We start from the raw sequence: 55686 nt of genomic DNA on the forward strand, positions 1-55686 counted from the left end.
GGCCCGCCCCACCCGAACCCTTGCGGGGCGCCGCGCCGTCCGGACCCCCGTCCCTGCCCTACCGACGTCACGCCTTGTCCGCGTACCCGGGGTGGTCACCAACGCCGAGGCCCGGGGCGGCCGGGACACCTCCACAACGGCACCACCGGACCGGAGCGCGGGAACGCAGCCGCCCGTGCCCCCACGGTGATACTGCGCGGACGCAGGCCCCACGAAGGCCAAGCGCCACCGTCCCGAACGGCGCCACGCTCACGCCCCGCGACCAGATCAACCGCGGCCCTTCCCTCACCCGCGCCGAGATCACCGCCGGCGGCGCCCTACGCCTGTACGAATCGTTCGACCAACCCACGTGGATCAGCCACGTTGGCGTCGTCTACCGCACAGGACGACAACTAGGGCTCCTTACAAGGGCCTTGGCGAGGAAACGCCTCACAGACCGCATACCAGGACACGTGCCCCACACCCAATGACCCACCTCTGTCCGCCTTGTGCACTCGCAGCCGCGGGCGAGTCCCTGCACGACCTCGCCGTACTCGGCTCCCGCGTCCGCGGTGAACTCCCGTGGCAGGGCGCCCGCGACATCATCGAGGGCACTCCGCATTGTGAATGTCCGATAGGTCAGTGACGAGTTGGCTGCCGATCGCTCAGCGCGGGTGGGTCGGTAGGCGCGTGCCGTCCCCCCGAATGGGTGAGAGAAGGTGCCTCAAGGTGTGGGGACGGGCTTCTTGGCGGGGTGGTCGGTCAAGCTTGTCGGAGTTCGCTGAACGTTCTTTGCACACGGGGACTTTGGAAGGTGGAACGATGTACTCCAAGACCATTGCCGCCACGCTGCTGGCCGGGACTGCCGTGCTGGGCACAGCAGGAGCGGCCGCTGCTGAGTCGCCGGGCGGCAGAGCCACGGAGCCGGTAACCGGCGCACTGGCGAACCTTCCTGTGGAATCCGTGATGAAAGCACTTCCGGCAGGTGGTCCCGAATCCCTGGCCGCGGGCCGGAACGCGCTGAGGTCCGGCCTGGCCACCGCGCCGGTGACGGTCGACACGACCCTCGGCGCGATGGCTGCCGGTGGCGAGGGCTAGCGGCTGTCCGGTGGTTCGCCAAGAGGACGAGGACTGATCCTCCGACTCACCGGACACGCGCTCTCCGTCGCGGTAACACGGCGGCGCCCCCGTCGGGATCTCTCCCGACGGGGGCGCCTTGTTGCGTCTCCCAGGCCACGAGGGTGTGTTCAGAGGAGAGGAAACCCGAGAAGTTCCTCCCCGAGAAGTTTCTCCCCTAAGCAGTTCCTCATCGACCACACGGGGAAGATCACCGGCCGCTTCCGGCCACGCACGGAACCGGAGGCCGACGAGCTGGTGGCAGCCATCGAGGCCGCGCTCCCGGCGGTCTGATCCGCGGGGCCGGGGCCGAGCCCGCGCGGGGCATCGTGCCGTACGCCCCCGCCCCGCCTCCGCGACGGTGGCTCTTTGCACGCACCCACGGCCCGCCCCTGACCTCGGACCACACCATCCAGCCTGCCCGGCCCGGAGAGCGGGTCGGACCACCGGGGCTCGGGTCATCGGGAGCTCCCGCACGGTGAGCAACCGCACGAATGTCACTCTTCCGGGCGAACTAGACTGTTCGAACGAGCCCGATGCGTCCGACCAGAAGCAGAACGAATGCCGCAGTCCGCAGAGCACCCCGAGCCCGCCGCCCGGCACGACGGATCCACGTCGGCTGCGGACCTCGCGGAGCGCACCGCACGGAGCCTGCGCGATCTGGCCGGCGGCCCGATCTCCCGGCTTCCGCAGCTGCTGGAGGCGATGGTCACCGTCGGCTCCGACCTGGACGTCCACCACGCGCTGGACCGGATCGCGGAGACCGCCGCCTCGCTCACCGGCGCCCGCTATGCCGCCGTGGGCGTCCTCAACGAGGAGGGCGACGGGCTGCGCGATCTCGTCACCCACGGCATCTCCCCGGAGGAGGCGCGGCGGATCGGACGCCTCCCGGACGGCCACAGCGGGATCATCGGCGCGCTGCTGCACGGCGCGGAGGCGGTCCGGATCGCCGACGTCCGGAACGATCCACGGACCTGCGGCACGCTCCCCGAGGGGCATCCGGCGATCCGCTCGTTCCTCGGCGTCCCCATACAGGTGCAGGGCGAGCTGTTCGGCAGTCTCTACCTGGCCGGGAAGCCGGACGACGGGGAGTTCAGCGAGGTCGACTTCCATCTGGTGCGGGTGCTGGCCACCGAGGCCGGTATCGCGATGGGCAACGCCCGGATGCACGCCGCCGCCCGGCAGCGCCGGCGCTGGATCGACGGCGCGGCGTCCGTCACCACGGCGCTGCTGGCCGGTCCCGAGGCCCACTCCACGACGGAGCACGCGCTCACCGTCGTCGCCGAGAAGGGCCGGGAGCTCGCCGAGGCGGCGACCGGGGCGGTCCTGCTGCCGCACCCCGGCGGCGGGATGGAGGTCGTGGCGATCTCCACGGTGCTGTCGGAAGCCGTCCGGGCCGAGGCGTTCGGCGGCACGATCCCGCCGGAGAGCCCGGTCCTGCACCGGATACACGCCGGGCTCGCGGTCTTCTCCGACGACTTCGCCGGCGACCCCCGCTCGATCTCGCCGCTGTCCCGCCACTACGGCCCGACGATGCTGCTGCCGCTGCGCAGCAACGGGCGGGTGCTGGGCGCGCTGGCGCTGTGCCGGATGCCCGACGGCCGGCGCTTCACGCACCCGGAGCGGACCCTGGGCACCCAGTTCGCGGCCCAGGCCGCGCTCGCCCTCGTGCTCGCCGACCGCCACCGCGACCGGCAGCGGCTCGCGGTCTACGAGGACCGCGACCGGATAGCCCGTGATCTGCACGACCTGGTCATCCAGCGGCTGTTCGCCACCGGCATGATGCTGGAGAGCGCCCAGCGCCGGGCCGTCGTCCCCGAGGTCCGGGAGAGCGTCGGCCAGGCCGTCGACGAGCTGGACGCGACGATCCAGGAGATCCGCACCGCGATCTTCGCGCTCCAGCAAGGGCCGCCGGAGGCACCGCCGGGGCTCCGCACCCGGGTGCTGCGGGAGGCCCGCGCGGCCACCGAGGCGCTGGGCGCCCGGCCGTCCGTGCAGTTCGTGGGACCGGTGGACGCCCGGATCGACGAGGAGACCGGGCGGGCCCTGGTGAAGGTGCTGCGCGAGACGCTGGCCGGGATGGCGGAGCGGGCCGCGAGACCCGGGGGAGCCGGGGCGGCGGCGCCGGCCCGGGTCGTGGTGGACGCCACCGCCGCGCCGGCCGACGGCCGCGCGGGCGTACGGCTGACGGTGACGCGCGGGGACGGCGCCGGCGAGCCGATGGTGTGGGAACAGCCGCTGTAGGCAGGGGCGTTCGGCCCGGGTGCCCCGTTGGCCGGGGTCCGGCCGTCGGGGCGCAGCGGGCCGGGGCGGCGCCCGGCGTCCCAGCCGGCGCGCCGCACGAACGGCAGGTCCCGGACCGCCACCGCCGCGCGCGGGCCCGCCGCCCGCAGCACGGTGTCCGGCGCCTCCTCCGGGTCCGCGGTGTAACGGCCGCTCACCCCAGGCGGCGTTGGCCTCGATGACCGCCCAACGGCCGTCCGTGCGGCCGATGTCGACGACGATCGCGGAGGGCAGGGCCGGGCCGCAGCGGGCGAGCAGGTCGGCGCCGAAGGCCGCCGCGTCCGGGCCGAGCGGTCCGGGGCGCAGGCGGGGGGCCTCGGCGTAGCGGCCGCCGGTGCGGACCTCGCCGTCGAGGACGTGGAGCCGGTATTCGACGATGGGTGGCGCGCCGCCTGTCGGGCACGGCGAAGGTGGGCAGTTGGACGGTGCGCGGGCCGCGCCGGCCGGCGGTGTCGCGGAGTTCGGTGGCGGTGGCGGAGGCGGAGGCGGAACGGCGCGGCAGCGGCGGCGTCGCGGCCCCGGCCGCCGCCGTCCCGCCGGCGTCCGTGGTGCCGCCGCGGTCGCCCCCGTGTCGCATGGCGGTCACCGCAGCGGCGGGCGTGGGGCGCCCTCAGGGGTGATCGGTCCGGAATTCCTTGACCTCAAGATTGGTTTAGGTTCTATGTTCTTTCTTGTCGCCGGTCACGCACGGCGATCCCGTGACGACCCCGGCAATCAGGAGGCCCGCGATGGACATGGAAGTCACCGCCTGGCATTCACTGCACAGCACGATGACCGCACAGCAGGGCAGGCGCCGCTTCTCCCGGGGAACGCTGCGCCGCATCACGGCCTTCGCCCGCCCGCACCGCCGCAAGCTCGGGTGGTTCCTGGTGCTCAGCACGGTCACCGCGATGCTCGCCGTGGCCACCCCGCTCCTCGCCGGGCGGGTGGTGGACGCCATCGTCGGGGGCCGCTCGGCCGGTCTGGTCCTGGGGCTCTCCGGGCTGATCGCGGCCATCGCGCTCGCCGAGGCGGGCCTGGGGCTGCTGACCCGCTGGCTGTCGGCGAGCATCGGCGAGGGGTTGATCCTCGACCTGCGGACCACGGTCTACGACCACGTCCAGCGGATGCCGATCGCCTTCTTCACCCGGACCCGCACCGGGGCGCTGGTCAGCCGGCTCAACAACGATGTGATCGGCGCCCAGCGGGCGTTCAGCGACACCCTCTCCGGCGTCGTCAGCAACATCGTGACGCTGCTGCTCACCCTCGCGGTGATGCTCAGCCTGTCCTGGCCGATCACGCTGATCGCACTGGTGCTGCTGCCGGTGTTCGTGCTGCCCGCCCGACGGGTCGGCCGGCGGCTGGCGGATCTGCGCCGGGAGGGCGCCGACCACAACGCCGCGATGGGCACCCAGATGACCGAGCGGTTCTCCGCGCCGGGCGCCACGCTGGTCAAGCTGATGGGCCGGCCGTCCCGTGAGTCCGCCGAATTCGCCGCGCGGGCCCGGCGGGTGCGCGACATCGGCGTCCGCTCGGCGATGGTGCAGACGTACTTCGTCACCGCGCTCACCCTGGTCTCCGCGCTGGCGCTGGCCGTGGTCTACGGCCTGGGCGGGTTCCTGGCGCTGCGCGGGCAGCTGGAGGCCGGCTCGATCGTCTCGCTGGCGCTGCTGCTCACCCGGCTCTACGCCCCGCTGACCGCGCTCTCCGGCGCGCACATCGAGGTGATGAGCGCGCTGGTCAGCTTCGAGCGGGTCTTCGAGGTGCTGGACCTCAAGCCGCTGATCACCGAGAAGCCGGACGCCCGCGACGTCCCCGAGGGCCCGGTGTCGGTGGAGTTCGACTCCGTCCGCTTCGGCTACCCCTCCGCGGACAAGGTCTCGCTGGCCTCCCTGGAGGAGGTCGCCACCCTCGACACCCGGGGCGGCGAAGAGGTCCTGCACGGCATCTCGTTCCGCGCCGAACCGGGCCAGATGGTCGCCCTGGTCGGCTCCTCGGGCGCCGGAAAGTCGACCATCGCCCAGCTGCTGCCGCGGCTGTACGACACCGACTCCGGCGCGGTCCGGCTGGGCGGCGAGGACGTCCGCGAGCTGACCGCCGCCTCCCTGCGCGACACCCTCGGCATGGTCACCCAGGACGGCCACCTCTTCCACGACTCCATCCGGGAGAACCTGCTGCTGGCCAAGCCGGAGGCGGCCGACGACGAGCTGTGGGACGCGCTGCGCCGCGCCCGCCTGGACGAGCTGATCGCCTCGCTGCCCGACGGCCTGGACACCGTCGTCGGCGAGCGCGGCTACCGGCTCTCCGGCGGCGAACGGCAGCGGCTGACCATCGCCCGGCTGCTGCTCGCCCACCCGCGGGTGGTGATCCTGGACGAGGCGACCGCCCACCTGGACAACACCTCCGAGGCGGCCGTCCAGGAGGCCCTGACCGAGGCACTCGACGGGCGGACCGCGCTGGTGATCGCCCACCGGCTGTCGACCGTACGGGCCGCCGACCTGATCCTGGTCGTCGAGGGCGGCCGGATCGTCGAGCGGGGCACCCACGAGACGCTGCTGGCGCAGGACGGGCGGTACGCGGAGCTGTACCGCACGCAGTTCGCCGCCGCGCAGGCCGGCACCGCGAGCCCGGCCGGCTCCCCGGAGATCGTCGGCTCCCCCGTCGACACCGTGCCGGAAGCCGGCCCGGACCTCGTCCCCGGGGCACCGCTGGTCAACTGACGGCGCACCGGATGGCCCCCGCCCCTTGGCGGGGGCCTTGGCATACCGAAAACTGAGGCGATGACGCAGCGCGCGGAACACTCGACCGTCATGGACCGTCTCGCGATCGACGACCTGATCACCGGATACGCCACCACCGTGGACGACGGCGACTGGCCGGGCTACCTGGCCCTGTTCAGCCGGGACGGCCGGGCCGACTACCGCTCGGCGGGCGGCATCGAAGGCACCGTGGAGGAGGTCGCGGTCTGGCTCGCCCAGGTATTGCACCTCTTCGCCGTACGGCAGCACCTGATCGTCAACCGCCGCATCACCTTCGCCTCGCAGGACGGTTCCCCGGCCGACACCGCCACCGTCCGGGCCGACTACCTCAACCCGATGCGGCTGGCCGACCCCGATCCGGACGCCGCGGGCCCGACCGCCCCCGACTACACCTGCGGGGGCCGCTATCACTTCACCGCGCGCCGCACTCCCGATGGCTGGCGGCTGACCGGCGTCGTGGTGCACGAGAAGTGGCGCGAGGTGCTGAGGCCTGACAACGCTTGACGAGGGCAACACTTCACGGCGAGAGGTTCACCGCAGCGGCAACCGGCGACAGGGAGCGCAGATGGACACACCGCCCGGCGGCACGGTCCCCCGGTCCCGATCCCTCTGGGCGCGGGGCCCGGCCGCCGCGCTCGCGGGGGCGCTGCCGTCCCTCGCCTTCCCCGAGGCGTCCTGGTGGTGGTTCGCGTATGTCGCCCTCGTGCCGTGGCTGCTGCTGGTGCGCTCGGCGGCGACGCCGCGGCGGGCGGCGCTCTACGGGTGGCTGGGCGGCGCCGGGTTCATGCTGGCGGTGCACCACTGGCTGCTGCCGAGCCTGCACATCTTCATCCTCGTACTGGCGCTGCTGCTCGGGGCGCTGTGGGCGCCCTGGGGGCTGCTGGTGCGGGCCCTGCTGGCCGGGACGCCCGGGGCGGGGCGCTGCGCCGCGGCCCTGGTCCTGGTGCCGTCCGGCTGGCTGATGGTCGAACTGGTCCGCTCCTGGGAGTACTTGGGCGGGCCCTGGGGACTGCTCGGCGCCAGCCAGTGGGAGGTGCCGCCCGCGCTCCGGCTGGCGTCGCTCGGCGGCGTATGGCTGCTGAGCCTGCTCATCGTGGCCGTGAACACCGCCCTGGCCGAGCTGATCGCCCTGCGGAGTGCCCGGCTGCCCGCGGTCGCCGGACTGCTGGGGTGCGCCCTGGCGGCCACCGCTGCCTGGTACGGGGCGCCGCTCCCCCGGCCCGCCGGCACGGTCCGCATCGCGGTCGTCCAACCGGGCCCCGGCGGCACTCCGACCGAGCGCCTGGCCCGCGGCGAAGCGCTCACCGGCGCGCTGGCCGGCCGCGGGGTGCGCCTGGTCGTCTGGGGTGAGAGCAGCCTCTACCAGGACCCCGCCGACCATCCCGTCCTGGCCGGCCACCTGGCAGCGCTCGCCCGCCGCACCGGCGCCGACCTCCTCGTCAACGCCGACGCCCCGGACGCCGACGGCGCCGGCATCTACAAGAGCGCGGTGCTCATCGGCCCGCAGGGACCGACCGGCAAGCGCTACTCCAAGATGCGGCTGGTCCCGTTCGGCGAGTACATACCCGCCCGCTCGCTCCTCGGCTGGGCCACCCACGTCGGCAAGGCCGCCGCCACCGACCGCAAACGCGGCACCCACCAGGTCGTGCTGCCGATCCCCACCGCGGGCGGACTGCGGATCGGCCCCCTGGTGTGCTTCGAGACGGCCTTCCCCGACATGAGCCGGCACCTGGCCCGGGACGGCGCACAGGTACTGGTCGCCCAGTCCTCGACCTCGACGTTCCAGGACAGCTGGGCCCCCGCCCAGCACGCGTCGCTCGCCGCGCTGCGCGCCGCGGAGACCTGGCGCCCCATGATCCACGCCACCCTCACCGGCGTCAGCGCGGTCCACGGCCCCCGGGGCGAGCAGATCGGCCCCCGCCTCGGCACCGACCGCAGCACGGCCGCCGTCTACGACCTCCCGCTGGCCACCGGCACCAGCCCCTACACCCGCTTCGGCGACTGGGCGCTGTACGCGGCGATCGCCGCGCTGCTGCTCTTCGGCGCCCACTCCGCCGTCCGGGCCCGCCTCAGGCGGCCTGCGCGACCGCTTCCCTGACCACCCGCTCGCACAGCTCATGGGTCCGCAGCGCGTCCTGGGCGGACACCCGCCGCCCGGCCCGTACGTCGTCCAGGAACGCCCGCACGATCTGCTCGATCCCCCGCTGGCGGGCCACCGGAACCCAGTCACCGCGGCGCCGGACGGTGGGCTGCCCCTTGTGGTCGACGACCTCCGCAAGGTTGACCACCTGGCGCCGGGTGTCCTGTCCGGAGACGTCGAGCAGTTCCTCCGTGGAGCCGCTGAGGCGGTTCATCGTGCCGATGGCCGTGAACCCGTCACCGGAGAGCTGGAGCACGACATGCTCCATCAGCCCGTGGCGCACCCGGGCCCGCACGTCGATGTGGTCGATGTCGCCCGGCACCAGGAACCGCAGCGTGTCGACGACATGGATGAAGTCGTCGAGCACCATCGTGCGCGGGTCCTCGGCCATCCCGACGCGGTTCTTCTGCATCAGGATCAGATCGCGCGGGTGCTCCCGGCACTGCGCGTACCCCGGTGCGAAGCGGCGGTTGAAGCCGACCGCGAGCCCCACCCCGCGGTCCTCGGCGAGCTGGACGATCCGCCGGGTGTCCGCGATGTCGTACGCGATCGGCTTGTCCACGTAGGTCGGCACGCCGGCCTCGACGAGCCGGGTCACGATCTCGGGGTGCGCCACCGTCGCGGCATGCACGAAGGCGGCGTCCAGACCGGCGGCGAGCAGCGAGTCCAGGTCCGTGTGCAGCTGCCGCCCGGTCAGCCGGTAGGAGTCGCCGACCCGTTGGAGGGTGGCCGGGGTCCGGGTCTGGAGATGCAGTTCGACCCCCGGCTGGGTGCCCAGTACGGGCAGATACGCCTTCTGCGCGATGTCGCCGAGCCCGATGCAGCCGACCTTCACTCGCTCTCCTCTGTTGCGTTCCGGGGTGGTGCCTGTCCGGCGTGTGGCGTGCCGGGGTTCGGTCCCACCGGCCAGGTGGCCGCTGCGTCCGCATCCCGGCCCACCGCACCGCACGCCGTGGCGAAAGCCTACGGGGCGGCCGGCGGACGCCGGTCGGCGATGCCGTGGAGGACGCGCGGCGCGAGGTCCGGTGCCGGCCGCGCGGTGGCCGTCGTCGCCGCGTCGCGCAGCGCGCACGCGGGCCGGGACCGCCAGGTCGAGAGCCGGCCGATCCGCTCGGCACGGCGTGCCACGTCCATGGTGCGCGGCAGCCCCTGCCGGGTGTACGCGGCGAGCACGGCGGCGAGATCCGCGTCCGGGGCGGCCTCGTGGGCGCGCTGTCCCTCGCACCGCACCGTAGCCACCCGCGCGGCGCCGCGCGCCTCGTGCTCGGAAGTGATCGACGCAATGCTACGGGGGCGAGGATCGCCTGAAGGGAAGGCGGACATGGCGCGGCCTTCCTTGGAGGCGGCCCTCTTCGGAGGCGGCCCTCTTCGGAGCTAGCGCGACGGGCCCGCGGCGCCGCCGATACGCAGCTCCAGCCGGTCGATCGCGTCCTTGAGGCGCTGGCGGTGTTCGCCGTCGGCGAGGGCGTTGACGGACGCCCTCGCCCGGAGGAGCTGGGCGCGGGCGTCGGCGGGGCGGTCGAGTCCGGCGTAGTCGGCCGCGAGGTTGAGATGCAGCGAGGGGAAGAACGCCCGGAGCGCGACGAGGGGGTGGCGGGGCCCCGGGCCGTCGGTGACGCCCGGTGCGCCGGCGGCGGTTCCGGTCTCCGTGGGGCGCTCCGTGACGAAGCCCTCCGCCGCCTCCAGGGCCCGCAGATCCCAGTCCAGTTCGTCTCTCGGGTCATCCTGGGTGTCGGCCATGTAGTGCGCGAGGGCGCAGCGGTGGAAGGCGTCTCCCTGGGGCCCGACTTCCTGCCAGAGGTCCCCGAGGCGGTTGCGCGCCTCCTCCCGGTCACCGGCCCGGTGCAGCATGATCGCCTGGCCGATCCGGGTCAGCACTCCGTCCTCGGGCGTCGCCGCCCGCCGATTCTCCGCCACCGCGCACTCCCCGCGTTCGCTCACCGCCACCACTGGGCTTGTCTCGACGCTAACCGGGCGTGGCGTGCCCGACGCGCCGGGGGAGGCCGATCGGGCCCAGGCCCAAGACGCCACCTCGGCGCGAGCGGGGCGCGGACGCCGCCGCCTGCGCCCGTCGCATACGGACGGCAGCCTTACGGGCGGAACGGAGGGGGCCGCTCAGCCCAGGTCGGGGATGCGCCAGTCGATCGGGGCGTGGCCCTGCGCGGCGATCGCCTCGTTGATCTGGGTGAAGGGGCGGGATCCGAAGAACTTCTTCGCGGAGAGCGGCGAGGGGTGCGCACCCTGCACCACGGCGTGCCGCTCCTCGTCGATCAGCGGCAGCTTCTTCTTGGCGTAGTTCCCCCAGAGCACGAAGACGGCCGGGTCCGGGCGGGCGGCGACCGCGCGGATCACCGCGTCGGTGACCTTCTCCCAGCCCTTGCCCTTGTGCGAGTTGGCCTCGCCCTCGCGGACCGTGAGAACGGCGTTGAGCAGCAGCACGCCCTGCTGGGCCCAGGGCATCAGATAGCCGTTGTCCGGAACCGGGTGGCCCAGTTCCTCCTTCATCTCCTTGTAGATGTTCCGCAGCGACGGCGGCGTCTTCACACCGGGCTGCACGGAGAAGCACAGGCCGTGGCCCTGCCCCCGGCCGTGGTACGGGTCCTGTCCGAGGATGAGCACCTTGACCCGGTCGTACGGCGTCGCCTCCAGCGCCGCGAAGACCTGCTCGCGGGGCGGGTAGACGGGACCGTTGGCCCGCTCCTGCTCCACGAAGTCGGTGAGCTCCTTGAAGTAGGGCTTCGCCAACTCCTCGCCCAGGACCTCGCGCCAGGACTCGGGCAGCATGTCGGTGACCACGTCAACAACCTCCGGTGTGCGTTCCGTTCTCACTGACAGAACCTACCGGCGACCACTGACAATCACGGTCCCGGGCCGGAATCCGACGGCTGCGGGCCCCGGGCTCGCCCCGCCCGGCCCGGACGAACCCGGCCGGCGTCCCCACGGTCTCCTCCAGGGGGACGCCGCCGTCCTCGATGTGCGCGCAGGAGCGAGCGACCCGGTCGGTGCCCAGCCGGCGGAGGCTGCCCTCGGCGGCGGTGCGCCGGGCGGCCGCACCCAGGTCCTCGGCGTCGGCGGGCCGGCGGAGGCCGCGGGCCGGGTCGGGCTCCCGCCTGGTGGCGACCATCGTGCGGTGACACACGGCATGCCTCCCCGGCGGGCCCGCCGACGCACGTGGTGCCGGCCCCCGAGGGACCGGCACCACGGACTCTGCCTGTTGGAGCGCACGCGAAGGCAAAGGGCACGCGAAGGCGAGGCGCACGGGAAGGCAAGCCGACCGGCCTGGGCCGGCCGCCGTCCTCACACCCCGGCGTTCAGGAACAGCCCGCCGTCGACGACCAGCGTCTGACCGGTGATCCAGCCGGCCGCGTCGGACAGCAGGAAGGCCGCGGCCCCGCCGATGTCCTCCGGGACGCCCAGCCGCCCCATGGGGTAGCCGGCTGCCGCCTCCTCCTCGCGGTTCTCGAAGAGCGCCGACGCGAACTTCGTCTTGATCACCGCGGGTGCGATGGAGTTGACCCGCACCACCGGCGCGAACTCGTGGGCCAGCTGGAGCGACAGGTTCACCATCGCGGCCTTGCTCATCCCGTAGGCGCCGAGGAACGGCGAGGCGCTGACCCCGGCGATCGACGCGATGTTGACGATCGCGCCGCCGTTGTCCTTCTGCCAGGCGTGCCAGGTGCGCTGCGCGAAGCCGAGCGCCGAGATCACGTTGGTCTCGTACACCTTGCGCGCCACGTTGAGGTCGAGGTCGGCTATCGGGCCGAACACCGGGTTCGTACCGGCGTTGTTGACGAGGTAGTCGACCCGGCCGAAGGTCTGCATCGCCCGCTCGACGGCGTCGGCCTGGTGTGCCTCGTCGTGCGCCTTGCCGGCGACGGCGAGCACCCGGTCCGCGCCCAGCCGCTCGGCGGCCTCCTTGAGGGCGTCCTCGTTGCGGCCGGTGATGACGACCCGGTCCCCGCGGGCGATCAGCGCCTCGGCGATGCCGTACCCGATGCCGCGGCTGGCGCCGGTGACCAGTGCCACCTTGCCGGAGAGTGCGGGGCGTTGGCAGCTCTGCTCGGTCATGTCGGTCATATGTGGTTCCCCTGCTCCTGTACTCCTGCGGTCGGTGCGGCGGTCAGCAGAGCGGCCCACCGGCGACGTACAGGACCTGGCCGGAGACGAATCCGGCGTCCTCGCCCGTGAAGAAGGCGATCGCGTTGGCGATGTCCTCGGGCCTGCCGACGCGCTGCACCGGGATCTGCGTGGCGGCGGCGGCCTGGAAGTCCTCGAAGCCCATGCCGACGCGCTCGGCGGTGGCGGCGGTCATGTCGGTGGCGATGAACCCGGGGGCGACGGCGTTCGCGGTGACGCCGAACTTGCCGAGCTCGATGGCGAGGGTCTTGGTGAAGCCCTGGAGGCCGGCCTTGGCCGCGGAGTAGTTGACCTGGCCGCGGTTGCCCAGCGCCGAGCTGGAGGAGAGGTTGACGATCCGGCCGAACTCGGCGTCCACCATGTGCTTCTGACAGGCGCGCGACATCAGGAACGCGCCCCGCAGATGCACGTTCATGACGGTGTCCCAGTCGGTGTCGCTCATCTTGAACAGCAGGTTGTCGCGGAGCACACCGGCGTTGTTCACGAGGACGGTCGGCGCGCCGAGCTCCGACGCGACCCGCTCGACGGCCGCCGCCACCTGTTCCGCGTCGGAGACGTCGCAGCCGACCGCGATGGCCTTGCCGCCGGCCGCGGTGATCTTGCCGACGGTGTCCTTGCAGGCCGCCTCGTCGAGGTCGAGCACGGCGACGGCGCGGCCCTCGGCGGCCAGGCGTACGGCGGTGGCCGCACCGATGCCGCGGGCCGCGCCCGTCACGATGGCGACACGCTGTTCGGTGGTGGACATGCGGGTTCTCCTCACCCTCGAATCCTCGGAACCTCGAACACCTCGACCTGCGGCCCGCCCCCCGGTACAGGTGAGCAACCGCTTAGTAGCCTCAGCAGGGCTGACGCTAGAAGCCCGGCCACCCGCTGTCAACGCCCCACCACCGACCGGCGGGACACATCGGCCCCGAGCGCCCCACCCCGTACGCGACGGGGCGGGCTCCCCACGGAAGGAAGCCCGCCCCACCTCGCCTCGTGTCACGTGTCACGTGTCATGTCGCCCCGCCTCACCGCACCAGCAGCTCCAGCAGGCGCTCCACCTCGGCCGCGGGATCGGCGGTCAGCCCGGTGTGCACCGGACCCGGCTGGACGATCGTGCTGCGCGGTGCGATCAGCCAGCGGAAGCGCCGCCCCGCGTCCTCCCCCGCCGCCTGCCCGGCCCGTGCGCCGCCCTCGCAGAGACTCTCCACGGCACCCAGCGCGGCCCGTACACCGGCGATGTCCACCGCCGGGTCCAATGCCAGCAGCCGGGCCTCGTCGAGATGGGTCCGGGCCTCGACGAACCGGCGGGCGCCGCAGTACACGACCACCCCCGCGTTGATCATTTCGCCACGCTCGACCCGCGGCACGACCCTCAGCAGCGCGTACTCGAAAACGTCGCGCCCGTTGTGCAGTCCGCTCACTTCACGGCCCTCCGCGGCAGCTTGCCCGCCAGCCACTCCGGCGCCTGCGAGGGCTTGTCCCTGGTCGGCTCCCCGATGGTGATGTGGTCGCCGATGGTCCGCGCGCGGGCCAGCAGGGTGCGCACATACGCCCGGCGCAGTTCGTCCGGCGAGTCGAAGCCGGGCTCGTCGACGAGCCATTCCTCCGGCACGTCGGCCGCGATCCCGGTCAGCAGCTCCTCGGTGATCTGCGGCCCGAACTCGGCGGCTGCCGCGGCGACATCAGGGCCGAAGGTGGCCAGCACATGGTCGGAGGCGTTGTACGGGCGGATCGAAGCCTGCTCCGCGGTCGGCCAGTTGTGGTGCCAGATCATCGCGGCACCATGGTCGATCAGCCACAACTCGCCGTGCCACACCAGCAGATTGGGATTGCGCCACGACCTGTCGACGTTGTTGATCAGCGCGTCGAACCACACCACCCGGCCCGCCTCACGGGCGCCGACCTCGAAGGCCAGCGGGTCGAACCCGAGTGACCCGGGCAGGTAGTCCATCCCCAGGTTCAGCCCGCCGCTGGCCTTCAGCAGCTCCTGTACTTCCTGATCGGGCTCGCTCAGCCCGATGACGGGATCGAGCTGCATCCGTACCAGGTCGGGCACCCGCAGCCCGAGCCGGCGCCCCAGCTCACCGCAGATCACCTCGGCGACGAGCGTCTTGCGGCCCTGGCCCGCGCCCGTGAACTTCATGATGTAGGTGCCGAGATCGTCCCCCTCGACGATCCCCGGCAGCGATCCGCCCTCACGCAACGGCGTGACGTAGCGGGTCGCGGCGACCTCTTTCAACACTTTCCCAGGCCATCCATCTCTTCAGCCTTGCAATGCAAGATCAACCTCGGAGGGGCGTAGCAACAGGAGTCGCCCGTCAACGGCCCTGGGGAGAATCTGGGGAGTTTCGACCGGCACGCAGATTTCCCTGTCTCCCCAGCAGTCCGTCAATGGCCGTCCGCCCCTTGCTTCCGGCCTCGGGCATGAAGTGAGCATAGTAACCGAGGGTGATCGCTGGCGAGGAGTGCCCGAGCCAGCGTGCCAAGGTCACGACGGACTCTCCGGCCTCCAGCATGATCGAGGCATAAGTGTGCCGCAGCACGTGGAAGCCGTCCTGCGGGGCCGCCGCCCACTCCCAGGGTTTCGCTCCCTCGGCGCGCGGCGGGATGATGCCGGCCTCTGCCAACGCGGGCTTCCAGGTGTAGGTGTTCCACGTGTTCACCGCGACGGCGTTGCCGAATCGTGTGGTGAGCAGCAGGGAGAACTTCCTCCTCTGCCCGTCCGGCTTCCCCCACGGAAGCTCCACCTCCCCTGGCGGGAACGCTTCGACGTGGCGCTTCAACTCCTCGGCCACCGAGGGGGGGCATGTCGACGATACGGGTCTTGGCTCCCTTCGGCAGGGCGAAGTACAACCTTCCCCTGATCGCCTGGATTTGGCGGCGGACGTGGAGGACGCCTCGCGCGCAGTCGATGTCCTCCGGACTCAACCCGAACACCTCGCCCTGACGGAGTCCGCAGCCCAGGCCGACTACGACGGCTACCCGGTTTCGCGGGCTGATCACGTCGCGGACTCACAGTGCCCTCTCCAACGGCCACGCCTCGCGTCGCTCCTGCGGCGCCTTGGGCCACCGCACGGATTTCGCGTGCATCGGATTCCTGGCAAGCCGCTTGTCGTCGACGGCAGCCTCCAGAATGGAGGACAGCTCGGACAGGATGCCGCGCCGGTAGTCGACCGAGGAGACAGTGACCTCCAACTTCGCTATGTACGCACGCAGATCCGCCGCCGTGATGTTTCTGAGCGGGAGTTCGCCCAGGTGCGGAACGATATGGAGGCGCGCTCTCCGCTCCTGGTTGTCCTGAGTCTTCGGAACACCCCCTTTGCCCGGCGCCCAGTGCGTCGTTATGTAGTCGGCCAGCGTGATGGATCCGTCGCGCGGATCCACGAACTCGCCCCGTTCCTCGTCCGTGGCTGACCGACGAAGCCACGCCTTGGCGTCCTCCAGGGTATCGAAGGAACGGTCGCGGACCCCGGGTATGCCGGCGACCTTGTACCGCTTCCCCTTGCCGTAGCGAGCCGTCCTTTCCCTTTTCCCGGTTATGGGGTCCTTCTTCTTGATCCAGCGATCTTCTATGTAGCCCGCCAAGTGCGTCTCCTTGTCGAAGGGGGTGGAAACGGCGCTCTACGACACGTGGCGCCTCAGATACCGACTGTGCGACCGGACCATGCCGCGGAGCTCAGCTCAGCGGGCTCAGGGCCGTGTTGGACCGGGAGTCGGCCTGTTCTTGTTCACGAATCCAGGCATCCAAAGCTTCCCGCCGGTACATGACGCGTCCGCGCGGCCCCATACGGAAGCTTGGTGGCCCCTGCCGCCGGTGCCGCCAGACGTAGAGCGTGTGGGGCGAGAGGCCGAGGTACTCAGCGGCGTCTTTGACGGTCAGGAAAGCTGTGCATGCTGCAAGAGCAGGAGGAAGAGAAGCGGAAGGTGCAAGCAAAGGCTGCGCAGACATAGAGGGCTTCCGTGAGATGCGTCTTTCAACAGAAAGGCGCTGCGGCTTTCAGAGGCAGCAGCAGACAAGAGCCGCGCACTGCCTCCTGGCACCTTTGCGGCACGGTCAACTGCGTCCGCCACGGCTCCACCGCCAAGAACAGCCGAATGCGAACGCCTCAATCGTCTGCACGATCGTGCTTTTGGCCAACCGCCGACCACGGTCTATATTCCGATCGCGTCCCCCTGGGATCCCGTCTCGGTTACCGGTCACGACGCCAACCGGAACGCCCTCAGGTAGCCCGTTGCCCTCCGATCCGCGGCCGATAGCTGCGCCTCGCAGAGATGCCGGAGTCTTACGGCAACGACATGATCTGGTCTGCCAACCGACGCTGCGATTAAGCGGGTTACCGATCCGATGTTCCTAGCCAGACAGGCGAGAATCAGGTGATCAAGGCGACTCCCACGCTTCACCGGGTCCTCCGCAAAGAGGCCAGCGGTGCAGACCCACAAGCAGGTGGTTGAGGAGAGCCCCCGTAGTCGGATTGAGTGCGAGCGGTCCACACGTTGAGTGCCCCCGAAGCGAAGAGGACGGGGCAGTGACGCGGGCAGATCGGATTGCAGGATTCGACAGATGGGCCTCCTTGGGGCGGGGCCTCGACTAGATGAATGAGTCCGATGTTCTCAGTGGTCGAAGGCGGTCAGGGATCGTTTGATCTTGGCGCCGGTGGTCCAGTTGTGCCAGACACCTGCTGCGAGTGCGAGGAGTCGTTGGCCGGTGCGGGCGAACACTCCAGGCAGGGTTCTGCCTCCGTGTTGTTCCAGGCTGAGCTGGCCTTTGAGTGTGGCGAACACGGCCTCGATCCATTGGCGGACACGGGCGAGACGGCCGTGTCGCACGGGCTCGTCCTTCCGGTCCGGACGCACCAGATGGACGCCCAGGCTCTCGGTCAGGAACGCCTCGAACTCCCTTCCGGCGAAGCCCTTGTCCGCGAGGATCACTTGGCCGGAGCGTACGAGGTGGTGGTCGCGTTCCAGCAGTGCGGTCATCACCTCCCGTTCGCCGATCTTGGGATGGGCCAGGCACCAGGAGATGGGCATGCCTTCCGCGGTGGTCAGCAGGTAGAGCCGAAAGCCCCAGAAGAAGCGGGAATGGCTGGGGCAGTATCCGTATCCGGCGTGCCCTGCCAGTTCGGAGCGTTTGACTGTCTGGCGGGAGGCGGCGCACGGCAGTGGGGTGGAGTCGACCAGGCGCAGGTTGTCGTGCCAGGTGGGCACCTGCTGGGCCAGTGCCTGGAGCACGGCCGAGATCAGTGGGCCGGCGGCGTTCAGGCGCTTGTTGTAGGCGGATTGCTGGGGCAGGTAGCGGAAGAGGTGTCGTAGGCGGGCGTGCGCGAAGCGGATCCAGTGACGGGTAGAGGGAAAGCCGAGCAGGACCTGGGCGACGGCCAGGCACAGCAGTTCGGCGTCTGTCAGTTTCGGGGGTCGCCCGATCCGGCGACGAGGGGCCACATGGTCGTCGATGAACACGTAGAGTGCCGCCAGAAGGGCGTCTAGGTTTGTCGTCACACACGAGCCAACGGGCGCCCTTCGCCATGGTCGCGGCCAGCACAAACATCGGACTCATTCATCTAGGAGACCGAGTAGGGCGGGCCGTGGACTGCCGTGGCGGCCGACCCGTCTGCCGATCGGCCAACAAGCCCGCGCCCTCTCGCTGACCTGGTGTTTTCCGGGACGTTGTACGTTGACATGGTCCCGAAGGAGGTTGCAGTCCTTGGGGCCTCATTCGCGTCTGCTGTGGGCGAATGCTGTCCTTTGTCATCCAATCGAGTCGTTTGACATCGAACCCAGCCGTTTCGACCTCTCTGACAGTGAATCTAGTCGTGAGGGGTGAGCAGGCTGGGGGTGTCGTATGCCGGTATCGACTGGGGCCAACGGGGTCGTGCCGTACGTCGAGGTGTCGTGCGTGGAGGGCAGGCGCGAGCGTCGACGACGTCCGCTGTTGGACTGTGTGTCGGTCAGGTTCGAGGTCGCTCGTCCGGTACGGCCGTTTCGGTGGCCGCCGGGTGGGCGCCATTTCCCGGGCTGGTCCTGGGCGGCGACGACCGGGCAGCACGTCGGCTTCGAGTCGTGGCTGGAGCGGGACCGTCTCGGACGAACTCGCCGAGATGAACCACAAGTTGCTCGCGATTCTGGGCCGACTGCTCGCCAACCAGCCAGAGCCGGGCCGCGCACCGTACCTCCTCAGCCGGATCTTCTTCCCATCTGAGCAGGCACCTCTGACGAGGACCGGCCCGGCTGACAAAGACTCACACAACAGCCTCTGAGAGGGGTACCAACTAGCCCGGGTCTGCCTGCCAGCCACTGGGCGGCGGCGTGTCCTCATCCCCCCTGGAGGGGTACCAACGACACGCTGCCCTCCTCAGATCCGGGTCCGGTGGCGGCCCTCATCGACCCTGGAGGGGTACCAACGTGTTGGAAGAGTCGAGCAGGTACCAGGCTTCCGCGTGCCCTCATCGCCCCTGGGAGGGGCCGGATCGCCACCGGCCGCGCCCGCATCGCCCCTGGGAGGGGGTACCAACAAGCGCGGACCGGGACGGGGAGCCTGCAGCGCTGGTCAGCCGTGTGGCTTCAACCGCTCGATAGCGTTGACAAACTCCGACCATGCAGTGGGCTCGATGGCGAGCGTGGGACTGAATGCATCTTTTGAGTCCCGCACGCAGACCGTGGGTGCGGGGCTGGCGGCCAGTGCGACTTCGATGCAGTCGAGCCCTGCTGAGTCGCAGTAGCTGGACCTGGTCCAACGCAAGGGGCTCATCATTCCTCCATTGGCAGCACGACTTGGGACACTTGCAGTTCGAAGTTGATCACGTAGCGCCGTAGTCATCGGGTCGGTGGATCGGTAGCGAGGAGGTGCCGAGATCTCTTCGCATGGTCTGCCTAACCTCGTACAAGCCCTCCGAAGCGCGTTCCAGTCTGTCTTTAATGTCTTCCAGCGATTCCTCAGTTGCGATGCCCTGCTCGTGTTGGCTGAGTAGGGCGTGGATGCGATGAAGTTGATGGACGAGGTTGCCCGCGACAGCAAGTACGTCGTCGCTGATCACCATCTGTGCCTCGGCATATACGTTGCGCAACATGCGACGTGATTCTTCGCGTTCGTCGCCCTGTTGAGGACTCGTCTGCCCAGATGCGAGGGAGAGGTAGTTTCTCGACAGAACTGAATGGAACTGCCGTAAGCGCTGGTTGAACGCTGCGTACGAGTCTCTCCGCGCACTGAGAGACTCGCGGCGTTCAATCGACAGTTGCTCTTCCCGCCTCTGCCTCTCTGCGTGGTCGAGTTCTACCGCCTTGGCCTGAAGTGCGCTTCGGTGTGCCAGTAGCCCGGACGTGAGTGTGCCGATCACCCCGACCACAGCAACGATCAGGGCGCTCGTGGAAGGGTCCATGGTCCAGAATTTAGCCCAATGACATGCCCGGGTCCCGGGGTTACGGCGCTCTTGTGCGCTGTAGAGGGTCCGCATCGCCCCTCAGAGGGGTACCAACCAGCTGAAGCCGGTCGCTTCGGCGGCGTCGAGCTGGCCCTCATCGACCCTGGGTGGGGTATCAACTGACAGCTCGTCAGCATAACGATCCTCATGCCGCGGACCCCTCGTCATCGACCACGACGGCGCGATCCTGCTTCAGCGACGCCGCGACACCGACCAGTGGGCCCTGCCCGGCGGCGCCCAGGACATCGGGGAGACCGCGGCACAATGCGCGGTGCGCGAATGCCAGGAGGAGACCGGCATCGTCGCCGAGATCACCGGCTTCCTCGGCGTCTACACCAACCCCCACCACATCGTCGCCTACACCGACGGCGAGATCCGCCAACAGTACGAAAACACCTACATCGGCCGCCCGGTCAGCGGCGAGCCCACCATCAACGACGAGGCCGACGGCGTCCGCTACGTGCAGCCGGACGACCTCGACCAGTACGACATCCACCCCAGCATGCGCCAACAGATCGGCGACTACCTCGCCGGCACCTACCCCTACCTCGGCTGAAATGCCAACGCCGCATCCACCCGCTCCACAGCGGCGAAAATCTCCGGCGACGCCCGACGGATGAACCGACCAACGACACTCTCCGCACCATAACGGCCCACAATCTCCGCCACCCGCCCCTGGGCAGTCGTCGGTTCCCCGAAGGGGGTTGTCGTCATGTCGCAGTAGACCAGCGCATCCACCAAGAGTGGCTGCCGTCGCCGCCCTGGACCCCGTCCAGGGCGGCGACGGCAGTACTCCGGACCCGGGTGTACGGATGCCGGCGTGAACGAAATATGGAGAGAGTGTGAACCCTCGTACCGGAGACCGACACTCGGTCTTGTGCGCGAGTGAAACGGGTGGGAATCTCCGGCCAAGCACGTCGGCATGGACGCAACTCCCCCAGTTATTGCCGGGGGCCGATCTGTCTGTACTCCAGTACTTCACCCCACACTCTCGGGCCCGTGCGCCCCCGGCCCACGGCCCCCCACGGAAGGCCCTGAGTTGAAGCACAGACGCATACCCAACCGCCGCGCGATGCTGGCCGCAGCGGGCGCGCTCGCGCTCGCCGCCACCGCGACCGTCACCCTCGCCAACGCCCACGCCGCCCCCACCCCCGCGCCGGCCAAGCTCTCCCTGGCAGCCGCTTCCGCCCTTGCGGCCCACTTCAAGTCCGGTACGGCCGGCTCGTTCTACGACGCCAAAGCGCACAAGCTGGTCGTCAACGTCGTCGACGAAGCGTCCGCCACAGCCGTGCGAGCCAAGGGCGCGGAAGCCAGAATCGTCAAGTACTCGATGGCCCAGCTCGACGCGGCCCGGCACACGCTCAAGGCCAAGGCGACCATCCCCGGCACCGCCTGGGCCGTCGACCCGAGAACCGACAAGGTCGTGGTGACCGCCGACCGCACCGTCAAGGGCGCCAAGCTGGACCGGCTCACCAAGGTCACCAAGAGCCTCAGCGACAAGGTCGAACTCCACCACAACAAGGGGCAGTTCAAGCTCTTCATCGCCGGCGGCGACGCGATCTGGGGCGACAGCGCCCGCTGCTCGCTCGGCTTCAACGTGGTCAAGGACGGCCAGCCGTACTTCCTGACCGCGGGCCACTGCGGCAACGCCGTCCAGAGCTGGTCCGACCAGCAGGGCGGCCAAGAAATCGCGACCACCGAACAGTCCACGTTCCCCGGCAACGACTACTCGATCGTCAAGTACACCGGCGACACCGACCACCCCAGCGCGGTGGACCTCTACAACGGCAGCACCCAGCAGATCACCAAGGCCGCGGACGCCACCGTCGGCGAGAAGGTGCAGCGCAGTGGCAGCACCACCCAGGTGCACGACGGCACCGTCAAGGCGCTCAACGCCAGCGTCAACTACGAGGAGGGCACGGTCGACGGGCTGATCCAGACCGACGTCTGCGCCGAGCCCGGTGACAGCGGCGGCGCCCTCTTCGACGGCGAGAGCGCGCTCGGCCTCACCTCCGGCGGCAGCGGCGACTGCACCAACGGCGGCGAGACCTTCTTCCAGCCGGTCCCGGCCGCCCTCCAGGCGTACGGCGCGCAGATCGGCTGACCATCGGCAGCCGTCCGCCGGCCCGCGGCGCGCACCGGCCCCCGGACGCTCTCCTCGTCCGGGGCCGGTGCCGTCGGCGGCTCCCGCCGCCCGACATAAGAAGGCCGCGGCTGCCCTCCACGCCCGGTGGTCGTCGCGGGTCAGTTCCTCAACGACGCCCCTTTTCTCCTCCGCCATCGCCTGTCCGACACGACGAAAGGCAGCACGGCAACGCCAACCCACAACTGCACATCCCGACCACACGAGACCGCGCCAGCCGCTGACCTGCTACGCCGCGGCGTAGCTGAGGCGGAACAGGTCCTGGGCGCGCTCCAGGTCCCGCTCCGTACGCAGCTGCACCTCCAGGTCGCCCGTGCCGTGGTGACCGAGCCCCGTCACGTCCCGGGGGAAGCCGGGCACGAGGTCGACCCCCTTCGGGTCGGCCTTGAGATAGACGAGGAGCTTGGTCTGCTGCGGCGGGCAGACGCAGGCGAAGTTTCGCAGCCGCTGGTAAGCCGTGTACTGCTTGCGCTGCACCCTGGTGACGCCGTCCCCGAGACCGAGCAGCGCTTCATCGGCAGCCTCAGCCAGGTCCGCCAGGGCACCGCCCTGCTTGCGGACAGGCCGCAGCACGGCCGCACGCCGGCGCGCCCGCTTGCCAGCGACCGACTGCCCCGTGACCGAGGCCACGGTCTCAAGGCCGATGTGGTCGTTGCCGAAGTACCGATAGCGGACCAGGTCGATCGAGCGCCAGTGCTCGCGCACGGCGTGCGCGTCGTAGCGGGTGAAGTCGCCGGCGACGCAGATCAGCCGGGGTGCGCTCCACAGGATCTGGGACGCGGCCGTGGCCCCGAGCCGGTCGCGGACCAGGTTCCGGAAGGCGTCCTTGTGGTCCATCAGCCAGGCTATGTAGTAGAGGCCCTGATGGATGACGCTGGCATCGGTGCCGCGCTTGTACTCGATGGCCGTCGGCGCGTTGTTCTCGTCGAGCCCCAGCGAGTCAATCCGTCCGCCGGCGGCACAGTCGATGACGTACTCGCTCGCCAGGAACCTCACCCCCAGCATCGTCTCCATGTGCGCCTCGATGAGGTCCTGCACATCCGCCTCGACCTCGGCAAGACGCGGCGCGGCCTCGGTCACGCCGCCATTTGTGCTGAACAGTCTCAGGCCCGACACCTTCCCCTCCTCGACTCGAAAAGCAGGAACGTCGGGCGGTTGCCGGATTGTTTCCGCGAGGGGCCGCAGATTCGTGAAGATTATGTGAGCCCATGCGTACGGCCCGTTGGGGCGCTCGCAATGCGGCCCAGACCGCGTGCCTGGCCACGATGTCGTGCTCTACCGGTCCCAAGCCAGAGGCAGATTGCTAAGACCGCGCACGGTAGTGGTCGATGTCCAGTCCAGGACGTCGTCTTCGACAGCAGGCCGCAGGCCCGGTAAGTGGGTCAACAGTGTGGTCAGGGCGATGCGTAGTTCGGCGCGCATGAGTGCGGCCCCCAGGCAGTGGTGCGGGCCGAGCCCGAAGGAGAGGTGGCGTGGCCCGGTGCGGGTGGGGTCGAACCGGTTGGGTGCCTGAAACACCACGGGGTCGCGGTTGGCCAGACCGAACGCCACCGCCGCGCTGACACCGGCAGCGTCGACGCGGGTCATACCGACGGTGATGGCAGGGCTGAACCGCAGTGTCTCCTCGACCGTCGGGTCCACTAGGGCGCGTATCGAGTCGTGATCAATCGGTGGTCCTCGTGAGGAACCTTGAGCCAGATCATCGCGGCGCGCAGCTGGGGGCCGGTGAGGTAGCTACCCGGGGTCTTGTCATAGCGGGCGGCGATGCCCCGTCAAGCCTTGAGTTTTTTGATCAGGCGCTTGATGGTGTTCGTCTCCTTGTAGAGGGCGACGTCGTGGCTGACAGGCCGACCACCCAGGCCCCCCTTTCTTCCTCCGGTTGGCGGCCTGGCAGTTGCCTCCAGAGGGTCTTGATCGGGGTCAGTGCTGCGGGTCGCCGCCGCCGAACATGGCGACGGCCTCGCGGCCCTTGGCCTGGTTCTCGGCGACGTAGGGGCGCAGCTCGGCTTCGTAGGCGGCGAAGGCCGCGCGGTGGTCGCCGTCGGCGGCGGTCAGGTGCCGGGCGAGGGAGCGGGCGCCGATCAGGGCCTGGGAGGTGCCCATGCCCGCGGTCGGGGCGGCGCAGTAGCCGGCGTCGCCGAGCACGGCGACGCGTCCGGTCGACCAGCGCTCCAGCTGGACCTGGCAGGTGGAGGCGAAGTAGAAGTCCTCCGCGTCCTCCATGGCCGCAAGGAGGCGGGGGACCTCCCAGCCGCGGCCGGCGAAGGCTGCGCGCACGGCCTGCTGCTGCTCGTCGCGGCTGCGCCGGTCGAGGGCGGGCGAGTCGGTGGCGAAGGAGAGGCTGACGGTGAGCCGTTTTGGGTCGCCGGCGCTGAAGAGGTAGACGGCGGCGTTGCCGGCGACCTGCAGCATGCCCTGGTGGTCGAGGCCGAGGAAGTTGTCGGTGGTGAAGCCGGCGCCGGAGAGGCCCAGGTGGTGCAGGGCCTGCTCATGGGGGACAAGGGCAAGGCGCCGCACCCGGGAGTAGACGCCGTCGGCGCCGAGGACGAGGTCGAAGTCACGGGTGGCGGCCTTCTCGAATTCGACGGTGACGCCGTTCTCGTGCTCGGTGAGGGCGGTGATGGTGTCGTCGAAGAGGTACTCGGTGTCGTCGGCGGTGATGCGGTGCAGAATCCGCGTCAGATCGGCCTTCGGGACCTCCAGTTCGCCGGCGAATGCCTCGGCGGGCAGCTCGCCCGTCTTCTCGCCGGCCTCGTCCACCAGGCTCGTGCCGCGCATACGGGGGTCATGCCCGCGCACCTCGGCGAGGATGCCGAGCTCGTCGAGGACATCAATGGCCTCGCCGCGGAAGTCGACGGCGTAGCCGCCGCCCCGGACGGAGGGGGCGCGCTCGACGACGGTGACGCAGCAGCCGGCGCGGTTGAGGAGGTGGGCCAGGGCGGGTCCGGCGACGCTCGCACCCGAGATCAGAACCTTGGTGTCGTTCATGGCGAGGACACTAGCCGCGATTTGACCATTTGGTCAATCCATTTGGATGAACCAAATGGGCAACTGTTCTGCTAGGCTCCGCCACATGGGAAACCGCGAGGATCTGCTGGCGGGCGCGAAGCAGTGCCTGATCGAACGAGGCTGGGGCCGCACCACGGTGCGGGACATCGCCGCGGCGGCCGGCGTCAGCCATGCCGCGATCGGCTACCACTTCGGCTCCCGGGACGCCCTCCTCACCCAGGCTCTGGTGGAAGCGGTGGACGAGCTGGACCAGCTTCCGTCCGCCACAGCGGACGGGGCCGGGCCGGAGGAGCGCTGGCAGGCGCTGATCGACAGCTTCACCACACATCGCGCACTGTGGGTGGCCCAGCTGGAGGCCGCCGTCCAGGCCCAGCACTCTCCCGAGGTGCGCGACCGGCTCGCCGAGGGTCAGCGGCAGGGCCGCGAGGGGCTGGGCGGGTCGGTGCCGCTGGCGCTACTGGGCGGGCTGATGCTGCAGTGGCTGGTCGACCCGGAGCAGGCGCCGTCCGGCGCCGAGGTGGTCGCCGAACTCCGCACGCTTGCCAAGAGGCTGTGACATCGCGCGCTCTGCAAATCTTCAGGAGCTCACGACTGCCGTAGTCCTGATCCCGGACCAAAGCGACGATGGCGCGAGACCGAACACCTGAGCGTTCCAGTCAGACCACGTATCGAGTCATGATCGATATTCGGAGCCGCCCCCATAGCGGGCCTGGGGAACGGTAGACCTTCGTGCGTGACGTGCACGCAAATGACGGACCAGGAGTGGCAGTTCATCGAGCCGTACCTGCCGATCGGCGAGTACGGCCCCTACCCCGAGCGGCTGCGGCAGCAGTTCGAGGGAGTGCTCTGGCGATTCAAGCCCGGCGGACAGTGGCGGGAGATGCCGACCGAGTTCGGAGTCTGGTCGACCGTGCACAACCGCTTCCGGCAGTGGCGCGATGCGGGCGCGTTCGAGGCCCTGTTCGATGGGCTGATCGCGGAGGCCGGGAAGCGGGGTGAGGCGGACCTGTCCCTCGTCAGCATCGACTCCACCACCGCCCGTGCGCACCATGACGCAGCCGGGATGCAGCTGGACCAGAGCGTGCTCACCACCTTGGAGAAGGCCGCGATCGAGGAGGAGAAGGCCAGGTCAAAGGGCGCGGCTCTGAGGAGCCACGATCCGGCCAAGCGGGTGCTGGGCCGCAAACGTGGACTGGCCGTGGACGTCCTCGGTCTGGTCATCGCCGTCGTCGTTCTCGCCGCGAACACCCATGACAACGCCGCGGGCATCATGCTGCTGGACCAGGTCGCCGAGCACGCCGGCGGAACCGTGCGCAAAGCCCTGGTCGACCAGGGCTTCAAGAACCAGGTCGTCGTGCACGGCGTCAGCCTGGGAATTGACGTCGAGATCGTCGCACGCAACCCGCAGGACGAGGGGTTCGTGCCGCAGCCGAAGCGGTGGAGGGACGAGCAGACCTACGGGATCCTGATACTGCACCGGCGCCTGGTCCGTGACTACGAGCACCGCCCCTCCTCCTCCGCCTCCCGCGTCTACTGGGCGATGACCCACGTCATGACCCGACGCCTCACCGGCGCGAACGCCCCCACCTGGCGCGCGGCGCAGGCGGTGGCCGCGTGAACATCCGGCCCCTGCTCGATGCCCTGGACCTCCAGGAAGACGCCGCCCGGGCCCTGGCCGACGACCTCCGCGCACAGATCGACGACCTGCAGACTCGGTTGCGGGAGGCCGAGGTGCACCTGGAGCACCTCACGATCACCCGCAAGACCGTCACCGGCCTCGCCGACCGGCTCCCGACCGTCGCGCCGGACCTGCCCGAGCACCCGGACTACCCCCGCATCCTCGCCGCCTTCAACCACGCGACCGGGCCGCTACGGGCCAAGGACGTCTGCGAAGCCCTCGGCCACGAACTGCTGCCGAAGAACGTCGAAGGCACCCGCGCCAAGCTGAAGCGCCTGGTCAAACTCGGGATCCTCACCGAGGCCGACACCGGCAACTTCGCCAGGAAGCAATAGCCGACAGAACCTCCACCAGCGTCCTTGCTGCCACCTCAACCAGAAACGGACATCGCCTTACGAACCGCCCACTGAGAACCCGCCCGGACCGCCATGGCCCGGTGCTCGGCACGTGCAACAGCGCACGTGCCGAGCGCTACTGGCGTACGGGATCAGTGGTCGTCCCAGTGCCCGTCGTGCAGGGCGTGGCGGTGCCCGTCGTGGACGTAGTCCATGTGGTCACCGTGCGGTATGGCGACGTGCCCGCATCCGGGCTGGTGCCGGTGGTCGTGATCCTGGTGGACCGTGTGGCCCGCCGGCTCGCACTCGTCGGCGTGGTCGTCGTGGATCCGGTGAAGGTGCCCGTCGTGCACGTAGTCGACATGGTCGCCGTGCGGTACGGCGACGTGCCCGCAGCCCGCCCCGTGCTGGTGCGTGTGGTTCGTGTGGGTGGCATGAGTGCTGGTCAGCATGGCAGAACCTTCTCTCTCCCTCGCATGATCGAACCTCTTCCGACGGGAAAGCCTGCACCCTCAGTGTTAACCACGCCTGGCGTTCACAAAAGTCACCGCGAGTTGACTGGAATCGATCCGCCGGCCGTCCCGGGCCTGCCTGATGCCTCGCCATCGGTTCGAGGTTTCTACCGGGTCTGGTGCCGTTCGGGCCGGGGTCAGGCCGAGAGGGGGCTCATATGCGAGGGCGAGAGGAGCCGCCGGTTTGGGCCGGCGGGCGGTCTTGATCGAAAATCGAAGGCACTCGCGCCAAGCTGAAACGCCTGGTCAAACTCGGCGTCCTCACCGAGATCGACACCGGCTGCTTCGCCAGGAAGCTGTAAAAGACCAAGGCCCGCGACCAGTAGCCCTGCCCCAACCTCACCTGGAAACGGGCATCAACTCACGAACCGCCCTCTCAGAGATCGTGCGCAGTGGGCTCCCATCTAGTCAGACACGTGTCTTTCCACCTGGACCGGCGATATCCGGTCCGCCGCTCGCGCAGCAGCCGTTCATCGCGCCCTTGCCAGATCCCAAACGGGCCTGGGCGGCGCCAGCCGACGGAGGAGACGAAGGTAGAGGCGTCCCAGTCGATGCCAAGGCCGCCTGGAACGGTCCCGGGCATCGCACGAGGCCGCCTGCGCTGTCACCCCGGGCGGTCGCACCATGTGCTGCTCCCGGCCGGGTCGGGGGGCGTTGCTTGCGTGCGGTCTCGCAGAGATCGGCAATACGTCCATTGCGCTCGACGATCAGCTGTGTGGCACGCAGCAGCATGTCGGTCAACGCGCCGGGGAACCGAGCCCGTCCAGGTAAAAGGGCAAGCGGCTCGTCGTGGAGGACCTCGAGGTCCGAAGCGTAGGGCGAGACCTCCCGGTGCGACTGGGCGCGGCGCCTTCGTTCACGCTTTGTTCGGGTTGGTCGGCGAGGTCTTCCACATCCCTGCCACCTCTTTGAACGCGTCTTTGTGGCTCATGTCCGGGTGCTTCGCCTGGAACTTGGGAAGTTCGTCTTTCATGAACTGGTTGTAGGCGCTGATCTTCTTCCCTCCCCCACTGCCCCCGGACCTCGACGCCGTCTTCGTGGCCTGACCGGAATCTGGCTTCACCTTCGGCGGCATGCTCGCACTCTCCATCTGCTCGCGGTGATCTTCGTTTCAGAGTGCATCATCGGACGGCTTCTGGCGGCGCGTGGTGACGCCACACCGTCCGGGTGGGTACGCCACACGATCACGCAACGGCAGCCCTACAGCACCGCTCCAAGGGCATTCCGGTTTGCCCCCTCATGCGCCCGCCCGGCCAATCGCCGGTCCGCTGCCGTTTGGCTAGGGACTCGCTGCTTCCGCCCGGTCGGCCGGAAGCAGACCGGGAGCCGGGCGGCGGGCTGTCACACTCTCCGCCCGGCGCCCGTCCGGCCCATTCCCGGCGAGCACGGTGCAGCGCGCCGAGGCGAGTGGCCTCGGACTCCTGGCGGCGCTGGGCACGGGCCCCGGCGGGCTCGGGGTGACGGCCAGCGTCATTCGGCCAAGCGTCGTTTTTCGAGCGGCCGTGGAACCGCGTCCGCTCCCACATGGGAGATGATCCGTATTCCAGGCAGGTAGCCATGCTGGGGTGGTCGCCCACTCCGTGCGGTCAGACATTGTGCGGTCCGGACGAAGTACAGGCTCAGGTCGGCTCAGAACGGACGGTCGCCCAGGTGGACGTATACGGGTCATGAGCAGTGATCGTTTCGAAGTGACGAAATGTAGCGCAGGATCGCCGGTTACCCAAACCGGTGATCCTGCGGATTATTGATGGTCCACCGCCACTACCTGACCGTACGTCGAAAGGCATCGCCGAGATGACCATCAATTCAATTTGTCTTGCAATGGATGAACAGGCTCACGAGATACAGGACGCCTGGTATAGCCCTACGAACATCCGCGCCACATGGAACGGGACAGCAAGCGTGGAGGATGCTTCCAGCGCGCTCGGGGTTTCTCGGGCGAAAGGCTACGACCTGGTTCGCCGTGGAGAGTTCCCGTGTCGAGTGCTGCGCATCGGCCGCAGCACCCGTGTCGTCACCGCTTCGCTGCTGCGTGTTCTCGAAAGTGGCGAGCCCGAGTACAGCGGCACCCAGGCCGAACTCTGCACGCTGTCGTAGCCCACCACGACAGAAGCCCGCCGGAGGCCCTCCTGCGGGCTTCTCATCTCGCAAAACCCCCGCCGGAGCCACCTGCCGGGCAGGGGTTCCTCACCTGCCACTGAAGCCCCTGGTGCAGCGGTGAGGACGCTTCATGCCGTCCGGCTCTTACCGTTGGGGCGGGGGCGTCACGCGTAGTTGCGCAGTTCGGGCCACATCTCGCCCCAGGGGCGGCGGGGGCCTGTGCAGACGTAGACATGGCCGCCCCATTCGACGTTGTGCACGCCGTAGGGGTTGGAGAGGGTGGCGGCCACGCGGACGTGCCGGAAGTACTGGCGCAGATGGGCGGCGTACTCGGGGGCGTGGTCGGGACCGGGGGCGACGGCCACCACGGTCGTGGCGTCAGGGTTGCCGGGCCCCCACCACCAGTCGGTGTTGTGGGCGCTCACTGCGGTGGGTAACCCGGTACCGCGGCCGAGTTCGTTGATGGCGCCAGCCTCGCCGTAGTCGGCCGCGAAGATTACCGCGTTCGCGCGCTGCTCGGGCGGGAGCCCGGTCCATACCTGCCGCACGGTGCCCACCAGCTGGGGCCAGCCCAGGGATTCCCCCCGAATTCGAGTTGATGCCGTACGTCCAGGCCGCGTCGGAGGGCGGCAGTACCGGCAGTACGATCACGGCGAGCAGCGCAGCCGAGACGGCGGTTCCGACCATCAAGCCGCGCATCCGGTCCGGTCGGGAGTGCAGCCACCCGTCGAGTCCCACGGCCCCGGCCGCCAGCAGGCACACATACAGGCCGCCCAGGTAGTACACCTGCGCTCCGGTCGTCACGGCGAACAGCACGAACAGCACGGCGTACGCGGTCACAAGGCACCGCCACAGCGGCCGGCCGGACCGCCACAGGAACCGCAGGCCCGCTACCCACAGCACCGTCATCGCCAGACAGGCCATGCCGAACTGCCCCACGATCCAGGTGAGGATGTTCCCCGGGCCTCCGTTCTTCCCGTTCAGCGCCCGCGTCATCTCGAACATCGCCCAGCCGTGCCGCGACTGCCACCACAGGTCGGGCAGCACGAGCAGCACGGCTATCGCGGCGCCCGCGAGCAGTCGGCGGTCAACCGCGGTCCGGCGGGCCGGCCCCAGCAGCACGGCGGCCAGCAGGACGACCCCGAAAATAGCCGCGAGGTGGTTGAATTCCGCGCCGATGCCGACCAGCGCTCCCGCAGCGAGCCACCACCGGGTGTCGCCGGTGCGGCCGATCCGTACGACCACGAGCGCGATCGCCGCCCACGCCAGCACTTCGTACGACGTGGTGTTGGCGACGTGCGCGCCGCCCAGCAGCACGGGCATGGTGGCGGTCGCGACCGCCGCGAGCAACTGGGCCCGCCGCGCGCCGCCGAACTCCCGCGCGGTCATCCCGCCCACGACCACCGTGCCCGCGGCGGCCAGCGCGGGCCACAGCCGCAGGCCCACCTCCGAGACCCCGAACAGCGACAGCGAGATCCGGGCCAGCAGAGGCGCCAGCGCCGGCTGGTCCACATAGCTCGCCTGGAGGTGCCGAGCGCAGTCCAGGATGTACAGCTCGTCGATGTGGAAGCCGTAGCGCGGCGACAGCGCCATCAGCACGGCTAAGACCACCACGGCGACGGCGAACACCCGCCGGTCCAGCGGTGCGATCCCCCCGCCGACCTCCCCGTCCGCACGCCGCCCCACGTCCGTCGCGTTCGTCATCCCCGCTACCCCGGTCCTCGGCCCCTCGGTCGGCGTCGTCCGCGCGGCCGGGCGCGGCCCGGCGCGCACGCTCCCGGGCCGCTCGTACTCTACGCACCCGGTCCACGCCTGGTGAAGCGCCCCCGAAACCCCCATCAGCCGGGGCCCGCGACACCTTTCAGCCAGACTTGCGGCCTGTCAGTACGCCGTCTGCGGCCAGTCGCACCGCACCCCGCGCCCTCATCAGGGCGCGCTAAAGGGCTGTTCACGAGCGGCCCGGGCCCTGACGCTGCCCCTGGACGACGCGGTAGACCTCCCGAGCCACATACCGCTTCAGGCAGCGGTTGATCTCACGCCGGGTCTTCCCTTCCGTAACCCGTCTCTCGTAATACGCCTGGGTACGCGGGTCCAGCGCAGTCGAGTCAGCACAATGCAGTGAAGGGCAGCATTAGCCTGCCGGTTTCCGCCACGGTTGAGACGACGATGGCATCGACTGCCCGAGGAGTATTCAACCGGGCTTGCCCCGCACAAAGCGGCGAACGATGCTTCACCGCGCAAGCGGCCCGCGTTGTCCCCCATAGCGACCAACAAAACAGCGGCGCTCCGCGGTCCGACCCCCACAGCAGCGAACAGTTGGGGGTAATGCCCCTCGATCAACTCAGACAGACGCTGTTGCAGTTCTCGGGCCTGCACGTTGAGCTGCTCGATTCGCTCAGCCAGCGTGCGCAACGTGAACCTCGTAGCCCGCAGTACAGGATCCGTCCCCCTGCATCTTCGTCGAGCAGCACGCAGGCACGAATGAGAGCTCGGCGCTTCATGCCGGCCAGCTCTTCCCGCAGCGCTGGATCGGCAGTGACCAGGACCGCTTTGAGCTGGTTAGTGGCCTGCGTGCAGGCTTTGACAGCGGAGTCCCTGGCCACGCTGTACATACGCGCGATCTCTATCGGACCGTTCCCTGACTTCGCTCGGGAGCACGCACGGCCACTGAGCACGGCACGGGCGGCAGCTTCTGCATCGCCCTGGTCGGATTTGCTCCGTCGGCGACGAGCCGCACGCCCCGGCCCAGGGGCCTCGATGACGTCGATGCCTTGCGACAGCAGATACCGGGACAGGGTCGCCCCATAGTTGCCAGATCCCTCTACTCCGGCACGCCGAACGACACCTAACTGGGATGACCATTGCGCGAGTTGACGATATCCGGTCGCGGTGGCCGAGAAGCTCTCAATGGCCAGAGTCTTCCCCGTCATCGAAATCACGGCAGCCACGTGAACATCTTGGTGCGTGTCAACCCCAAGAATCACCTCGTCTGCATCCGGAGGAGGATCCATGGAGTGAACAGGGCTTGTTGATTGGATCGTTCATCCACTCCCGTCGGTGGTTGCACATCAGCGTCACCACTGGCCCGGAGGAGCGGTCGTCAGTGAGACGGTGCAGATTCCTCACGCACGGCAGTCCTCCAGACACACTCACCCGAACCAGCGTCTGTGCACACTGCCTCACACCGCGAACGACGTAGGATCGTCAGGACACTTTGGGTCAGAAATCTCATGAGCCAGATCGCGGCACGACGGCAGTATCGCTGTCATCCTTTCCATCTGCAGATCGCCAGTACACCGCTGCCCCTCTTCGAGGGGGTACCCGTTGAAGCCCAGCAGCGTCCACGTGCCCCGGGATCTTCGTCGCTACGGAACAGCGCGCCCGCGCGCATCGCAAGCCCCAGCCGCCGAAATGCGCCCTCGATGCGCCGTCTCGGCCGCCGCCGCGCCCCTTCCGTTGCGTCGAGAACGGTGAGCCGAAGCACAGCAAGATCGCGCCGGACACCGCGAATCAGACAGTCCCCGAAGGCAGGAACCCCCGCTAGCGCCTGCCCGGCGGAGGTTCCTCACCTGTCACAGAAGCCCCTATGACGGGGGCCTGGCTGGGCGGGCCCGACCAGGTGGAAGACCTCCCGGACCGCGTAGCGTTTGAGGCGTCGGACGATCTCGCGTCGGGTCTTGCCCTCCTTGCCCTCCTTGATGTGGCGTTCGGGGCAGCCCTGGTGGGCGGGACGGACGGTTCGGTGCGGCGCGGTTGTCACGGTGCTTTCGTGGCCTGGCAGTGCTTCTTGATGAGGTCGTAGGAGCGCACTCGGGCGTCGAGGTCGTAGACAGGTGTGGTCAGCATGAGTTCGTCTGCTCCGGTCTCGGCGGCCAGTTGCGCGAGCCGGCGTACGACGGCCTCGGGCGTCCCGCACGCCTGCTGTGCGCGGAAACTGGCAAGCGCCTGCCGTTCCTCCGCCGTGAAGGGATGGGTGGCAGCATCCGCGGGCGTGGGGAAGGGAATCTCGCTCAGACCTTTGAGCAGCCCGGCCTTGACGACGTCCATGGGCCCGGCTCGCCACGCCGCTTCCTGCTCCGTCTCAGCGCATATCGCCTCCACGCACACCACAACCCGGGGCTGCTCGCACCAGCGGGACGGGATGAACGCCGCACGGTAGCGCTCCAGCGCCGTGAAGGTGTTGTCGGGCCGGATGTGGTGGGCGACGGCGATCGGCAGGCCGAGTCGCGCGGCGAGGGCGGCACCTGCGGTACTGGAGCACAGCAACCATGGCTCCGGCAGCGGGCCGAGTGCCACTTCGTCGACCAGAAAGGACAGGATCGCAGCGACGTCGTCGTGGTACTGCACGTCCGTCGCCGGTCCGGCTCCGCGGCGCAGTTCCCGCGCGGTGGCCTCGTCGAAGGTGCCGGGGCCGCGGCCGATACCCAGGTCGATGCGGTCCGGGTGCAACGCGGCCAGTGTTCCGAACTGCTCCGCCAGCGTGATGGGCGCGTGGTTGGGCGCCAGCACTCCTCCCGACCCGAGCCGAATGGCCGAGGTCGAGGCCGCCGCATGAGCGATCAGCACCACGGGTGGGAACGCGCCGATCGCGGGCGAATGGTGGTGCTCGGCATACCAGATCCGGTGATACCCCAGTAGTTCGAGCTTGCGAGCGAAGGTGGCGGTGTCACGCAGCGTCTCCACGCCACGGGTCCCTGATTCGACCACCGCGACTTCCAGCGCTGAAATCGGCACATCGATCATGCCGTCAGCATAGGGATCGGTGTTCACCTCAGGTGCGGTGGTCCCCGCCGCCACGGTGCTCGGGCCGGTGGGTGAGGTCTGCGCGCCAGCTGCTTCCGGTCCGCGATCGCCACGCTGGTCGAGCGCGTCAGCGCCGCTACGCCCGCCTGATCTCACTGCCCGACAGGCACGGCGCCGAAGCCGTCCGTGGACCACCTGTGATCACCGAAGCCACCAGCCAGGCAGAGGCGGCGCGGGGCGTGCCGAGAACGGAGGCGACACAGCGAGAGACCCCCGCCTCGCTCCGACAGGCTAGGGTGCGTCCCCGTACGCAGAAACCCCCGCCGAAGCCAGCCGACGGGGGTTCCTCACCGCTCACTTGCTATCACAACAAGCCCCTATGAGCGGGGTGCTGGACGTAGCTGTCTGACCAGGTGGAAGACCTCCCGGGCCGCATAGCGTTTGAGGCAACGGACGATTTCGCGCCGGGTCTTACCCTCCTTGATCCGGCGCTCGTAGTAGCCCTGAGTGCGCGGGTCGACCCGCAGGCGGGTGAACACGATGCGGTGGAGCGCGGCGTTGGCCTGCGGGTCGCCGCCGCAGTTGAGGCGACGGAACTGCCGGCGTCCCGACGAGCGCTCGACAGGGCTGACCCCGCACAGCGCGGCGAAGGACGCCTCACCTTCCAGCCGATCTGGGTTGTCCCCCACCGTGATCAGCAACGTGATCGCCGTGTCCGGACCGATCCCCACCACGCGAGAAGCTGCGGGGCATGCCGTTCCACAAACCGGGTCAGACGAGCCTCCACGTCCCGGATCTCCTCGGAGAGCTGGCCGATCCGGTGAGCCAGCAGGCCCAGTGTGATCGGGGTGGCCTGCACTACCGACTCCGCGCCGACCTCCTCGCGACCACGCGCATCGGTGAACTGTGCGCAGGTGCGGAAGAGTTCGGCATTGCCCAGTCCGGCCAGTTCCTCCCGCAAGACGGGGTCCGCAGTGACGAGTACAGCCTTGAGCTGGTTGATGGCTTGGGTGCGGGCTTTGACGGCCGACGCTTCGTGAGCTTGTACATCCTGCCGATCTGTACCGGCCCGTCGCCCGCTTTGGCCCGAGCACAGACCCGCCCGCTCAACACGGATCGCGCCGCATTCTGGGCATCGAGCGGATCCGACTTGCCGCGCCGCCGGCGATCCGCCCGGTCCATCCAATTGACGTCAAACACGTCCACGCCCTGGGCCAGCAGATAGCGGGACAGGGACGCCCCATAGGAGCCGGTCCCCTCCACCCCGGCTCGCCTCACGGTTCCCGACTTCCTGGCCCACTTCAGCAGAGCTCGGTATCCCGCAGCGGTGGCCGGGAACTCGTCGGTGGCAAGGACTGCCCCTGTCACGGAGAGCATCGAGGCTACGTGGGCATCCCGGTGCGTATCCACTCCCAGAACGACCTCCCCCGCCGGGCAACGACGGCGGGTCTTGGGAACAGGCATCGTACTGGGCACGGTCGAACTGGACATGCCCGTTCCTCTCCTTCCGGTCCGATGACATGTCGCGCTGCCGGTACCGGGCCGCGACGACGCCCACAAGCCTCGCTCGGCCGGCTGTCCCCGTCGAATACGAAACCGTCATGACCATATCGGCCCTCCAGGCCAAGTGATCGAACCTGTCACCCAAACGTGCAGCAGACCCCCCGAACCTGCATCAGACCCATAGCCTGTCGGTATGTCAGAGCATGTCGTCCTGGGTCGCACGGGTGGCCTCATCTCTCTGGGCGCTGCGGAGGCTCTGTGGGCTGGCTTGACGGCTGACAGTGCTGTGCCGGCGGCTTCTGGGGTGTTTACCTGCTCTCCTGCCGATGCTCGGGTGGGGTACGTCCTGCTCGGCAGCCGTGTGGTGGCGATGGTGAAGGCAAGCGGCGGCCAGTGGAATGTTCCGGAGAGTGAGGTGCGCCGGGCGGCAGCGGGACTGAGCGCGGTGGAGATGGACTGCCAGGACCTGGTCCGCATCGGTCCGTTCCGTGGCGCGCCGCAGCAGCAGCGCAACGATGGGACGCTGCTGCGCTGGCGCCAGCGCAGCACCCGGGAACTGCAGGAGTCGGGCGATCGCGAGCGGGCAGCACGAGGTGAAGATGGCCGGCCATGCCATCTGGCGGGGATCGACTGGCGACGGATACTCGTGGAGCAGACCCGCGAGGGGACGGTGCGGACATGGTGGCTGCCGCGTGCCGTGGTCAGGCTGCTTGACGCGGCCGAGCACGCCGAAACGCAGTGGCTGCACGCCGCGCGGACCCGCCAGGCAAGCGCAGTCGTCACCGAGCGGCCCTCTCACCACCGGCAGAGCCGGGCTGCCGACAGCCGGCAGACGGCGAGCCCCGACTGCCCAACTGCCCCGCTGCGCCCATACAACGGGGAATTGGAAGGCCAGCTGTACTCGGCACTCAGCAGGAAACCCGGCATCTCCCGCAAGGTGGCTGAGTGGACGTGCGCCGTCTGCCGCACCGCACCCGCCACCGTGCTCGACCACTGCCACGAACACGGCTACGCCCGTGCCCCCGTCTGCCACTCCTGCAACACACAAGAACGGCCCGACCACCTGTACAGCAACGACATCCGGGTGGCCGGCCACTACCGGCATCTCTTCCACACCCACACCGCCGACTGGCTCCGCCACTGGCACCGCTGCCCCGGCTGCCGCGCCCGCACCACCCTGCCCCTGCCACACCTCGCCGCATGGACCGCCTACATAGCCTGCCGATCGCTGCGCCCGACCCACCGCGCCTCCCGAGGGCGCGAACCCTGCGGTGTGCTGCGCGTGTCCTGGACCGGCAGCCAGAACACGCCGCGCTCCTGCCTGCTCACTGTCACCGTCGACTTCTGCCCCTCCGGCGAGCACCGCGTCCTGGCGCAAGTCCCCTACCGCGAAGCCGCCGGGCAGTTCCGCACCTGGCTGGCCGAGACCGCCCCCGCCGTGGCCTCCGCGGCTGGCCCCGACCGCCTGGACGACCTTCCCGCCCAGCCCCGGCCAGTCATCGCAGACACCAGCGGTGAGGGCCTGGCGCTGTTCTGACCGGACACCGGGAGACCGGACACCAACGTCAACCCGCAGCCCACCCAGGGAGTTTGCCCGCAGAACAGTCCCGTCCGTGGGTACGGCAGTTGATCACTGCGGATCGTGGAGGTCGCTCAGAGCTTCCTCGAGCAGGTGATAGCGCACGCGTTCCTGTTCCAGTCTCACGTTGTGGCCGAACTCGCCTTCCACGAGGTTTTCATGGAGATCGGCTTCTTCCTGTTCAGTGACGTCGAAGTCTGCGGATTGAAGCTTCACTTTGCGGGGGATCTTGCGGACTGAAGAGTTACCTTGCGGTGAGGGGCGGGGTTAGCCGGACGTGGTGCATGCGTTAGAGGTCCTGCCGGGCGGTTCCGCCGGGCCGCCGGCGGATGGGTTCGAGGTCGCGTAGGTCGCCCCGGACGGGTCGGAGTTACGGCGCCCGCTGGCGGATGCGTGGGCGGTGCCGTTCGAGCACGCCGCTCCCGTACGAGCCTTCGCGTCGTACCGGGCGGCACCGCAACCTGCCGGGTCTGTGGTGGTCGGCGACGACGGGCGGGCACGTCGGGTACGAGTCAGTTGCGGTCAGCCAGGACGCGCAGGGGCAGCAGCGGGGAGGCCACCCGTCGTTGCAGGGCAGCGAACGCGGCCAGCAGAATCATCCCTGCGCCGACGGGAGCCAGCGTGCCGGCGGAGGTCCAGCCGCCGGAGGAGGCGTGGGAGAGCCCGTAGACGAAGCCGATCAGGCCGCTGGAGGCGAGCAGGACGCCGGGAATGTCGAGGCGGGGGCGAGCTCGGTCCGGGGCCGGCATGGTGCGCAAGGTCCCTGCGGCGGCGATGGCGCCGAAGAAGAGGTTGATCAGCAGGGTCCAGCTTGTGGTCCCTGCGACGAGCCGCGTCCGGGTGCCGGGCCAGCATCCGTCGCACTACGCGCCGCGGGCACGGGTCGTCCTCGTCGAGCCCGAGAAGGTCGTCGCCCAAGCGGAATTCTCACAGGAGCTGGGGCACAAGCTGGGCGTCTTTCTTCCCCCCACCTTCGCCGACACTCCGGTCAAGGCGCACGCCGTGGCGGCGGTCCCCGATTCGATGACCGTCTCCGCACGCGGGCTGTACGGGTGCCTGCTCGAACTCGACCAGCAGTGGTGCGACCTCATCGTCGCGTCCCTGCCGGCGGAGGAGGGGCTGGGACTGGCGATCGCCAACCGGCTCCGCCGCGCCGCAGGGCCCCGGCCCTCTTAAGCGACCACCCGCCGACGCCGTTCCTGCCGGAGCGTTTCGCCGGATGCGCATCAGCGCCGTTCTCGAAGAGGATGTGGAGCCAACAGGGGAAGGGGGCGGGCCGCCGCAGGCGTCTGGCAAGGTGGATTACCAGGGTGCATGCGGGGCCGAGCGAACTGGAGTTCGTTCAGGGACTGCGTGCGGCCACCGAGCGGCAGCGTGGCGACGACGGCGCAACGTTCGGCCGTCGTCGAGATGTCGCGACTGTCCGGTCGATGGCCGGGGGGAGGTTGTGGCCGGCAAGAGTTCGAGCTACAGCGCGGCGCGAGCGTCACGAGCAGGATTGCGGGGCTGGTGCGGCGGTCAGCAGGCGGCCAACACCGCGCGCACTGTCTTGCCGCCCCTGTGGTCTACGGTGACAACGAATCGGCTTGCTAGCAACCGCACCATTGCCAGGCCACGCCCGCTCTCTCCGGCAGTGGACAAGGGGATCAGCCTGGGCAGACGGGGACTGTCGTCATGGACCTCGACGGTCAGTCGCCCTCGCTTGAGTTGCAGTCGCATTCGGCAGGAACTATGGGCGTGCCGGATGGCGTTGGTGACCAACTCAGATACGATCAGCCGGGCTTCATCCACCTGGTTCTGTGCCACCGTGGGAGTGCGCGGAGTGGTGAGGAACGTCGTGATCAGCCGTCGCGCCCAGCGGGCCGACTCCTCGTCTTCCGGCAGGGCATACTCAACACGGGCAGAGCGCCGACGGGCGCGCAAATGAGCACGTATAGCGCATCAGTCCCCTCCAGCAGGCACGGATCTGTGGGCCGCGTTGTGCGGGTGACCGGTCCTGCCCAGTGGTGATGCCCGGTGTGTCTGATCGCCAACCTGGCTGCCGCCCGTCACATGGGCGGCGCTGGTGCGCGAGGCGTGGGCGTCAGGCGCCCGACGACGGTGCGCTCACCGATGTGCGCGCCGAGTGTGTGGTGCGACGCGACTGCGGATGCGGTACCGCTGTGCCCCCAGCGCGTGGGTGGTTCGCAGTATCACTGTTACCGGGCCGGCGAAGCTGTAGGACCGCTCGGCGGCGTAGCGACGCAGTTGGAGGTTCAGGTGTGCTGCTAACTGCAGTTGGTGGCAGTCCAGTTGTTGATGGCTTTGCGGCGGCAGCTCGATGGTGAAGGCGTTGGGGACCACAGTGCGTCCCCGAGCAATGATCATGGCGTGGTCGTCGCACACCCGGCGCAGCTTCGCCACCAATTCCATGTCTTTCGACGGTGGGCGGAACACTGCGGCCCAGCATCGGGAGGTCCAACGTTCCATTGCGTGCTCGAAGTCGGTCAGTGGTCCCATCCAGCTCGCTTGCCCATCCTTCTCCCGGCGATGGTCCCCCGTTGGGGTGGCACGCTGGCCTTGTAATTGCCCGCCGCATGCAACCGGCAACGTCATCGGTGATGGTGTCAACCACGTGGTGTCAGGGCCCGTGAACGGCGAGGTCCTCAGTGCAGCTCAGCGGCTTCGTGGGTCGCCGGGTCAAGCTGAGCGAGGCCCTGAGGGCCTCGGTGCCGCGGGCGGTCTGGGCCATGGTGGAGGCCCGGCTGCCGGGTGGGAGAACCGCCTGCCGTCGCGGGTGATCAGGTCGCGCCGGAGCGGCGATCGGCTCGGGCAGGTCGGTCTCGGACGCCGCTACGAGGTGGTGCCGTGGGAGCGCAGTTCCTCGTTGATGCGCCGGGCTTCTTCGAGTTGGTCTTCGAGGATGACGATGCGGCAGGCGGCCTCTATGGGGGTGCCCTGATCGACGAGTTCGCGGGCGCGGGCGGCGATGCGGAGCTGGTAGCGGGAGTAGCGGCGGTGGCCGCCTTCGGAGCGCAGGGGGGTGATCAGGCGGTGCTCGCCCAGGGCGCGGAGGAAGGCGGGGGTGGTGCCGAGCATCTCGGCGGCCCGGCCCATGGTGTAGGCGGGGTAGTCGTCATCGTCGAATTTGTCGACGGGGCGGGTACTGCGAGGGGGCATAGACCTCTTCTTTCGGCACGCATCGGGGGGCCCGGGTGCCGTACTGGCACCCGGGCCCCGAGCTTTCAACACCATCTACCGGCTGACTGCGCCGGCCTTCTTTTTTCCGCTGGTCCGCTTGGGAGGGCGGAGGTGCGGGGATCGCGGTTGCGTGACCGGGGACCACCTTCCAATCCGGGGTCTTGCGGTACCCGGGCGGACTGCTTCCTCGCCCGGGCGATCCTGATGGCGTCTGCTCCTTACCTCATCTGCTATTCGGTTGTACTGCTGGATACCGCGGGTACTGCTCGCGGCCCCTGGGGCCGCTCGGCCCGGCAGCCAGTGGCGGGACCCAACGGTTTCCGGCCCCACCACTCCATTGCCGTTCCGCTTGCTGCTTGACCTGCTTGCACGGCAGTTCTTCTCTGCCGTGCCCTCTTCGACTCCGTGGGTACGGGAAAAACAGTAACCCCGCAACGAGCCAATGTCTACTGTCATCGCTATAGATTTCCATCAGTGCTGGCACCCGGACTTCTGTCGCGACTGCACTCGGAAGAGTGCCTTCCAGGGTTGAGGTCCGGCCCGGCGGGCACAAGCTGACCCCGGCTACACAAACCGATGCAAGGTGGGGTGGCAGCGCATGAGCGACATTCAGGCGACCCGCACGGTGGCCCCCAGGGTTCCTGTGGTTCTTGAGGGCGACAGTTTTGCCGGGATCGCCCGGGCGCGTGAAGTCGCCCGCGCGTTCGTCGATGGTCTGGAGCCGGCTGCGGCCCCCGAGGCGGCACAAACGCTCGCTCTCGTGGTATCCGAACTCGCCACCAACGCCCTGCGTCACGGCGGCGGCCACTACACCCTCGAACTCGGCGCCACCGCCGACACGGTGGGCGTCGCTGTCAGCGACCTCAACCCCGCACCCCCGCGCGAACGTGCCCCCGACCTCAACGACGGCTCCGGCGGGTTCGGATGGCACATGGTCCGCCACCTCACCAGCCAGGTGACCATCACTCCCGGCCCCGGGCGGGGCAAGACCATCCATGTCCGCCTCCCACGATGACTTACCCATGTGGGCCCATGCGCCGCCTCCCCGCGTGTCAGGCCGCCTGGGTGAGCTCGGCGCGGCGCTTCGCCCGCGGCGTCCGCGGCCACGCTGAGCACAGCACCCACGTCCCACGCCGCGGTCTGCTGTGTGGCGCCCTCGATCCATGCCGCGGTGGCCCGTACGAACCGCTCGGGGGGAAGCGGCTCGTGCGCCTGGAGCGGATTGAGCAGGATGAGTGCCAATTCCTCCGGCAGACGGGCGGCCAGTTCCGCCCGTACCTCGCCTACCAGGTGCGCGCCCAGCAGCGCCAGCACCGTGCGGGCCGCCCGCTCGGCTTCCTCGGTCGTCTTGTACTCGCCGCGTTCCTTGACCTGGTCCAGGAACGCCTCCCATCGCATGGCCGTCGCTGCTCCCTTGAGTGCGTGGCAATGAAGGGTACGCTCCTGCAACGAGCCCACGACTCCAACGACGAACACGTCATCAAGCTGACCGAAGCCACCCTGCGTGAACACGCCCGCACCGGCGGCGCCACCCTGCTGCGCCGCCACCGTCTTCGCCGACCGGATGCACATCCTCCTCACCGGCTGAACGACACCAGCCCAGACCGCACCACAGCACCACTACGGCCGGGCCGATGCCATTGCCCGCCGAAAACGCTAGGTAGAACTTCACAACCTCGGCTCACACTCTGAAGACACACTCTTCGCCGTGCTGGTAACCCCCACCCGGCGGCGCAGCCTCCGGTTGCACCGGACACTTCCAGTGTGAGCGTGCCGAGCTGCTGGTGGGTGGGGGAATCTTCCTTCACCCACTGGTTGCGGTGCGCCATCAGAACGTTCCCGTTCATCAGGATGGACTGGGTGTGGGGGAATGCTCGACGGGCGGGACGCGCGACTGCCCGTACAGGCGTCGGGGACAACGAGGACCAACTACACCTCGCCGGCGGCGAACAGCTCGAGGTGCCCGCACTTGGAGCAGCGGAACGCCTCTATCTGCCGCCGGGGCCGGCCTAGCCGCTTGGCACACCCGAAAATCCCCCGCTCCAACGCGCCCTCGATCCATCGCGCGTACCCGCGCGAGTGATCGCCAGCGTCCTCGATGAAACCTTCCACCAGACCGACGGTGCCGCAATGGGTGCACGTGTAGTTGTTCATCCCGTGAGTGTAGAAAACGGTGCGGTCAGGACAGACCCGTAGCCGTCAGGTCTGCCCGGTTGGGACGGCGGTCGCCCAGGCCCACGGTGGGCACGCCTGCGCAGCCCTCAAGCAACAACGGGCTCCGAACAAGTCGGCGAACCCGATCTGCTGAGATCGGGACCGGATTGGACCAGATCACACGAGACGCGGTCCACATCAGCCGAGACGGGACAGTTGTGGTCGGCGTTCCGTGCCGTCAAACATTGAGCGCTGTCAGCGAAGTTTGGCGACCAGTAGGTCGTGCCACCAACACTTGAGTGAACTTGGACTGCCTGGCTGTGGGGGGCCGTGTCGGACGCGGTCTACGGTCTGCTGGGGGCACTGGGCGGCGCGATCGTCGCAGGCACCGCTGCCTTCTAACCCGGTAGCCGGCCGCACATGATTTGCCCACCGGCCGGGCGCTCATCAACTCTGTCTATCGGCCTGGCTGCTGGGGGCCGCCGCTCGGGAACATAGGGAGTCCGAAGCGGAGATTGGAGCCCGCATCTAGGCAACGATTGCGGTGGGCAGGCCCCTGAGCCCCTGGCGACTTCACGCTCCGCTGCCCCGCGCTACGGGGCCGTGTCACACCCTTCCCTTATTCTCGCGCCCACGGGTGTACGCGACCGAAGAAGCGACGCGCGTAATGCCGCCGACTGCGCTCAGCCACGTGAAGGGACCGCCGAGTCCACCACTGGCGAGTTCATAGAAGCCACCGATGGTGACCACGAGGAACAGCACATTTCCAGTCATCGCGGATGCACGCAGATTGATCAGCTGACGTCGTTCATCCTCCTCATGTCCGCTGAGTTGTGCAGCGACATCGCTGCCTTTCGCGGACAACGTCACTGACAGCCCGTACCCGACGACGATGACCGGCGACGCGACGGCCAACGCGACCTCCCCGCGCATCGCAAAGATCACCGACATCACTGCGCCCGCGACCAAGGCCACCGCGAGAACGCCCCATCGAGTCGCCGCACGCCCGGCGCTACGCGTCATCGACATGGAAGATCTCCTCAACAGTCAGCCCGAAATGCCGGGCGATACATATGGCCAAAGCCAGCGAGGGGTCGTAGCGATCCTGCTCGATGGCATTCACTGTCTGTCGGGAAACCCCCAGCGCAAGGCCCAGTGCCTGCTGGGACAGCCCCTGGAGGCCGCGGAGCTTGCGAACCTCATTCCGCACGGATGGAAAGTACGCTTTACATCGAGAGAGTGTCAATCGCTTCACGCTTTCGCCGGGAAGCCGCCGGGCCGCAGGTCAGCCCGATTCCCCCCTATCGGAGTCGATCTGGCGTCTTCTTCGGCCGCCAGGGGGAGTTGTCGTGTTGGCGGACTGGATCGGCTCTGCCGCCGCGTGGTCTCCGGCCTCAGAGCGCGGTGCAAGGGATGGCGGTGTACGGATGCCGTATTCGCGTCGCAGTACGGACTGAGCCGCAAGGTACCCGGACATGCCATGAACACTGGGTCCAGGCGGGGTTGAAGCGGAGCACAGGTACACACCTGGCAGGGGTGTGTGATACGGGTCGATCTGGGGCACGGGTCGCAGGATGCTCTGGGCGAGTGTCAGGGCGCCGGATCCGATGTCGCCGCCCACGTAGTTCGGGTTGTACTCCTCGTACGTGGAGGCGGAGATGCCTCGCTGGGCTAGGACCGTGTTGGTGAAGCCGGGTGCGTAGCGTTCGATGCGCGTACGGATGATGTCGACCGGGTCCCGAGTGTCGCCGTTCGGTACGTGCGCGTACGCCCACACTGGGCGTTTACCAGGCATGCCTCGGCCGGGGTCGGCCGTCATGGGGTCGACCACGAGCACGAAGGGCTCGTCGGTGGCGATGCCCTTCGCGGTGAGGGTCTCCTGGCAGAACATCTCGCGTTGTGTGCCGCCGAGGTGAACGGTACCCGCCTTGCCGATCTCTGGGTCGGTCCAGGGGATCGGGTCGGATACGAGGAAGTCGGCCTTGGCAGCGCCGGGCCCGTAGCGGAAGCGCGCGAGCCGTCGCTGATAGCGGTAAGGCAGCCGGCTGCCGGCAATCCGCAGGAGTCCTTTCGGGCTGGTATCGAGCAACACTACGTCCGCGTGGCTGAGTTCCCTCAGATCGGCAATGTGACTCCCGGTGTGAATCTCACCGCCGTGTGCCGTGATGTCGTCGGCCAGTGCCTGGGCAATACGGATGCTACCGCCCTGCGGTATCGGCCATCCCGTACCGTGCGCGAGGTGTCCCAGCAGCAGGGCGACCGCACCAGAGGCAAGGCTGGGGAGTCTCCCTACAGCATGCGCGGCAACGCCGGTCAACAGCGACCGTGCCTGCTCGGTCCGGAACAGCCTGGGGACCAATGGGCTGCTCTGGGCGAGAACTCTGGGCGTCAGCAGAAGGGGAGCGAGGCAGTCGCGGGGGGCGCCGTGCCAGCCGGAGAGGATCAAGTCGACTACGCCGGCACTGTGCCGGAGCAGTGGCTCCATCAATGCCCGCCACCGTGCACCGTCGGGGCCGAGATGCTCGCATGTGGCGCCGAGGTCACGATAAGCGAGGGCAGCGCGGTCACCGTTCAGGGGATGGGCATAGCTGATGTCGGGGTGGAGGAGCTCCACACCGCGGGCCGAAAGGTCGAACTCGCGGAAGAACCGGGAAGCAGCAGCCATCGGGTGTACGGCCGCGCAGATGTCGTGCACCACAGCAGCGTCGAAGAGCGGTTTGCTGCGCAGGCCGCCTCCGATGGCATCGGCGGATTCGTACAACTCAATGCGCAGGCCAGCGCGGGCGAGGGTCACCGCAGCGGCCAGGCCGTTGGGTCCCGTGCCCACCACTGCGACGTCAGTGTTGCTCATAAATGCCTCGCACTTTCTGCTAGAGCTCAGCTGAGACAACAAGAAGAAGCAATGTCAGGAGAGCGAACGCGTAGCGGACTCCTAGCAGTGCCAGCGTGAACCCTCGCCGATCTTTTTGGTCACTCTCCGTTGGGGGCCATCGCCAGATTCCCAGCCAGAACCCGGAGAAGAGAAGTCCACAGCCCAACATCCATACGATTGGTGGAACTGAGAGCCAGTCACCGACGCGTCGAAGACCTATGAGAAGAGTGATCCCAAAACAGACACTCAAGGTGAAGTATATGCGGTAGATGCTTGTCGGAAATCTTCGCCAGGCTACATTGAAAACTGGTCCTGCGGCCCCTACACTGCATAGCACCGTAAGCAGTATCTGTGATTCGCCATGAGATGGATAGGTTCTGTCCGGGCTGATCCCCAGCAAACGTTTTCCGAGAACGTCGACAGGCTGGTCGGTATTGGAGAGGATGACCACCCCTTTGCGGCTGGACCGGTCGAAACCCATGTAGGAAGTAAATCCTCCGGTTTCGCCGTCATGCCAGGTTATTTCTCTCCCTTGTATGCGGGTGGTGTACCAGTCCAATCCGATTCGCCCGGCGGAATCGGCGTCAAACTTCGGGACGGCTGCCTCTGCACCTGGTGAGGTGCCGAGCATCACGCTTCGCAACAAGCGTGCAAGGTCTTCGCTTGTCGACCAGACGTCTCCGGCTGGTGTGTAGCCCGATGTCATCCAGTGTTCCATGTCGGCACCGGTGGCTTTCTGACCGGCCGCACTGTTACGCGGAATTTCAGCATTGGAGTGCACGGTTCGGGTATTGCGCATCTTCAGCGGCGCAAGGACATACTGTTGCAAGAGGTCTTGGTATGACCTGCCAAGGACTCGAGCGGCCGTCTGACCGGCAAGTGCCATGCCGAGATTTGAATATCGGAATGTTCCGGTACCGCTGGTGGTTGCATCCTTCGCGGCAGCGAAAACGTCGTCCTCGGTCATTCCTTGGTAAGGATCCTTGCCGAGAATTCGTAGCCGCACACCACGCACGAACGTATCGATGCTCGATGGCATGAGATCGAGCCCGGCCCGGTGACTGGCGAGATCGCTGAGGGTAGCCGTTCGAAGTGCCGGGTCGCTGAAATGCACGTCCGGCAGGAGTTCCTGCAGTGGTTTGTCCAGCTGCAGGGTATGCCGGCTTGCGAGTTCAGCGAGAAGCATGCCCGTCATCGGCTTCCCGAGCGAGCCGGCCTCGAAAACCGTGGACCTATCGACGGACGGCTGCCCGGGATTTCCTGAATCTCCCAATCCTGCAAAACGAGCCCCGTTAGGGTCGACAACGGCGACGGAAAGCCCGCGGTATCCGTATCCTCCGTCTGCCGCCGCTTTCACTTGAGCGGCAAGCGTGGCATCTCCCGTCGTGGCGTTGCTGAGAACTGCAGGATGAGGAGCGAAGAACAGCCCGATCCCCAGCACGGCCATGGCGGTGATGCCCATCAGGGCGAAGCAGTAGCGCAGACGCCGCGATGCACACCATGGCCGCACAGTGGACTTCATGGACTCGTCTACCGCGCCCACTTGTCTAGTCGGCATGGGCTACAGGCAGAAGATTGCCACGCTTCTCGAATAGCTCTCGTGCCTTTTCGGCGAGACGCTGGTAGTGCCCGTCTCCCATGATGATCAGTTCCAACCCGATCATGGTTGCAGAAAATGTAACGAGCCCAGTCATGAAGATCGCTATTCCCAGATGCAAGAGGATTCCGGATGTGACAGCGAATGGCCGCAGGGAACGTTTGAGGAGAAGGAACGAGAACGCGAGCTGGAAGAAGACGGTCGCGTATGACATCACCACAATCAGCGTGGCGTGCTCGTAAAGGAAATGGTTCACGTCCGGCCAACCGAACTCTCCCACCCGCAGGATGTAGTAGAGAGCGGTTCCATTCTGCCAGCGTTCGCCCTGCACCTTGGCCATGCCCGAGACAAGGTAGATCGTGCATACCTGAAGGATCACAGCCATCAGACCTGCGTGATGCAGGAGTGATCCGACACGGTAGCGCATCGATTCGGCGCTTTGCTTCAATTGTTTCTTGCGGCGCGCTCGGGAATCAAGCGAGAAACGGGAACCGGAATCGACGAACACGAAGAATACGAGGACGATGGCAGCTGCGTTGTCACCGCCATCCAAGAGAATCGGATTTCTTTGCTGCAACGACCACAGGAATACGTAGTGCAGCACCGTCATCGCGCGAGTCTTCCAGCCGAGCATGAATAGCAGGGCGATCACTGCGCCGGAATGAAAGACGAGTTGGAACCATGTTTCGGACTTGCTGACCGAGTACAGGGAGAAAGAGCCACCATCGGTGAAATTCTGCCACGGCCATACTGCTTCAGGACCCCAAAGAAAACTTCTATCGAAGTAGTCCCGCAGATAATAGTAAAGGCCGAGAGCTCCCAGGACGATTCTCGTGAGAGAAGCCCCAATAAGCGCATTCCGCCTACCGCTGAAATGATCAAGCCAGGAGTATGCCGTTGCCTTGATCCTGTGCAGCATGGCGCTGTCCTTGGCGCCGGCTATCAGCAAATTTTCCGTCATCGCGCAACCTTAACTGGCTTCAACCACGCCAGGTCATAGTAAGAAACCTTTCCCTGTGCGCCCCGTACATGACGCTGCGAGAACCTGGGATAAATGTTCGTCACCAGTCGCACCTGTACGAGTTCGATATCAGGCCCCCAAAGTTTCATTGCTTCAGAGCTGGCGAATGATTGAGTGAACCGAATTGCCTGCTCTACGGAATCCTTCTCACCCCGAGTGAGTGGGAGATTCCCTTCTACCCCTTGTTTCTTCCGTTTAGTCTGATCACCGGCATCGCCGCCCGATTTCCCCGTCTTTCTCAACTTTTCGATTTCAGGGTCGCGCCAGGACGAGAGTTGTTGCGGCACGCCAGCGGTGACGCGGAATTGCCTCGAAGGCCAGAGTCGCTCGCCGTAGAGCTTCTGCAGTCCCGGCGACGTTACATCGGTCCACCCCGTGGTGATCCTAGACCCGTCAGGCTGCCGTTTTTGGGCTCTGACAAGTACACCCTGGTCCCTATCTATGGGCTCCGGGGCAAAAAGATTCCAGTTCTGACCGAAATACGGCACCATATACGCCGTTATTTTATCGCCGTACTTCTCTTTGATTGGATTGAACGGGGCATTATATAGGGCCGTCATGCAGAAATGAAACGCCAGAGCGAGGGATACTGCTGCACCGGTTGCCCACAAGACGTAGCGCCGGCTTCTACTCCATTGCGCAATCGGAGCTTTTTCAGAACTGAAATCTTCCACTTTTTCAATTACTTTCCTGGACCGTGCCTGTACGGCGGGCCCATGTGGGCCCGCCGTACAGGACTAATCACGCTGTCTCTGTACCGTTAGTTGTCGAAAGCGCGAGACAGGTCGGCCCCGCCCAGCTCGGACTGAACAGGAACTCCGCCCCGCATGAACACAGGCCCATTGAGCTTGGCATGGTTAGCTGCGTACTTGACGCCGTCATACAGCGCATTTCCCGCAGCGCCCTCCGCCACGGACCTCGCAACTGCGCCCCAGCCGCATTGGGGAGTCATGACACTGTCGCCGGTGACGACCTTGTCGGGCTTAGCGGCAGCTGCCTGGAAAGCAACTGCGCTGGTTCCCGCCTTAGAGGCAGAGGAGGACGATTCTGCAGAAGCGCTCGTCGCCGTAACCGCCGTGGCACAAGCAGCCACAGCAAGACCCGCAATAGCGAGCTTAACCTTCTTCAATTTGCAACCATTCTTGAATGGCTACCCGCGTAGCCAGGGACTATGGATATTCGACTAGTTGTCGAAAGCGCGAGACAGGTCGGCCCCACCCAGCTCGGACTCAACGGGAATGCCGCCCCGCCTGAACATCTTCTCTTGGGCCTGCACGGGATGGTTAGCCGCGTACTTGGCGGCGTCATACAGTGCATTTCCCGCAGCGCCCTCCGCCACGGCCCTCGCAACTGCGCCCCAGCATTGGGGAGCCATGACGTTGTCGGCGGCGCCGACCTTGTCGGGCTTAGCGGCGGCTGCCTGGAAAGCAACTGCGCTGGTTCCCGCCTTAGAGGCAGAGGAGGACGATTCTGCAGAAGCGCTCGTCGCCGTAACCGCCGTGGCACAAGCAGCCACAGCAAGACCCGCAATAGCGAGCTTAACCTTCTTCAATTTGGAGCCCTTCTTGAATGGTTATCCCTGTAGCCAGAGATAAGGAATTTTCGACTCGCTTACTCGCGAGTAACGTCAATCATCATACAAGGCTGGGCGGCTTTGGGAAGTAGTAGATGTAAGAAATTAACGGAGCTCTCGTTAAAGAGATCGTCAAAGGGGAAAGATGACTCCGCAGCCCCTCTGGGGTGAATTTTGTTGCCTATTCATCTATTCGGTTATTCGGTTGCGAATTCCGAATGAGTGGCGACAGTAGGGTGGATCTCGTTCGCTCCACGAACGGTTCGGCCTCGATGCGTTTCAGGACCTGCTCGAAATGCTCGATTCCTGACGTGGACACCTGAACCAAGGCGTCGGCATTTCCCGTGACGGTGGAAGCGGATACCACTTCTGGGTATTGAGACAAGCCGCGTCGGATCGTCTCGGGTGTGGTCTTAGGGCGGCAGAAAAGCTCAATGGCTCCCTCGGTCTGCCGGTCGCCGAGGGCTGGATCAACCCGGATGGTGAAACCCAGGAGTGCGCCCTCCTGGCAGAGCTTGTCCACGCGGCGCTTGACTGCAGAGGCGGATCGTCCGACTTCTGCACCTATGTCGGCGTAGGAGCGCCGAGCATCGCCGGCCAGCGCCCACACTATGGATTCGTCGATGTCGTTCGTCTTGCGCACGACGGGTTAATCACTCACTCTGTGCGGCCAGCCTGGAGCGACGTCTGCCGTACCCGAAATAGACGGCGAGTCCTGCCATCATCCATATCCCGAAGACCTGCCACGTCACGGCCTCGAGGTCGAACATCCGCCACAGGCAGAGGATGAAACCGACGGCCGGGACGATGGGGAACAGCGGAGCGCGAAAGGCGCGCGGCATGTCCGGGCGGGTCCGCCGCAGCACGATGACGGCGACGTTGACTAGGGCGAAGGCGAACAGGGTGCCGATACTCGTGGCCTCGGCGAGCTGCCCCAGCGGGACTGCTGCGGCGAGGAAGCCACAAAAAAGCGACACGATCACCGTATTCGCGCGGAGGGCACCCGTGCGGGGGTGCACCCGTGCGAACACTTTGGGGACCAGGCCATCCCTCGACATCGCGAAAAGAATGCGCGTCTGCCCGTACAGAACGGTCAGGACCACACTCGCGATGGCGACGACAGCTCCGGCTGCCAGCAGAACGGCCCAGAAATTTTGGCCGGTGACGCTTTTCATAATCTCGGCGAGCCCGGCTTCCGAGCCATTGAAGCTCTGCCAGGGCGCCGCGCCGACAGCGGCGGCGGCCACCAGGCAGTACAGCAACGTGACGATGGCCAGGGAGAGCATGATGGCGCGCGGAAGGTCCCGTTGTGGGTTGCGCGCTTCCTCACCCGCCGTGGCAGCGGCATCGAACCCGACGTACGAGAAGAAGAGCGAGGTGCTTGCAGCACTGACGCCGGCCATGCCCAGCGGCATGAACGGTGCGTAGTTGCCAGCCCGGATGCCCAGGAACGCCACGGCGCAGAAGAGCACCAGCGTCCCGATTTTCACGACCACCATGACGGTGTTCGCGCGGGCGCTTTCCTTCGCTCCGCCCAGCAGGAAGACCATGGCGAGCAGCACGACCAGCAAGGCGGTGAGGTTGAAGTAGCCGCCGTCACCAGGCGGTGAGGCCAGAGCGGCAGGGATCGTCACCCCGAGGGTTCCGTCCAGCAGCTCGTTCAGATACTGCCCCCAGCCCACAGCCACAGCCGCGACCGACACCCCGTACTCAAGGATCAGGCACCACCCGCAGATCCAGGCGACGACTTCTCCGAGAGTGACGTACGCGTACGAGTAGGAGGACCCCGACACCGGCACAGCGCCGGCCAACTCCGCGTAGGAAAGCGCCGAGAACAGGGCCGTCAGGCCCGCGATGACAAAGGAAAGGACGACTGCCGGCCCCGCCTTGGGTACGGCCTGCCCCAACACGACGAAGATTCCGGTGCCCAGCGTCGCGCCGACGCTGAGCATCGTCAGGTGCCACACGCCCAACGAGCGGTGCAGCGAACCCCCTTGGCCCTGGCCGCCTTCCGAAATGAGTTGTTCGACTTGCTTGCGCCGAAAGAGCGCAACAGTTCTTGATGTAGTGGCCAGAGTGGTCAGCTCTGAACCTGATTCAGACACGAAGTACCCCGTTAACGCGTGTCCAGTACAGATCAACGGCCTCACTCTAAGAGTCGGCCAAGCTGCGATGTAACGCGTCTTCGTTGCAAACATGCAGCTGATCGTTGCGTCTCGGTGTTGTTGAAAGCCGACCCATCCTGGTTGGCGCCCAATTCGATGCATATCGGTAAGAGCGCTTGCGGCAGGTGGCGTCACTGACTCAAGAGCGGCTAGGCAACCCTCCGACCTCACCTCGTGTCTATACGTAATGAGAATGCCTGCCGCCCGCGCCAAGATGTTCCCGGGGCGAGCGGCTGGTCGTGCCACTGCCGGTGATGAGACCTGCAAGGAGCTGGTCCTCCGCGGCGCGCTCAGCCCGTGGTGAGGCTGATCCTTTGGAGCGGACACCCTGGCAATGGATCTTGATGGTCCAGGGAGGGGTGTCCAGGTGGGACGCCAATCTCCGTACCCGGAGGAGTTCCGGAAGGATGCCGTCGCGCTGTACCGCGCGTCCGGTGGCAAGCGCACGTACGCGGCGGTGACCGCGGATCTCGGGATCACCAGGGAGACACTGCGCACATGGGTCCGCAAGGACACCGGCCGGTCTGCGTCTGAGCCATTAGGGCGCGTATCGAGTCGTGATCAATCGGTGGCCCTCATGAGGTCCTTGAGCCAGATCATCGCGGCGCGCAGCCGGAGGCCGGCGAGGTAGCTACCTGGGGTCTTGTCATAGCGGGTGGCGATGCCCCGCCATGCCTTCATCCTGTTGATCGCACGCTCGACAGAGTTCCGTTCCTTGTAGAGCTCAGCGTCATGGCTGACGGGTCTGCCGCCCTTGCTGCCCTTCCTCTTCCGGTGACCAGCTTGGTCCTTCCTCTCCGGGATGACCGCCTTGATGTGGCGTTTCCGCAGGTAGGCACGGTTACCGCGGGATGACTACGCCTTGTCCCCGGCGACCACGTCGGGACGGGTGCGGGGACGGCCGGCAGGTCCCCACACCCGCACTTTCTTGAGGGCCGGGATGAACTGCGGGCTGTCCGCGGCCTGTCCGGCGGTCAGGACGAATGCCAGGGGGCGGCATTTCCGGTCGGCGGCGAGGTGGACCTTGCTGGTCTGCCCGCCCCGCGAGCGCCCCAACAGAGCTGCCTTCAGGCGAATCCTGTGTCGACGCCGAAGGCGTCGTCGCTCCTCCCGCACAGGATCTGCTTCGGCATCCTGCCCGTTTTGCTCCTCAGAGCCGCGCCCTTTGACCTGGCCTTCTCTTCCTCGATCGCGGCCTTCTCCAAGGTGGTGAGCACGCTCTGGTCCAGCTGCATCCCGGCTGCGTCATGGTGCGCACGGGCGGTGGTGGAGTCGATGCTGACGAGGGACAGGTCCGCCTCACCCCGCTTCCCGGCCTCCGCGATCAGCCCATCGAACAGGGCCTCGAACGCGCCCGCATCGCGCCACTGCCGGAAGCGGTTGTGCACGGTCGACCAGACTCCGAACTCGGTCGGCATCTCCCGCCACTGTCCGCCGGGCTTGAATCGCCAGAGCACTCCCTCGAACTGCTGCCGCAGCCGCTCGGGGTAGGGGCCGTACTCGCCGATCGGCAGGTACGGCTCGATGAACTGCCACTCCTGGTCCGTCATTTGCGTGCACGTCACGCACGAAGGTCTACCGTTCCCCAGGCCCGCTATGGGGGCGGCTCCGAATATCGATCATGACTCGATACGTGGTCTGACTGGAACGCTCAGGTGTTCGGTCTCGCGCCATCGTCGCTTTGGTCCGGGATCAGGACTACGGCAGTCGTGAGCTCCTGAAGATTTGCAGAGCGCGCGATGTCACAGCCTCTTGGCAAGCGTGCGGAGTTCGGCGACCACCTCGGCGCCGGACGGCGCCTGCTCCGGGTCGACCAGCCACTGCAGCATCAGCCCGCCCAGTAGCGCCAGCGGCACCGACCCGCCCAGCCCCTCGCGGCCCTGCCGCTGACCCTCGGCGAGCCGGTCGCGCACCTCGGGAGAGTGCTGGGCCTGGACGGCGGCCTCCAGCTGGGCCACCCACAGTGCGCGATGTGTGGTGAAGCTGTCGATCAGCGCCTGCCAGCGCTCCTCCGGCCCGGCCCCGTCCGCTGTGGCGGACGGAAGCTGGTCCAGCTCGTCCACCGCTTCCACCAGAGCCTGGGTGAGGAGGGCGTCCCGGGAGCCGAAGTGGTAGCCGATCGCGGCATGGCTGACGCCGGCCGCCGCGGCGATGTCCCGCACCGTGGTGCGGCCCCAGCCTCGTTCGATCAGGCACTGCTTCGCGCCCGCCAGCAGATCCTCGCGGTTTCCCATGTGGCGGAGCCTAGCAGAACAGTTGCCCATTTGGTTCATCCAAATGGATTGACCAAATGGTCAAATCGCGGCTAGTGTCCTCGCCATGAACGACACCAAGGTTCTGATCTCGGGTGCGAGCGTCGCCGGACCCGCCCTGGCCCACCTCCTCAACCGCGCCGGCTGCTGCGTCACCGTCGTCGAGCGCGCCCCCTCCGTCCGGGGCGGCGGCTACGCCGTCGACTTCCGCGGCGAGGCCATTGATGTCCTCGACGAGCTCGGCATCCTCGCCGAGGTGCGCGGGCATGACCCCCGTATGCGCGGCACGAGCCTGGTGGACGAGGCCGGCGAGAAGACGGGCGAGCTGCCCGCCGAGGCATTCGCCGGCGAACTGGAGGTCCCGAAGGCCGATCTGACGCGGATTCTGCACCGCATCACCGCCGACGACACCGAGTACCTCTTCGACGACACCATCACCGCCCTCACCGAGCACGAGAACGGCGTCACCGTCGAATTCGAGAAGGCCGCCACCCGTGACTTCGACCTCGTCCTCGGCGCCGACGGCGTCTACTCCCGGGTGCGGCGCCTTGCCCTTGTCCCCCATGAGCAGGCCCTGCACCACCTGGGCCTCTCCGGCGCCGGCTTCACCACCGACAACTTCCTCGGCCTCGACCACCAGGGCATGCTGCAGGTCGCCGGCAACGCCGCCGTCTACCTCTTCAGCGCCGGCGACCCAAAACGGCTCACCGTCAGCCTCTCCTTCGCCACCGACTCGCCCGCCCTCGACCGGCGCAGCCGCGACGAGCAGCAGCAGGCCGTGCGCGCAGCCTTCGCCGGCCGCGGCTGGGAGGTCCCCCGCCTCCTTGCGGCCATGGAGGACGCGGAGGACTTCTACTTCGCCTCCACCTGCCAGGTCCAGCTGGAGCGCTGGTCGACCGGACGCGTCGCCGTGCTCGGCGACGCCGGCTACTGCGCCGCCCCGACCGCGGGCATGGGCACCTCCCAGGCCCTGATCGGCGCCCGCTCCCTCGCCCGGCACCTGACCGCCGCCGACGGCGACCACCGCGCGGCCTTCGCCGCCTACGAAGCCGAGCTGCGCCCCTACGTCGCCGAGAACCAGGCCAAGGGCCGCGAGGCCGTCGCCATGTTCGGCGGCGGCGACCCGCAGCACTGACCCCGATCAAGACCCTCTGGAGGCAACTGCCAGGCCGCCAACCGGAGGAAGAAAGGGGGGCCTGGGTGGTCGGCCTGTCAGCCACGACGTCGCCCTCTACAAGGAGACGAACACCATCAAGCGCCTGATCAAAAAACTCAAGGCTTGACGGGGCATCGCCGCCCGCTATGACAAGACCCCGGGTAGCTACCTCACCGGCCCCCAGCTGCGCGCCGCGATGATCTGGCTCAAGGTTCCTCACGAGGACCACCGATTGATCACGACTCGATACGCGCCCTAGTCGACAGCGTGGAGAGACGGCGGCCGAGGAGCTGGCCCGGCTGCGGGCCGAGAACCAGCGGC

General features: G+C 67.9%; 55 protein-coding genes and 11 pseudogenes. 18 read left to right on the forward strand and 48 right to left on the reverse strand.

Annotated elements, in window-relative coordinates; translation table 11 throughout:
- The first annotated feature begins 801 nt into the window (after window positions 1-801).
- Together RZ84_RS39535 and RZ84_RS05060 are read left to right on the forward strand one after the other, a co-directional pair.
- Entirely contained in the window at window positions 802-1077 is a 276-nt protein-coding gene (locus RZ84_RS39535) for a hypothetical protein (RefSeq protein WP_198539940.1), read from the forward strand.
- A gap of 579 nt (window positions 1078-1656) precedes the next feature.
- The gene (locus RZ84_RS05060; RefSeq protein WP_043263263.1) at window positions 1657-3339 is read left to right on the forward strand and encodes a sensor histidine kinase; all 1683 of its coding nucleotides are present in this window, start codon (window positions 1657-1659) and stop codon (window positions 3337-3339) included.
- 92 nt (window positions 3340-3431) lie between these two features.
- On the opposite strand, the pseudogene RZ84_RS36135 reads toward RZ84_RS05060, so the two are convergent.
- Window positions 3432-3750, reverse strand: a pseudogene (locus RZ84_RS36135) (ATP-grasp domain-containing protein); the annotation flags it as partial.
- Window positions 3751-4106: 356 nt separating this feature from the next.
- Between RZ84_RS36135 and RZ84_RS05065 the strand changes: the two are divergent.
- The 3 genes from RZ84_RS05065 to lnt all read left to right on the forward strand — a co-directional run bounded on the left by RZ84_RS05065 (window position 4107) and on the right by lnt (window position 8214).
- Entirely contained in the window at window positions 4107-6077 is a 1971-nt protein-coding gene (locus RZ84_RS05065; RefSeq protein WP_043263264.1) for an ABC transporter ATP-binding protein, read from the forward strand.
- Between the two features lie 60 nt (window positions 6078-6137).
- A complete protein-coding gene (locus RZ84_RS05070; RefSeq protein ID WP_043263265.1) occupies window positions 6138-6620 on the forward strand; it encodes a nuclear transport factor 2 family protein in 483 nt (160 codons plus the stop codon).
- A 61-nt stretch (window positions 6621-6681) separates the two neighbouring features.
- Window positions 6682-8214 (forward strand): apolipoprotein N-acyltransferase, encoded by a 1533-nt coding sequence (gene lnt / locus RZ84_RS05075; protein WP_043263266.1) that lies wholly within the window; start codon window positions 6682-6684, stop codon window positions 8212-8214.
- Here lnt and RZ84_RS05080 read toward each other — a convergent pair.
- The 13 genes and pseudogenes from RZ84_RS05080 to RZ84_RS05135 all read right to left on the reverse strand — a co-directional run bounded on the left by RZ84_RS05080 (window position 8186) and on the right by RZ84_RS05135 (window position 17874).
- Window positions 8186-9091: a Gfo/Idh/MocA family protein gene (locus RZ84_RS05080; RefSeq protein WP_043263267.1), complete on the reverse strand. Its 906-nt coding sequence runs from the start codon at window positions 9089-9091 to the stop codon at window positions 8186-8188. The genes lnt and RZ84_RS05080 overlap by 29 nt on opposite strands.
- 128 nt (window positions 9092-9219) lie before the next feature.
- The gene (locus RZ84_RS05085) at window positions 9220-9579 is read right to left on the reverse strand and encodes a hypothetical protein (protein WP_241777586.1); all 360 of its coding nucleotides are present in this window, start codon (window positions 9577-9579) and stop codon (window positions 9220-9222) included.
- A gap of 51 nt (window positions 9580-9630) precedes the next feature.
- Window positions 9631-10173 carry a hypothetical protein gene (locus tag RZ84_RS05090; RefSeq protein ID WP_043263269.1) on the reverse strand — a complete coding sequence of 181 codons (543 nt, stop codon included), beginning with the start codon at window positions 10171-10173 and terminating at the stop codon, window positions 9631-9633.
- 198 nt (window positions 10174-10371) lie between these two features.
- Window positions 10372-11040: a uracil-DNA glycosylase gene (locus RZ84_RS05095; RefSeq protein ID WP_043269189.1), complete on the reverse strand. Its 669-nt coding sequence runs from the start codon at window positions 11038-11040 to the stop codon at window positions 10372-10374.
- 151 nt (window positions 11041-11191) lie between these two features.
- Window positions 11192-11296: pseudogene (locus RZ84_RS40620) on the reverse strand (aldo/keto reductase); the annotation flags it as partial.
- Between the two features lie 257 nt (window positions 11297-11553).
- Window positions 11554-12324: an SDR family oxidoreductase gene (locus RZ84_RS05105; RefSeq protein ID WP_043269190.1), complete on the reverse strand. Its 771-nt coding sequence runs from the start codon at window positions 12322-12324 to the stop codon at window positions 11554-11556.
- 52 nt (window positions 12325-12376) lie between these two features.
- On the reverse strand, window positions 12377-13138 hold the full coding sequence (gene fabG / locus RZ84_RS05110; RefSeq protein WP_043263271.1) for a 3-oxoacyl-ACP reductase FabG: 762 nt from the start codon (window positions 13136-13138) through the stop codon (window positions 12377-12379).
- A gap of 265 nt (window positions 13139-13403) precedes the next feature.
- Window positions 13404-13799, reverse strand: a complete 396-nt coding sequence (locus tag RZ84_RS05115; protein ID WP_043263272.1) for a DUF3037 domain-containing protein — start codon at window positions 13797-13799, stop codon at window positions 13404-13406.
- Window positions 13796-14620 carry a HipA family kinase gene (locus RZ84_RS05120; RefSeq protein WP_043263273.1) on the reverse strand — a complete coding sequence of 275 codons (825 nt, stop codon included), beginning with the start codon at window positions 14618-14620 and terminating at the stop codon, window positions 13796-13798. The genes RZ84_RS05115 and RZ84_RS05120 overlap by 4 nt, the downstream gene beginning before the upstream one ends.
- A 76-nt stretch (window positions 14621-14696) precedes the next feature.
- Complete coding sequence (locus RZ84_RS42465) at window positions 14697-15173, reverse strand: tyrosine-type recombinase/integrase (RefSeq protein ID WP_347232729.1); 477 nt, start codon at window positions 15171-15173, stop codon at window positions 14697-14699.
- Window positions 15174-15390: 217 nt separating this feature from the next.
- A complete protein-coding gene (locus RZ84_RS42470) occupies window positions 15391-15963 on the reverse strand; it encodes a tyrosine-type recombinase/integrase (protein ID WP_347232730.1) in 573 nt (190 codons plus the stop codon).
- Between the two features lie 91 nt (window positions 15964-16054).
- Window positions 16055-16327 (reverse strand): helix-turn-helix transcriptional regulator, encoded by a 273-nt coding sequence (locus RZ84_RS36140; protein WP_078893586.1) that lies wholly within the window; start codon window positions 16325-16327, stop codon window positions 16055-16057.
- Window positions 16328-16989: 662 nt separating this feature from the next.
- Window positions 16990-17874 (reverse strand): IS982 family transposase, encoded by an 885-nt coding sequence (locus RZ84_RS05135; RefSeq protein WP_043262718.1) that lies wholly within the window; start codon window positions 17872-17874, stop codon window positions 16990-16992.
- 343 nt (window positions 17875-18217) lie between these two features.
- Here RZ84_RS05135 and RZ84_RS40625 point away from each other — a divergent pair.
- A pseudogene (locus tag RZ84_RS40625) lies at window positions 18218-18457 on the forward strand (hypothetical protein); the annotation flags it as partial.
- Between the two features lie 465 nt (window positions 18458-18922).
- Here RZ84_RS40625 and RZ84_RS36155 read toward each other — a convergent pair.
- Together RZ84_RS36155 and RZ84_RS05140 are read right to left on the reverse strand one after the other, a co-directional pair.
- A complete protein-coding gene (locus RZ84_RS36155) occupies window positions 18923-19192 on the reverse strand; it encodes a DUF397 domain-containing protein (RefSeq protein ID WP_347232731.1) in 270 nt (89 codons plus the stop codon).
- Window positions 19173-19751 carry a hypothetical protein gene (locus RZ84_RS05140; RefSeq protein ID WP_043263274.1) on the reverse strand — a complete coding sequence of 193 codons (579 nt, stop codon included), beginning with the start codon at window positions 19749-19751 and terminating at the stop codon, window positions 19173-19175. The genes RZ84_RS36155 and RZ84_RS05140 overlap by 20 nt, the downstream gene beginning before the upstream one ends.
- Window positions 19752-19953: 202 nt before the next feature.
- Here RZ84_RS05140 and RZ84_RS05145 point away from each other — a divergent pair.
- A pseudogene (locus RZ84_RS05145) lies at window positions 19954-20349 on the forward strand (NUDIX domain-containing protein); the annotation flags it as partial.
- Here RZ84_RS05145 and RZ84_RS40630 read toward each other — a convergent pair.
- Window positions 20337-20543: pseudogene (locus tag RZ84_RS40630) on the reverse strand (metal-dependent phosphohydrolase); the annotation flags it as partial. The pseudogenes RZ84_RS05145 and RZ84_RS40630 sit on opposite strands and share 13 nt — an antisense overlap.
- Window positions 20544-20865: 322 nt before the next feature.
- On the opposite strand from RZ84_RS40630, the gene RZ84_RS05155 reads away from it, so the two are divergent.
- Window positions 20866-21897 carry a S1 family peptidase gene (locus RZ84_RS05155; protein WP_043263275.1) on the forward strand — a complete coding sequence of 344 codons (1032 nt, stop codon included), beginning with the start codon at window positions 20866-20868 and terminating at the stop codon, window positions 21895-21897.
- A gap of 267 nt (window positions 21898-22164) precedes the next feature.
- Here the strand turns inward: RZ84_RS05155 and RZ84_RS05160 are convergent, their stop codons facing one another.
- From RZ84_RS05160 to RZ84_RS05170, 4 genes and pseudogenes are all read right to left on the reverse strand, one after another.
- The gene (locus tag RZ84_RS05160; RefSeq protein ID WP_043263276.1) at window positions 22165-23052 is read right to left on the reverse strand and encodes a DUF5655 domain-containing protein; all 888 of its coding nucleotides are present in this window, start codon (window positions 23050-23052) and stop codon (window positions 22165-22167) included.
- A gap of 159 nt (window positions 23053-23211) precedes the next feature.
- Window positions 23212-23634 (reverse strand): cytochrome P450, encoded by a 423-nt coding sequence (locus RZ84_RS42245; protein ID WP_107068078.1) that lies wholly within the window; start codon window positions 23632-23634, stop codon window positions 23212-23214.
- Window positions 23577-23807 (reverse strand): annotated as a pseudogene (locus RZ84_RS40640) (hypothetical protein); the annotation flags it as partial. The pseudogene RZ84_RS40640 and the gene RZ84_RS42245, both read right to left, overlap by 58 nt.
- A 49-nt stretch (window positions 23808-23856) precedes the next feature.
- Window positions 23857-24924 (reverse strand): FAD-dependent monooxygenase, encoded by a 1068-nt coding sequence (locus RZ84_RS05170; protein WP_043262604.1) that lies wholly within the window; start codon window positions 24922-24924, stop codon window positions 23857-23859.
- A gap of 85 nt (window positions 24925-25009) precedes the next feature.
- Between RZ84_RS05170 and RZ84_RS05175 the strand changes: the two genes are divergently transcribed.
- The 3 genes from RZ84_RS05175 (at window position 25010) to RZ84_RS05185 (ending at window position 26958) form a co-directional block, all read left to right on the forward strand.
- On the forward strand, window positions 25010-25501 hold the full coding sequence (locus RZ84_RS05175) for a TetR/AcrR family transcriptional regulator (RefSeq protein ID WP_043262607.1): 492 nt from the start codon (window positions 25010-25012) through the stop codon (window positions 25499-25501).
- A 177-nt stretch (window positions 25502-25678) separates the two neighbouring features.
- On the forward strand, window positions 25679-26563 hold the full coding sequence (locus RZ84_RS36160; protein ID WP_241777587.1) for an IS5 family transposase: 885 nt from the start codon (window positions 25679-25681) through the stop codon (window positions 26561-26563).
- Window positions 26560-26958 (forward strand): hypothetical protein, encoded by a 399-nt coding sequence (locus tag RZ84_RS05185; RefSeq protein ID WP_043263278.1) that lies wholly within the window; start codon window positions 26560-26562, stop codon window positions 26956-26958. Before RZ84_RS36160 ends, RZ84_RS05185 begins: the two co-directional genes overlap by 4 nt.
- A gap of 152 nt (window positions 26959-27110) precedes the next feature.
- On the opposite strand, the gene RZ84_RS05190 is transcribed toward RZ84_RS05185, so the two are convergent.
- Both RZ84_RS05190 and RZ84_RS05195 read right to left on the reverse strand, forming a co-directional pair.
- Complete coding sequence (locus RZ84_RS05190; RefSeq protein WP_043263279.1) at window positions 27111-27410, reverse strand: hypothetical protein; 300 nt, start codon at window positions 27408-27410, stop codon at window positions 27111-27113.
- Between the two features lie 916 nt (window positions 27411-28326).
- The gene (locus tag RZ84_RS05195; RefSeq protein ID WP_157878772.1) at window positions 28327-28545 is read right to left on the reverse strand and encodes a hypothetical protein; all 219 of its coding nucleotides are present in this window, start codon (window positions 28543-28545) and stop codon (window positions 28327-28329) included.
- A 653-nt stretch (window positions 28546-29198) separates the two neighbouring features.
- On the opposite strand from RZ84_RS05195, the gene RZ84_RS05200 reads away from it, so the two are divergent.
- A complete protein-coding gene (locus RZ84_RS05200; RefSeq protein WP_241777588.1) occupies window positions 29199-29567 on the forward strand; it encodes a helix-turn-helix domain-containing protein in 369 nt (122 codons plus the stop codon).
- 167 nt (window positions 29568-29734) lie between these two features.
- On the opposite strand, the gene RZ84_RS40645 is transcribed toward RZ84_RS05200, so the two are convergent.
- The 8 genes from RZ84_RS40645 to RZ84_RS40665 all read right to left on the reverse strand — a co-directional run bounded on the left by RZ84_RS40645 (window position 29735) and on the right by RZ84_RS40665 (window position 35804).
- A complete protein-coding gene (locus RZ84_RS40645) occupies window positions 29735-29995 on the reverse strand; it encodes a hypothetical protein (protein ID WP_241777589.1) in 261 nt (86 codons plus the stop codon).
- Complete coding sequence (locus RZ84_RS05205) at window positions 29949-31274, reverse strand: ArnT family glycosyltransferase (protein ID WP_241777590.1); 1326 nt, start codon at window positions 31272-31274, stop codon at window positions 29949-29951. Before RZ84_RS05205 ends, RZ84_RS40645 begins: the two co-directional genes overlap by 47 nt.
- A 312-nt stretch (window positions 31275-31586) precedes the next feature.
- On the reverse strand, window positions 31587-31832 hold the full coding sequence (locus RZ84_RS40650) for an IS110 family transposase (protein ID WP_241777591.1): 246 nt from the start codon (window positions 31830-31832) through the stop codon (window positions 31587-31589).
- A 74-nt stretch (window positions 31833-31906) separates the two neighbouring features.
- Window positions 31907-32518: an IS110 family transposase gene (locus tag RZ84_RS40655; protein ID WP_241777592.1), complete on the reverse strand. Its 612-nt coding sequence runs from the start codon at window positions 32516-32518 to the stop codon at window positions 31907-31909.
- Window positions 32519-33135: 617 nt separating this feature from the next.
- Complete coding sequence (locus tag RZ84_RS37900) at window positions 33136-33330, reverse strand: hypothetical protein (RefSeq protein WP_107068079.1); 195 nt, start codon at window positions 33328-33330, stop codon at window positions 33136-33138.
- Complete coding sequence (locus tag RZ84_RS05215) at window positions 33327-34313, reverse strand: MsnO8 family LLM class oxidoreductase (protein WP_043269194.1); 987 nt, start codon at window positions 34311-34313, stop codon at window positions 33327-33329. The genes RZ84_RS37900 and RZ84_RS05215 overlap by 4 nt, the downstream gene beginning before the upstream one ends.
- Before the next feature lie 377 nt (window positions 34314-34690).
- Window positions 34691-35044 carry an IS110 family transposase gene (locus RZ84_RS40660; protein WP_241777593.1) on the reverse strand — a complete coding sequence of 118 codons (354 nt, stop codon included), beginning with the start codon at window positions 35042-35044 and terminating at the stop codon, window positions 34691-34693.
- A gap of 127 nt (window positions 35045-35171) precedes the next feature.
- Complete coding sequence (locus RZ84_RS40665; protein ID WP_347232732.1) at window positions 35172-35804, reverse strand: IS110 family transposase; 633 nt, start codon at window positions 35802-35804, stop codon at window positions 35172-35174.
- A 205-nt stretch (window positions 35805-36009) separates the two neighbouring features.
- Here RZ84_RS40665 and RZ84_RS05225 point away from each other — a divergent pair, with 205 nt between their 5' ends.
- Window positions 36010-37353 carry an endonuclease domain-containing protein gene (locus RZ84_RS05225; protein WP_043263283.1) on the forward strand — a complete coding sequence of 448 codons (1344 nt, stop codon included), beginning with the start codon at window positions 36010-36012 and terminating at the stop codon, window positions 37351-37353.
- A 93-nt stretch (window positions 37354-37446) separates the two neighbouring features.
- Here the strand turns inward: RZ84_RS05225 and RZ84_RS37905 are convergent, their stop codons facing one another.
- Complete coding sequence (locus tag RZ84_RS37905; RefSeq protein WP_157878773.1) at window positions 37447-37611, reverse strand: Wadjet anti-phage system protein JetD domain-containing protein; 165 nt, start codon at window positions 37609-37611, stop codon at window positions 37447-37449.
- Between the two features lie 296 nt (window positions 37612-37907).
- Complete coding sequence (locus RZ84_RS37910) at window positions 37908-38144, reverse strand: hypothetical protein (protein ID WP_043263284.1); 237 nt, start codon at window positions 38142-38144, stop codon at window positions 37908-37910.
- Between the two features lie 67 nt (window positions 38145-38211).
- Here RZ84_RS37910 and RZ84_RS05235 point away from each other — a divergent pair.
- Window positions 38212-38571, forward strand: a pseudogene (locus RZ84_RS05235) (Sua5 family C-terminal domain-containing protein); the annotation flags it as partial.
- 342 nt (window positions 38572-38913) lie between these two features.
- Here RZ84_RS05235 and RZ84_RS36175 read toward each other — a convergent pair.
- The 3 genes from RZ84_RS36175 to RZ84_RS05240 form a co-directional block, all read right to left on the reverse strand.
- The gene (locus RZ84_RS36175) at window positions 38914-39318 is read right to left on the reverse strand and encodes an ATP-binding protein (RefSeq protein WP_078893592.1); all 405 of its coding nucleotides are present in this window, start codon (window positions 39316-39318) and stop codon (window positions 38914-38916) included.
- 183 nt (window positions 39319-39501) lie between these two features.
- Entirely contained in the window at window positions 39502-39990 is a 489-nt protein-coding gene (locus RZ84_RS36180; protein ID WP_078893593.1) for an FhaA domain-containing protein, read from the reverse strand.
- A gap of 237 nt (window positions 39991-40227) precedes the next feature.
- The gene (locus RZ84_RS05240) at window positions 40228-40554 is read right to left on the reverse strand and encodes a MerR family transcriptional regulator (protein WP_043263285.1); all 327 of its coding nucleotides are present in this window, start codon (window positions 40552-40554) and stop codon (window positions 40228-40230) included.
- 619 nt (window positions 40555-41173) lie between these two features.
- Here RZ84_RS05240 and RZ84_RS36185 point away from each other — a divergent pair.
- Window positions 41174-41590 (forward strand): ATP-binding protein, encoded by a 417-nt coding sequence (locus RZ84_RS36185; protein WP_078893594.1) that lies wholly within the window; start codon window positions 41174-41176, stop codon window positions 41588-41590.
- A 68-nt stretch (window positions 41591-41658) separates the two neighbouring features.
- Here RZ84_RS36185 and RZ84_RS05245 read toward each other — a convergent pair.
- The 10 genes and pseudogenes from RZ84_RS05245 to RZ84_RS05275 form a co-directional block, all read right to left on the reverse strand.
- Window positions 41659-41973 (reverse strand): annotated as a pseudogene (locus tag RZ84_RS05245) (DUF2267 domain-containing protein); the annotation flags it as partial.
- A 531-nt stretch (window positions 41974-42504) separates the two neighbouring features.
- Entirely contained in the window at window positions 42505-42729 is a 225-nt protein-coding gene (locus tag RZ84_RS05250) for a hypothetical protein (protein WP_043263286.1), read from the reverse strand.
- A gap of 606 nt (window positions 42730-43335) precedes the next feature.
- Window positions 43336-43758, reverse strand: a complete 423-nt coding sequence (locus RZ84_RS05255) for a hypothetical protein (protein ID WP_043263287.1) — start codon at window positions 43756-43758, stop codon at window positions 43336-43338.
- Window positions 43742-43939, reverse strand: a complete 198-nt coding sequence (locus RZ84_RS05260; RefSeq protein ID WP_043263288.1) for a helix-turn-helix transcriptional regulator — start codon at window positions 43937-43939, stop codon at window positions 43742-43744. The genes RZ84_RS05255 and RZ84_RS05260 overlap by 17 nt, the downstream gene beginning before the upstream one ends.
- A gap of 75 nt (window positions 43940-44014) precedes the next feature.
- On the reverse strand, window positions 44015-45580 hold the full coding sequence (locus RZ84_RS05265; protein WP_078893595.1) for a phytoene desaturase family protein: 1566 nt from the start codon (window positions 45578-45580) through the stop codon (window positions 44015-44017).
- A 19-nt stretch (window positions 45581-45599) separates the two neighbouring features.
- A complete protein-coding gene (locus RZ84_RS36190; protein WP_157878774.1) occupies window positions 45600-47123 on the reverse strand; it encodes a serine hydrolase domain-containing protein in 1524 nt (507 codons plus the stop codon).
- A 25-nt stretch (window positions 47124-47148) separates the two neighbouring features.
- Window positions 47149-48159, reverse strand: a complete 1011-nt coding sequence (locus RZ84_RS05270) for an HTTM domain-containing protein (protein WP_052229792.1) — start codon at window positions 48157-48159, stop codon at window positions 47149-47151.
- Entirely contained in the window at window positions 48156-48893 is a 738-nt protein-coding gene (locus tag RZ84_RS38780; protein WP_157878775.1) for a DUF5819 family protein, read from the reverse strand. The genes RZ84_RS05270 and RZ84_RS38780 overlap by 4 nt, the downstream gene beginning before the upstream one ends.
- A gap of 1080 nt (window positions 48894-49973) precedes the next feature.
- Complete coding sequence (locus RZ84_RS36195) at window positions 49974-50435, reverse strand: Lrp/AsnC family transcriptional regulator (RefSeq protein WP_078893597.1); 462 nt, start codon at window positions 50433-50435, stop codon at window positions 49974-49976.
- A 10-nt stretch (window positions 50436-50445) separates the two neighbouring features.
- Window positions 50446-51876: an amino acid permease gene (locus RZ84_RS05275; protein ID WP_052230427.1), complete on the reverse strand. Its 1431-nt coding sequence runs from the start codon at window positions 51874-51876 to the stop codon at window positions 50446-50448.
- Window positions 51877-52324: 448 nt separating this feature from the next.
- Between RZ84_RS05275 and RZ84_RS42475 the strand changes: the two are divergent.
- A pseudogene (locus RZ84_RS42475) lies at window positions 52325-52474 on the forward strand (transposase); the annotation flags it as partial.
- Between the two features lie 44 nt (window positions 52475-52518).
- On the opposite strand, the pseudogene RZ84_RS36205 reads toward RZ84_RS42475, so the two are convergent.
- Both RZ84_RS36205 and RZ84_RS05290 read right to left on the reverse strand, forming a co-directional pair.
- Window positions 52519-53522: pseudogene (locus RZ84_RS36205) on the reverse strand (IS5 family transposase).
- A gap of 177 nt (window positions 53523-53699) precedes the next feature.
- Window positions 53700-54191, reverse strand: a complete 492-nt coding sequence (locus RZ84_RS05290) for a TetR/AcrR family transcriptional regulator (RefSeq protein WP_043262607.1) — start codon at window positions 54189-54191, stop codon at window positions 53700-53702.
- An 85-nt stretch (window positions 54192-54276) separates the two neighbouring features.
- On the opposite strand from RZ84_RS05290, the gene RZ84_RS05295 reads away from it, so the two are divergent.
- Both RZ84_RS05295 and RZ84_RS40670 read left to right on the forward strand, forming a co-directional pair.
- Window positions 54277-55344, forward strand: a complete 1068-nt coding sequence (locus RZ84_RS05295) for an FAD-dependent monooxygenase (RefSeq protein ID WP_043262604.1) — start codon at window positions 54277-54279, stop codon at window positions 55342-55344.
- A gap of 49 nt (window positions 55345-55393) precedes the next feature.
- Window positions 55394-55624: pseudogene (locus tag RZ84_RS40670) on the forward strand (hypothetical protein); the annotation flags it as partial.
- Window positions 55625-55686: the final 62 nt, after the last annotated feature.

The sequence above is a fragment of the Streptomyces sp. CT34 genome (assembly GCF_000805335.1).
In the GTDB taxonomy this organism is placed as follows: Bacteria; Actinomycetota; Actinomycetes; order Streptomycetales; family Streptomycetaceae; genus Streptomyces.

Coding starts and splice junctions, on each gene's coding strand:
- RZ84_RS05250 (WP_043263286.1), bottom strand. CDS start 42,729: ATGAACAACTACACGTGCACCCATTGCGGCACCGTCGGTCTGGTGGAA.
- RZ84_RS05190 (WP_043263279.1), bottom strand. CDS start 27,410: ATGCTGACCAGCACTCATGCCACCCACACGAACCACACGCACCAGCAC.
- RZ84_RS05140 (WP_043263274.1), bottom strand. CDS start 19,751: ATGGACCCTTCCACGAGCGCCCTGATCGTTGCTGTGGTCGGGGTGATC.
- RZ84_RS05265 (WP_078893595.1), bottom strand. CDS start 45,580: ATGAGCAACACTGACGTCGCAGTGGTGGGCACGGGACCCAACGGCCTG.
- RZ84_RS36155 (WP_347232731.1), bottom strand. CDS start 19,192: ATGACTACGGCGCTACGTGATCAACTTCGAACTGCAAGTGTCCCAAGT.
- RZ84_RS05175 (WP_043262607.1), top strand. CDS start 25,010: ATGGGAAACCGCGAGGATCTGCTGGCGGGCGCGAAGCAGTGCCTGATC.
- RZ84_RS05105 (WP_043269190.1), bottom strand. CDS start 12,324: ATGACCGAGCAGAGCTGCCAACGCCCCGCACTCTCCGGCAAGGTGGCA.
- RZ84_RS05225 (WP_043263283.1), top strand. CDS start 36,010: ATGTCAGAGCATGTCGTCCTGGGTCGCACGGGTGGCCTCATCTCTCTG.
- RZ84_RS05205 (WP_241777590.1), bottom strand. CDS start 31,274: ATGACGAACGCGACGGACGTGGGGCGGCGTGCGGACGGGGAGGTCGGC.
- RZ84_RS05290 (WP_043262607.1), bottom strand. CDS start 54,191: ATGGGAAACCGCGAGGATCTGCTGGCGGGCGCGAAGCAGTGCCTGATC.
- RZ84_RS05060 (WP_043263263.1), top strand. CDS start 1,657: ATGCCGCAGTCCGCAGAGCACCCCGAGCCCGCCGCCCGGCACGACGGA.
- RZ84_RS05155 (WP_043263275.1), top strand. CDS start 20,866: ATGCTGGCCGCAGCGGGCGCGCTCGCGCTCGCCGCCACCGCGACCGTC.
- RZ84_RS05295 (WP_043262604.1), top strand. CDS start 54,277: ATGAACGACACCAAGGTTCTGATCTCGGGTGCGAGCGTCGCCGGACCC.
- RZ84_RS05240 (WP_043263285.1), bottom strand. CDS start 40,554: ATGCCCCCTCGCAGTACCCGCCCCGTCGACAAATTCGACGATGACGAC.
- RZ84_RS36180 (WP_078893593.1), bottom strand. CDS start 39,990: ATGACGTTGCCGGTTGCATGCGGCGGGCAATTACAAGGCCAGCGTGCC.
- fabG (WP_043263271.1), bottom strand. CDS start 13,138: ATGTCCACCACCGAACAGCGTGTCGCCATCGTGACGGGCGCGGCCCGC.
- RZ84_RS05215 (WP_043269194.1), bottom strand. CDS start 34,313: ATGATCGATGTGCCGATTTCAGCGCTGGAAGTCGCGGTGGTCGAATCA.
- RZ84_RS05270 (WP_052229792.1), bottom strand. CDS start 48,159: ATGACGGAAAATTTGCTGATAGCCGGCGCCAAGGACAGCGCCATGCTG.
- RZ84_RS05195 (WP_157878772.1), bottom strand. CDS start 28,545: ATGCCGCCGAAGGTGAAGCCAGATTCCGGTCAGGCCACGAAGACGGCG.
- RZ84_RS05070 (WP_043263265.1), top strand. CDS start 6,138: ATGACGCAGCGCGCGGAACACTCGACCGTCATGGACCGTCTCGCGATC.
- RZ84_RS37910 (WP_043263284.1), bottom strand. CDS start 38,144: ATGCCGGCCCCGGACCGAGCTCGCCCCCGCCTCGACATTCCCGGCGTC.
- RZ84_RS40650 (WP_241777591.1), bottom strand. CDS start 31,832: ATGGGGGACAACGCGGGCCGCTTGCGCGGTGAAGCATCGTTCGCCGCT.
- RZ84_RS05085 (WP_241777586.1), bottom strand. CDS start 9,579: ATGTCCGCCTTCCCTTCAGGCGATCCTCGCCCCCGTAGCATTGCGTCG.
- RZ84_RS05065 (WP_043263264.1), top strand. CDS start 4,107: ATGGACATGGAAGTCACCGCCTGGCATTCACTGCACAGCACGATGACC.
- RZ84_RS05095 (WP_043269189.1), bottom strand. CDS start 11,040: ATGCTGCCCGAGTCCTGGCGCGAGGTCCTGGGCGAGGAGTTGGCGAAG.
- RZ84_RS36190 (WP_157878774.1), bottom strand. CDS start 47,123: ATGAAGTCCACTGTGCGGCCATGGTGTGCATCGCGGCGTCTGCGCTAC.
- RZ84_RS05255 (WP_043263287.1), bottom strand. CDS start 43,758: ATGTCGATGACGCGTAGCGCCGGGCGTGCGGCGACTCGATGGGGCGTT.
- lnt (WP_043263266.1), top strand. CDS start 6,682: ATGGACACACCGCCCGGCGGCACGGTCCCCCGGTCCCGATCCCTCTGG.
- RZ84_RS05170 (WP_043262604.1), bottom strand. CDS start 24,924: ATGAACGACACCAAGGTTCTGATCTCGGGTGCGAGCGTCGCCGGACCC.
- RZ84_RS36185 (WP_078893594.1), top strand. CDS start 41,174: ATGAGCGACATTCAGGCGACCCGCACGGTGGCCCCCAGGGTTCCTGTG.
- RZ84_RS39535 (WP_198539940.1), top strand. CDS start 802: ATGTACTCCAAGACCATTGCCGCCACGCTGCTGGCCGGGACTGCCGTG.
- RZ84_RS40665 (WP_347232732.1), bottom strand. CDS start 35,804: ATGTCCAGTTCGACCGTGCCCAGTACGATGCCTGTTCCCAAGACCCGC.
- RZ84_RS36140 (WP_078893586.1), bottom strand. CDS start 16,327: ATGTCTGCGCAGCCTTTGCTTGCACCTTCCGCTTCTCTTCCTCCTGCT.